47 protein-coding genes (1 of these 47 only partly in view) are annotated in these 56712 nt (G+C 73.8%); 21 read left to right on the forward strand and 26 right to left on the reverse strand.

From position 1 onward, the window contains the following. Positions 1 to 272: 272 nt before the first annotated feature. On the forward strand, positions 273 to 722 hold the full coding sequence (locus V5O46_RS22090; RefSeq protein ID WP_332886394.1) for a PTS sugar transporter subunit IIA: 450 nt from the start codon (positions 273 to 275) through the stop codon (positions 720 to 722). Positions 723 to 801: 79 nt separating this feature from the next. Beyond that, positions 802 to 2472, forward strand: coding sequence for a phosphoenolpyruvate--protein phosphotransferase (gene ptsP / locus V5O46_RS22095; protein WP_332886395.1), 1671 nt, complete (start codon positions 802 to 804; stop codon positions 2470 to 2472). Between the two features lie 77 nt (positions 2473 to 2549). On the opposite strand, the gene V5O46_RS22100 is transcribed toward ptsP, so the two are convergent. Next, entirely contained in the window at positions 2550 to 3467 is a 918-nt protein-coding gene (locus V5O46_RS22100) for a hypothetical protein (RefSeq protein WP_332886396.1), read from the reverse strand. A gap of 113 nt (positions 3468 to 3580) precedes the next feature. Further along, positions 3581 to 5548 carry an acetoacetate--CoA ligase gene (locus V5O46_RS22105; RefSeq protein WP_332886397.1) on the reverse strand — a complete coding sequence of 656 codons (1968 nt, stop codon included), beginning with the start codon at positions 5546 to 5548 and terminating at the stop codon, positions 3581 to 3583. A gap of 212 nt (positions 5549 to 5760) precedes the next feature. Here V5O46_RS22105 and V5O46_RS22110 point away from each other — a divergent pair, with 212 nt between their 5' ends. After that, positions 5761 to 8124, forward strand: a complete 2364-nt coding sequence (locus V5O46_RS22110) for a glycoside hydrolase family 31 protein (RefSeq protein ID WP_332886398.1) — start codon at positions 5761 to 5763, stop codon at positions 8122 to 8124. 2 nt (positions 8125 to 8126) lie between these two features. On the opposite strand, the gene V5O46_RS22115 is transcribed toward V5O46_RS22110, so the two are convergent. Next, the gene (locus tag V5O46_RS22115) at positions 8127 to 8663 is read right to left on the reverse strand and encodes an NUDIX domain-containing protein (RefSeq protein WP_332886399.1); all 537 of its coding nucleotides are present in this window, start codon (positions 8661 to 8663) and stop codon (positions 8127 to 8129) included. A 105-nt stretch (positions 8664 to 8768) separates the two neighbouring features. Beyond that, positions 8769 to 9581, reverse strand: a complete 813-nt coding sequence (locus tag V5O46_RS22120) for a M15 family metallopeptidase (protein ID WP_332886400.1) — start codon at positions 9579 to 9581, stop codon at positions 8769 to 8771. 157 nt (positions 9582 to 9738) lie between these two features. Between V5O46_RS22120 and V5O46_RS22125 the strand changes: the two genes are divergently transcribed. From V5O46_RS22125 to glpK, 3 genes are all read left to right on the forward strand, one after another. Next, complete coding sequence (locus V5O46_RS22125; RefSeq protein ID WP_332886401.1) at positions 9739 to 11490, forward strand: GGDEF domain-containing protein; 1752 nt, start codon at positions 9739 to 9741, stop codon at positions 11488 to 11490. Between the two features lie 282 nt (positions 11491 to 11772). Next, the gene (locus tag V5O46_RS22130; protein ID WP_332886402.1) at positions 11773 to 12114 is read left to right on the forward strand and encodes an MIP/aquaporin family protein; all 342 of its coding nucleotides are present in this window, start codon (positions 11773 to 11775) and stop codon (positions 12112 to 12114) included. A 174-nt stretch (positions 12115 to 12288) separates the two neighbouring features. Further along, a complete protein-coding gene (gene glpK, locus V5O46_RS22135; protein ID WP_332886403.1) occupies positions 12289 to 13818 on the forward strand; it encodes a glycerol kinase GlpK in 1530 nt (509 codons plus the stop codon). Between the two features lie 188 nt (positions 13819 to 14006). On the opposite strand, the gene V5O46_RS22140 is transcribed toward glpK, so the two are convergent. The 4 genes from V5O46_RS22140 to V5O46_RS22155 all read right to left on the reverse strand — a co-directional run bounded on the left by V5O46_RS22140 (position 14007) and on the right by V5O46_RS22155 (position 18713). After that, entirely contained in the window at positions 14007 to 14609 is a 603-nt protein-coding gene (locus V5O46_RS22140; RefSeq protein ID WP_332886404.1) for a GTP-binding protein, read from the reverse strand. Between the two features lie 103 nt (positions 14610 to 14712). After that, positions 14713 to 15108, reverse strand: a complete 396-nt coding sequence (locus tag V5O46_RS22145) for a DUF742 domain-containing protein (protein WP_332886405.1) — start codon at positions 15106 to 15108, stop codon at positions 14713 to 14715. 9 nt (positions 15109 to 15117) lie between these two features. Further along, the gene (locus V5O46_RS22150) at positions 15118 to 15552 is read right to left on the reverse strand and encodes a roadblock/LC7 domain-containing protein (RefSeq protein WP_332886406.1); all 435 of its coding nucleotides are present in this window, start codon (positions 15550 to 15552) and stop codon (positions 15118 to 15120) included. Beyond that, positions 15549 to 18713, reverse strand: a complete 3165-nt coding sequence (locus V5O46_RS22155; protein WP_332886407.1) for a sensor histidine kinase — start codon at positions 18711 to 18713, stop codon at positions 15549 to 15551. Before V5O46_RS22155 ends, V5O46_RS22150 begins: the two co-directional genes overlap by 4 nt. A 450-nt stretch (positions 18714 to 19163) precedes the next feature. Here V5O46_RS22155 and V5O46_RS22160 point away from each other — a divergent pair, with 450 nt between their 5' ends. After that, the gene (locus V5O46_RS22160; RefSeq protein WP_332886408.1) at positions 19164 to 19619 is read left to right on the forward strand and encodes a hypothetical protein; all 456 of its coding nucleotides are present in this window, start codon (positions 19164 to 19166) and stop codon (positions 19617 to 19619) included. Positions 19620 to 19788: 169 nt separating this feature from the next. Here the strand turns inward: V5O46_RS22160 and V5O46_RS22165 are convergent, their stop codons facing one another. From V5O46_RS22165 to V5O46_RS22185, 5 genes are all read right to left on the reverse strand, one after another. Next, on the reverse strand, positions 19789 to 24507 hold the full coding sequence (locus V5O46_RS22165) for a hypothetical protein (protein ID WP_332886409.1): 4719 nt from the start codon (positions 24505 to 24507) through the stop codon (positions 19789 to 19791). Positions 24508 to 24588: 81 nt separating this feature from the next. Next, positions 24589 to 25473, reverse strand: coding sequence for a hypothetical protein (locus V5O46_RS22170; protein ID WP_332886410.1), 885 nt, complete (start codon positions 25471 to 25473; stop codon positions 24589 to 24591). Further along, the gene (locus tag V5O46_RS22175) at positions 25470 to 25997 is read right to left on the reverse strand and encodes a hypothetical protein (RefSeq protein ID WP_332886411.1); all 528 of its coding nucleotides are present in this window, start codon (positions 25995 to 25997) and stop codon (positions 25470 to 25472) included. Before V5O46_RS22175 ends, V5O46_RS22170 begins: the two co-directional genes overlap by 4 nt. After that, positions 25994 to 27520: a hypothetical protein gene (locus V5O46_RS22180; protein WP_332886412.1), complete on the reverse strand. Its 1527-nt coding sequence runs from the start codon at positions 27518 to 27520 to the stop codon at positions 25994 to 25996. Before V5O46_RS22180 ends, V5O46_RS22175 begins: the two co-directional genes overlap by 4 nt. A 134-nt stretch (positions 27521 to 27654) precedes the next feature. Beyond that, the gene (locus V5O46_RS22185) at positions 27655 to 28350 is read right to left on the reverse strand and encodes a GntR family transcriptional regulator (protein WP_332886413.1); all 696 of its coding nucleotides are present in this window, start codon (positions 28348 to 28350) and stop codon (positions 27655 to 27657) included. Positions 28351 to 28515: 165 nt separating this feature from the next. Between V5O46_RS22185 and V5O46_RS22190 the strand changes: the two genes are divergently transcribed. The 5 genes from V5O46_RS22190 to V5O46_RS22210 all read left to right on the forward strand — a co-directional run bounded on the left by V5O46_RS22190 (position 28516) and on the right by V5O46_RS22210 (position 33068). Continuing rightward, positions 28516 to 29853, forward strand: a complete 1338-nt coding sequence (locus tag V5O46_RS22190) for an MFS transporter (protein WP_332886414.1) — start codon at positions 28516 to 28518, stop codon at positions 29851 to 29853. A gap of 5 nt (positions 29854 to 29858) precedes the next feature. Next, positions 29859 to 30725 (forward strand): putative hydro-lyase, encoded by an 867-nt coding sequence (locus V5O46_RS22195; protein WP_408649036.1) that lies wholly within the window; start codon positions 29859 to 29861, stop codon positions 30723 to 30725. A gap of 86 nt (positions 30726 to 30811) precedes the next feature. Next, the gene (locus tag V5O46_RS22200; RefSeq protein WP_332886416.1) at positions 30812 to 31570 is read left to right on the forward strand and encodes a LamB/YcsF family protein; all 759 of its coding nucleotides are present in this window, start codon (positions 30812 to 30814) and stop codon (positions 31568 to 31570) included. Next, complete coding sequence (locus V5O46_RS22205; RefSeq protein ID WP_332886417.1) at positions 31567 to 32202, forward strand: 5-oxoprolinase subunit B family protein; 636 nt, start codon at positions 31567 to 31569, stop codon at positions 32200 to 32202. The genes V5O46_RS22200 and V5O46_RS22205 overlap by 4 nt, the downstream gene beginning before the upstream one ends. Then, positions 32199 to 33068 (forward strand): 5-oxoprolinase subunit C family protein, encoded by an 870-nt coding sequence (locus tag V5O46_RS22210; RefSeq protein WP_332886418.1) that lies wholly within the window; start codon positions 32199 to 32201, stop codon positions 33066 to 33068. Before V5O46_RS22205 ends, V5O46_RS22210 begins: the two co-directional genes overlap by 4 nt. Before the next feature lie 466 nt (positions 33069 to 33534). On the opposite strand, the gene V5O46_RS22215 is transcribed toward V5O46_RS22210, so the two are convergent. The 5 genes from V5O46_RS22215 to V5O46_RS22235 all read right to left on the reverse strand — a co-directional run bounded on the left by V5O46_RS22215 (position 33535) and on the right by V5O46_RS22235 (position 39065). Continuing rightward, a complete protein-coding gene (locus tag V5O46_RS22215; protein WP_332886419.1) occupies positions 33535 to 34392 on the reverse strand; it encodes an SGNH/GDSL hydrolase family protein in 858 nt (285 codons plus the stop codon). Further along, on the reverse strand, positions 34389 to 35621 hold the full coding sequence (locus V5O46_RS22220; RefSeq protein WP_332886420.1) for a glycosyltransferase: 1233 nt from the start codon (positions 35619 to 35621) through the stop codon (positions 34389 to 34391). Before V5O46_RS22220 ends, V5O46_RS22215 begins: the two co-directional genes overlap by 4 nt. Then, positions 35618 to 36745, reverse strand: a complete 1128-nt coding sequence (locus V5O46_RS22225; protein WP_332886421.1) for a glycosyltransferase family 4 protein — start codon at positions 36743 to 36745, stop codon at positions 35618 to 35620. Before V5O46_RS22225 ends, V5O46_RS22220 begins: the two co-directional genes overlap by 4 nt. 196 nt (positions 36746 to 36941) lie before the next feature. Then, entirely contained in the window at positions 36942 to 38360 is a 1419-nt protein-coding gene (locus V5O46_RS22230) for a HEAT repeat domain-containing protein (RefSeq protein ID WP_332886422.1), read from the reverse strand. A gap of 312 nt (positions 38361 to 38672) precedes the next feature. Further along, positions 38673 to 39065: an ankyrin repeat domain-containing protein gene (locus V5O46_RS22235; protein WP_332886423.1), complete on the reverse strand. Its 393-nt coding sequence runs from the start codon at positions 39063 to 39065 to the stop codon at positions 38673 to 38675. A gap of 309 nt (positions 39066 to 39374) precedes the next feature. Here V5O46_RS22235 and V5O46_RS22240 point away from each other — a divergent pair, with 309 nt between their 5' ends. Together V5O46_RS22240 and V5O46_RS22245 are read left to right on the forward strand one after the other, a co-directional pair. Next, complete coding sequence (locus tag V5O46_RS22240; RefSeq protein ID WP_332886424.1) at positions 39375 to 39569, forward strand: hypothetical protein; 195 nt, start codon at positions 39375 to 39377, stop codon at positions 39567 to 39569. Positions 39570 to 39609: 40 nt separating this feature from the next. Next, the gene (locus V5O46_RS22245; RefSeq protein WP_332886425.1) at positions 39610 to 41385 is read left to right on the forward strand and encodes a P-loop NTPase family protein; all 1776 of its coding nucleotides are present in this window, start codon (positions 39610 to 39612) and stop codon (positions 41383 to 41385) included. Positions 41386 to 41859: 474 nt separating this feature from the next. On the opposite strand, the gene V5O46_RS22250 is transcribed toward V5O46_RS22245, so the two are convergent. Continuing rightward, complete coding sequence (locus V5O46_RS22250) at positions 41860 to 43365, reverse strand: SCO1417 family PLP biosynthesis transcription factor (RefSeq protein ID WP_332886426.1); 1506 nt, start codon at positions 43363 to 43365, stop codon at positions 41860 to 41862. Positions 43366 to 43508: 143 nt separating this feature from the next. Between V5O46_RS22250 and yczE the strand changes: the two genes are divergently transcribed. The 4 genes from yczE to V5O46_RS22270 all read left to right on the forward strand — a co-directional run bounded on the left by yczE (position 43509) and on the right by V5O46_RS22270 (position 47017). Next, positions 43509 to 44189 (forward strand): membrane protein YczE, encoded by a 681-nt coding sequence (gene yczE / locus V5O46_RS22255; RefSeq protein ID WP_332886427.1) that lies wholly within the window; start codon positions 43509 to 43511, stop codon positions 44187 to 44189. Continuing rightward, positions 44186 to 44953 (forward strand): glycerophosphodiester phosphodiesterase, encoded by a 768-nt coding sequence (locus V5O46_RS22260; protein ID WP_332886428.1) that lies wholly within the window; start codon positions 44186 to 44188, stop codon positions 44951 to 44953. Before yczE ends, V5O46_RS22260 begins: the two co-directional genes overlap by 4 nt. A 54-nt stretch (positions 44954 to 45007) precedes the next feature. Further along, positions 45008 to 46363, forward strand: a complete 1356-nt coding sequence (locus V5O46_RS22265) for an MFS transporter (RefSeq protein ID WP_332886429.1) — start codon at positions 45008 to 45010, stop codon at positions 46361 to 46363. Between the two features lie 279 nt (positions 46364 to 46642). After that, the gene (locus tag V5O46_RS22270; protein WP_109379407.1) at positions 46643 to 47017 is read left to right on the forward strand and encodes an RNA polymerase-binding protein RbpA; all 375 of its coding nucleotides are present in this window, start codon (positions 46643 to 46645) and stop codon (positions 47015 to 47017) included. Positions 47018 to 47216: 199 nt separating this feature from the next. On the opposite strand, the gene fxsA is transcribed toward V5O46_RS22270, so the two are convergent. From fxsA to V5O46_RS22290, 4 genes are all read right to left on the reverse strand, one after another. Next, complete coding sequence (gene fxsA / locus V5O46_RS22275; protein WP_332886430.1) at positions 47217 to 47792, reverse strand: FxsA family membrane protein; 576 nt, start codon at positions 47790 to 47792, stop codon at positions 47217 to 47219. 46 nt (positions 47793 to 47838) lie between these two features. After that, positions 47839 to 48735 (reverse strand): polyprenol monophosphomannose synthase, encoded by an 897-nt coding sequence (locus V5O46_RS22280; protein WP_332886431.1) that lies wholly within the window; start codon positions 48733 to 48735, stop codon positions 47839 to 47841. Between the two features lie 570 nt (positions 48736 to 49305). Next, the gene (locus V5O46_RS22285) at positions 49306 to 50910 is read right to left on the reverse strand and encodes an amidohydrolase (protein ID WP_332886432.1); all 1605 of its coding nucleotides are present in this window, start codon (positions 50908 to 50910) and stop codon (positions 49306 to 49308) included. A gap of 115 nt (positions 50911 to 51025) precedes the next feature. Then, positions 51026 to 51466 carry an Lrp/AsnC family transcriptional regulator gene (locus V5O46_RS22290; protein ID WP_332886433.1) on the reverse strand — a complete coding sequence of 147 codons (441 nt, stop codon included), beginning with the start codon at positions 51464 to 51466 and terminating at the stop codon, positions 51026 to 51028. Positions 51467 to 51680: 214 nt separating this feature from the next. On the opposite strand from V5O46_RS22290, the gene V5O46_RS22295 reads away from it, so the two are divergent. Beyond that, entirely contained in the window at positions 51681 to 52118 is a 438-nt protein-coding gene (locus V5O46_RS22295) for a uroporphyrinogen-III synthase (RefSeq protein WP_332886434.1), read from the forward strand. 150 nt (positions 52119 to 52268) lie between these two features. Then, positions 52269 to 52517, forward strand: a complete 249-nt coding sequence (locus tag V5O46_RS31985) for a hypothetical protein (protein ID WP_408649037.1) — start codon at positions 52269 to 52271, stop codon at positions 52515 to 52517. On the opposite strand, the gene V5O46_RS22300 is transcribed toward V5O46_RS31985, so the two are convergent. The 3 genes from V5O46_RS22300 to V5O46_RS22310 form a co-directional block, all read right to left on the reverse strand. Further along, a complete protein-coding gene (locus V5O46_RS22300; RefSeq protein ID WP_332886435.1) occupies positions 52480 to 53652 on the reverse strand; it encodes an acyl-CoA dehydrogenase family protein in 1173 nt (390 codons plus the stop codon). The two genes, V5O46_RS31985 and V5O46_RS22300, sit on opposite strands and share 38 nt — an antisense overlap. Before the next feature lie 294 nt (positions 53653 to 53946). Next, entirely contained in the window at positions 53947 to 54609 is a 663-nt protein-coding gene (locus V5O46_RS22305; RefSeq protein WP_332886436.1) for a TetR/AcrR family transcriptional regulator, read from the reverse strand. Positions 54610 to 54681: 72 nt separating this feature from the next. Continuing rightward, on the reverse strand, positions 54682 to 56082 hold the full coding sequence (locus V5O46_RS22310; RefSeq protein ID WP_332886437.1) for a peptidase C39 family protein: 1401 nt from the start codon (positions 56080 to 56082) through the stop codon (positions 54682 to 54684). A gap of 306 nt (positions 56083 to 56388) precedes the next feature. On the opposite strand from V5O46_RS22310, the gene V5O46_RS22315 reads away from it, so the two are divergent. Then, positions 56389 to 56712: the 5' portion of a uridine kinase family protein gene (locus tag V5O46_RS22315; RefSeq protein ID WP_332886484.1), read on the forward strand. The gene runs 276 nt beyond the window's last position; the window shows 324 of its 600 coding nt (coding positions 1–324); it begins with the start codon at positions 56389 to 56391; its stop codon lies beyond the right edge, outside the window.

Raw genomic sequence — 56712 nt, forward strand, 5'->3', positions numbered from 1 at the left:
GCATTTCCGGTCTCTCTGACCACCCTCCTGCGGGCATGCAGAAGCGGATCCGGAGATAGGATCTGATCCAGTCGGTTGCCTGCCGAGCCGGAAGGCGGACTCGCGTCCCTCGACCCCGAGCAGGAACCACGACTGTACACGCGCCCTCAGAACGCACGCAAATCCGCGGCGAGTGGTGGTCTAGACCTCTAATCGGTAGCATCATGCGGAAGCGTTACTTCCTATGACATACGCTGCTGCAGATGCAGCTCTCCACCCCTGGGAGGCTCTCCATGACCACCGTGACGTCCCCGCAGGCAGGACGCGCCATCGGATTGGCGGCCGTGCCGGATCCGGTCTTCTCCGGGGCCATGGTCGGCCCGGGCACCGCCATCGACCCCGTGCGTGAGCCCTCCGAGGCCGTCGCCCCCGTCGACGGAGTCATCGTCTCGCTGCACCCGCACGCCTTCGTCGTGGTCGACGAGAGCGGGCACGGTGTGCTGACCCACCTCGGCATCGACACCGTGCAGCTGAACGGCGAGGGATTCGAGCTGCTCGTGAGCAAGGGCGACACCGTCAGGCGCGGACAGTCCATCGTGCGGTGGAACCCGACCGAGGTCGAGGCGGCGGGCAAGTCGCCGGTGTGTCCGGTCGTCGCCCTCGAAGCCGGCGCCGAGGCGCTGTCCGAGCTGCGTGAGGACGGCGATGTGAAGGCCGGCGAGAGTCTCTTTCTCTGGAAGTGATGTCAGTGCCGTCGTGAGACGGCTGGTAGGACGACCATCGCGGCGGCCGGGCCCGCCGCACTATTCGGAGACGGGTGAGATGGAGACAACGCTGCGAGGCGTCGGCGTGAGCCACGGTGTGGCCATCGGCGAGGTGCGCCACATGGGAACGGCGGTTCTCGAGCCGCCCGCCAAGCAGATCCCGGCGGAGGACGCGGAGCGTGAGCAGGGGCGCGCCCGCAAGGCCGTGGAGGCTGTGGCGGCGGACCTGGTCGCGCGCGGCAATCTGGCCGGCGGCGAGGCTCAGGCGGTGCTCGAGGCGCAGGCCATGATGGCGCAGGATCCCGAGCTGATGTCGGACGTGGAGCGGAGGATCGCGGTCGGCAGCACTGCCGAGCGGGCGGTGTACGACGCCTTCTCCCACTACCGCGAGCTGCTCGCGGGTGCGGGTGAGTACATGGCCGGGCGGGTTGCCGACCTCGATGACGTGCGGAACCGTCTCGTGGCCCGGCTGCTCGGGGTGCCCATGCCGGGTGTTCCGGACAGCGACCAGCCCTACGTCCTGATCGCCCGCGATCTGGCGCCTGCCGACACCGCGCTGCTGGACCCCGCCCTCGTCCTCGGTTTCGTGACCGAGGAGGGCGGGCCGACCAGTCACAGCGCGATCCTTGCGCGGGCGCTGGGCGTGCCCGCCGTGGTGGCCCTGCCCGGTGCCGGTGAGCTGCCCGAGGGCACGGTGATCGCCGTGGACGGCAGTACCGGCGAGATCTTCGTGAGTCCGACCACGGAGAAGAAGGCGCAGCTGGAGGCGCAGGCCGCCGAGCGAAGGGCGGCGCTCTCCGCCGCGACCGGTCCGGGTGCCACCTCCGACGGGCACAAGGTACCGCTGCTGGCCAACGTCGGCGGTCCGGCGGATGTGCCTGCGGCCGTCGAGGCCGGTGCGGAGGGCGTCGGTCTGTTCCGTACCGAGTTCCTCTTCCTCGACGACAGCAAGAACGCTCCGTCGGAGGAGGTGCAGGTCGCCGCCTACCGCCAGGTCCTGGAGGCGTTCCCCGAGGGCCGGGTCGTGGTGCGCGTACTGGACGCCGGTGCGGACAAGCCGCTGGACTTCCTGACCCCGGCCGATGAGCCCAACCCGGCTCTGGGGGTGCGCGGGCTGCGTACGCTGCTCGATCACCCCGAGGTGCTGCGTACCCAGCTGACGGCGCTGGCGAAGGCGGCCGATGGACTGCCCGTCTACCTCGAGGTGATGGCCCCGATGGTGGCGGACCGGGCCGATGCCAAGGCGTTCGCCGACGCCTGCCGCGCGGCGGGTCTGCGGGCGAAGTTCGGTGCGATGGTGGAGATCCCGTCGGCCGCGCTGCGGGCGCGTTCGGTGCTGCAGGAGGTCGAGTTCCTGTCGCTGGGGACGAACGACCTGGCGCAGTACACCTTCGCCGCGGACCGTCAGGTGGGTGCGGTGTCCCGGCTGCAGGATCCGTGGCAGCCCGCGCTGCTCGACCTGGTGGCGGTGTCCGCCGAGGCGGCCAGGGCCGAGGGCAAGAGCTGTGGTGTCTGTGGTGAGGCGGCGTCCGATCCGCTGCTCGCCTGTGTGCTGACCGGTCTGGGTGTCACCTCCCTGTCCATGGGTGCGGCGTCGATTCCCTATGTGCGGGCGACGCTGGCGAAGTTCACGCTTGCGCAGTGCGAGCGGGCCGCGGCTGCCGCGCGGGCCGCGGACAGTGCCGAGGAGGCGCGGGACGCGGCGCAGGCGGTGCTCTCCGGCGAGTAGGCCGAAGGAGCCGAGAAGTCCGGTCTCTCCCGTGTGTGAGGGGCGCTCCGCCTGAGGGTGGGGCGCCCCTCGGGCGTTCAGTGCCGGTGTTCCGTGGTCGGGGGGTCTTCACCGAGGTCGGGCGGCTCGCAGTAGTCGACGTCGGATTCCGGGGAGATGAGGTCGCCTGAATCGGCATCGGTGCAATAGGCGTCGAAGACTTCTGCGGCGGTGAGCGGGGCGAGGCCGTAGCGGTGCAGGCGCCAGCCGTAGACGCGGTCGGGGGTGCCGGGGGCGCTGGTGCGGATGACCAGACCGCCCGGGCTGTGGGTGGCCAGGCCCAGGGCGAGGACGCTGGTGAACTCGAGGGCTTCGGCCTCGTCCAGTTGTGGGGTGCCGGCGGTGTCCTGGTCTGTGTGGAGGACGGCGGCCAGGTGTTCCGGGGTGCCCGAGACGCTGCAGACCAGGTGGCGGTTGCCGGGCGGGGCGGTGTCCAGGACGCGGGTGAGGAGGGCGGTGGCGCGGGTGAAGGCGGAGCGTCCGATGTCCTCGCCGCACAGGGCGCAGCTGCCGAGTCGCGCCAGGAGTGTGGTGGTGTACTCCCAGGTGGCCTGGCGGACGGCTGCGTCGATCAGGGCGGGGAGGAGGTCGGCGAGGGGCCGGCCGTCGTAGGGGACGGTGGGGCCGGTGGCGGACAGTTCGGCGGTGAAGCGGCTGCGGCTGGACGGGGTGTCGGGGTCGATGCCGGTGGTGGAGCAGAAGGCCGCGTACTCCGCCGGGTCGAAGAGGGCGAGGGTGGTGTGGGTGCCTTCGGCGGCGCGGGTCCTGAGCACGGCCTCGACCTGGCGCAGGTAGGCCGCGTGGTCGTGGAAGGTGAAGCTGCGGTAGCGGCGCATGGTGTGGAAGTCGTGCTCGTCGGCGAGGAGGGCGATGGTGCCGGCGATCTCGCGGCGCAGGACGCGTCGCATGGCCGGGTCGGTCCGGTTGGTCCGATGGGTCCTGTCGGTGTGCGCCATGTGTCTTTCCCCCTGTGCACGGTCGATCTATGTTCACTCACAGTAATCGGCGGCACTGACAACGGGCCGGGCGACGAAGTGTCGGCCGGCCCGCGGGGGTGGGTCTCCGGTGGTCAGGCGCGTTTGCGGGCGAGGTCCTCGTAGAAGTGCAGGAGGTCGAGGTTGTCGATGGATCCGGGGTTGACCGCCTTGTCCAGGGGGGTGCCCTGGAGCAGGCGTTTGACCGGGACCTCGATGCGCTTGCCGGTGAGGGTGTGGGGGATGCCGGGGACCTCGATGATCTCGTCGGGTACGTGGCGTGGGGAGAGCTGTTCGCGAACGGTCCGCTTGATGGCGGTGCGGAGGGTGTCGTCGAGGACGGTGCCGGGGGCCAGGTGGACGAAGAGGGGCATCCAGTAGCCGCCGTCGGGCTCTTCGACGCCGATCACGAGGGATTCCTTGATCTCGGGGAGCCGTTCGACGGCCTCGTAGATGTCGGCGGAGCCCATGCGGACGCCTTGGCGGTTCAGGGTGGAGTCCGAGCGTCCGTGGATGACGACGGAGCCGCGGGAGGTGAGGGTGATCCAGTCGCCGTGGCGCCAGACGCCGGGGTAGGTGTCGAAGTAGCTGTCGTGGTAGCGGCTGCCGTCGGGGTCGTTCCAGAAGCGGATCGGCATGGACGGCATGGGGTTGGTGACGACGAGTTCGCCGACCTCGTCGATCAGGGAGTTGCCGGCGGGGTCCCAGGCCTGCAGGTCGGTGCCGAGGCAGGGGGCCTGGAGCTCGCCGATGTAGACGGGCAGGGTGGGGACGGCTCCGGCGAAGCAGGAGCAGACGTCGGTGCCGCCGCTGACGGAGGCGATCCAGAGGTCGTCACGCACCTCGTCGTGCAGCCAGCGGAAGCCGTCCGGGGGGAGCGGGGAGCCGGTGGTGGCCACGCACTGGACGGTGGAGAGGTCGAGGTCACGGCCGGGGTGGACGTCGGCCTTGCGGCAGGCCATGACGTACGCGGCGGAGGTGCCGAAGAGGGTGGTGCGGGTGCGTTCGGCGATGCGCCACTGGGCGCCGGTGTCGGGGAAGCCCGGACTGCCGTCGTAGAGGACGATCGTGGTGCCGGTGAGCAGGCCGGAGACGAGGAAGTTCCACATCATCCAGCCGGTCGAGGTGTACCAGAAGAAGCGGTCGTCGGGACCGAGGTCGCAGTGCAGGCCGAGCTGTTTGAGGTGCTCGACCAGGATGCCGCCCTGGGACTGGACGATGGCCTTGGGCAGTCCCGTGGTGCCGGAGGAGTAGAGCACCCAGAGGGGGTGGTCGAAGGGGACCGGTTCGAAGACGGGGTCGGTGTCCGAGGCCGTCAGGCCCGGCCAGTCGAGGGCGCCATCGGGGGCTTCGGTGCCCAGGAGGGGGATGTGGACGACCGCGCGCAGGGTGGGCAGTTCGCGGCGGAGTTCGGCGACGGTGTCGCGGCGGTCGTGTTCCTTGCCGCCGTATCGGTAGCCGTCGACGGTGAACAGGACGACGGGTTCGACCTGCTGGAAGCGGTCCAGGACGCTGCGGGCGCCGAAGTCGGGGGCGCAGGAGGTCCAGACTCCGCCGACGGCGGCGGTGGCGAGGAGGGCGACGACGGCCTCGGGGATGTTGGGGAGGTAGCCGCTGACGCGGTCGCCGGGACGTACGCCGAGGGCGCGCAGTTCGGCCGCGAGCGAACCGACCTGGCGGCGCAGTTCGGCCCAGGAGACGGGGAGCGGTTGGTGGCTCTCGTCGACATGGAGGAGGGCAGGTTCGTCCGCTCGGGTGTCCGCGGCGCGCAGGGCGTGCTCGGCGTAGTTGAGGGTGGCGCCGGGGAACCACTCGGCGCCGGGCATGGACCGGTCGCCCAGCACGCGCGCGTAGGGAGTGGAGAACCGGACGTCGAACCACTCCGTGACGGCCTTCCAGAAGGCCTCCGGTGCGTCGACGGACCAGCGGTGGAGGGCCGGATATCCGCCTTCGGCGGGGGCGCCGTGGTGGTCGGCGGCCCAGGACTGGAAGGCGGTGATCCGGGCTCCGGCGATCCGTTGCGGATCCGGCTGCCAGAGCGGCTGGGGGTTCACGGTCGACATGGGCGGCTCCCGGACTGTGCGCGTCGTGTGCGTCCTCCGCGCACGGGCTGGGGTGTGCGCGTGACGCGGCTGACACGGACGATGCCATGTGATCGACTTGTACACCAGGGTGCGCCGCACATGGTCCGTGGAGCGAAGATGTGGCCCCGGCACGGGTGAACGGCAGTTGAACGGTGCCCGCGCGGGGCCGGGTCGATGGCAGGGTGATCGGCATGGACGGTCGTGACCTGGTGCGTTCGGTGAAGGCGGTCGGTTCGGTGGGGGCGGCTCAGGGATTGCGTACCGTGCGTGCGGCGTGGCGTCGGCAGCGTGCCGACGCCCGGGGGCTGCCGCCGCGGGGGGCCGAGCGGGCGCGGGTGCCGGGGCCGGTGCGGGAGGTGGAGTACGGGCCCGGTGGGGGTGTGGTCCGGTTCGAGCGGTCGGAGCTGCGGATTCTGGTGGCGGTGAACGGTGCTGTGTTCTGGGGGTGGGACGGGGCCGACCCGGAGCCGTCGTACGCGCTGGCGGGGCGCTGTCCGGAGCCGGATCCGCGGGCGGTGCTGGAGCCGGACAAGCAGGGTGGCTGGCGGGTGGTGGCCGAGCGGGTGACGGTGGCCGTCTCGCGGCACGGGGCGGTGGAGGTGCGGACTCCGGGGGGTGTGACGCTGCGCCGTGATCTGCCGCCCCGGTGGTGGGAGCCGGTGGGCGGCGGTCCGGCGCGGTGGATGCAGCGGTCGGAGGTGGCGGCGGACGCACGGTTCTTCGGCCTCGGGGGGCGGGCGTCGGGGCCGCGGCTGCGGGACGGGGCGTACCGGCTGTGGAACACGGACCCGGGGACGGCGTTCGCTCCCGGTGACGATCCGCTGTACATCACGATGCCGGTGCAGGTGGTGGTGGCCGATGCCGGTACCCATCTGGTGTTCCACGACAGTTCCCGGGACGGCACGGTGACCCTGCGGGAGGGGGAGGAGGGGGCCGGGTCGGGTCACGACCGGCCGGGGACGAGTGTGCTGCGGATGGACGGTGGCCCGCTGCGGTGCTGGGTGGTGGTGGGGACTCCCGCGCGCGTGGCGCTCGCCTGGGCGTCGCTGACCGGTGCGGCGGCGCTGCCTCCCGCGTGGGCGCTGGGTCATCACCACGCGCGCTGGGGCTTCGGCAGCGAGCGGGAGGTCCGGCGGATCGTCGCGGGCTATCAGGAGCGGGGGCTGCCGCTGGACGCCGTGCATCTGGACATCGACCACTACGACGGGCATCGGGTGTTCACGGTCGACCGGGAGCGGTTCCCGAAGCTGCCGCAGCTCGCCGAGGAGCTGCGGCGGGACGGGATCCGGCTGGTGTCGATCGTTGATCCGGCGGTGCCCGCGGTGGCAGGTGATGCGGTGCACGACAGCGGGGCGGCCGAGGACGCGTTCGTGCGGGACTCTGCCGGGCGGGTGGTGCGCGGGGTGGTGTGGCCGGGAGACGCGGTCTTCCCGGATTTCACGCACGCGCGCGTGCGTGAGTGGTGGGGCGGGCTGTACGAGGAGCGGATCCGGCAGGGGTTCGCCGGGTTCTGGCACGACATGAACGAGCCGACGTCGTTCGCCGCGTTCGGGGAGACGACGCTGCCTCGGTCGGCCCGGCATGCGTTGGAGGGCCGGGGCGGTGACCATCGGGAGGCGCACAACGTGTACGCGCTGTGCATGGCCCGGGCGGGGTACGAGGGGCTGCGGAGGCTCGTTCCCGAGGAGCGGCCGTTCGTGTTCTCGCGCTCCGGTTGGGCGGGGATGCAGCGCTACGGCGGGACGTGGTCGGGGGACGTGGCCACGGGGTGGCCGGGGCTGCAGGCGTCGCTGGCGCTGGTCCTGGGGCTCGGGCTGTGCGGGGTGCCGTACTCGGGACCGGATGTGGGGGGCTTCGACGGGAGCCCGTCGCCGGAGCTGTATCTGCGCTGGTTCCAGCTCGGGGCGTATCTGCCGCTGTTCCGTACGCATGCGAGTCTGCGGGCGGGGCGCAGGGAGCCGTGGGAGTTCGGTGCCGAGGTGCTGCGGCACGCGCGCGTGGCGCTCGTCGAGCGGAGGCGGCTGCTGCCGTACTTCGTCACGCTGGCACATCTGGCACGGCGGACCGGGGCGCCGTACGTGCGGCCGCTGTGGTGGTCGGCTCCGGAGGACCGGGCGCTGCGGGACTGCGAGGACGCGTTTCTGCTGGGTGACGGTCTGCTGGTGGCGCCGGTGCTGGTGCCGGGGGCGGACCGGCGTGCGGTACAGCTGCCGCGGGGGCTGTGGTACGACACGGCGACCGGGCGGGCGTACGAGGGTCCGGCGCAGGTGCTGGTCGACGCTCCGCTGTCGCGGATTCCGGTGTTCGCGCGCGCGGGGGCCGTGCTGCCCGTGTGCGGTGACGGCGGGCTGGAGCTGGAGGTGTGGGCGCCGGGCCGGGGGAGGACGGGGGGCGGGCTGGTGGTGCCGGACGCGGGTGACGGCTGGGACGACCCGGAGATCGAGCGGTACGTGGCCCGCTGGGAGGGGCGGCGGGTGGTGGTCGAGCGGGAGGGCGGGAACAGCGCCGGTGAGCCGCCGTACCCGGTGCGGGTGCGGGGGCTCGCGGGCCGCTGATCTCAGGTGTACCGGCCCTCGAACCAGGCGCGTGCGGCGAGGGTGTGCAGCGGGAAGGCGAGTTCCCGGGGCCTGCGCAGCAGGTGCCGGCCCGCGGTCTCGTCCGTTCCGGAGAAGGCGGGCAGGCTCTCGGCGGGGCGTTCGGGGAGGATGCCGAAGAGCAGCAGGTGGCCGTCGGGCGAGCTCATCGCGTCCGCGAGGCGCACGTCGCGGCCGGCCGCGACGATGCCCGTCTCCTCCTCGAGTTCGCGGACCACGGCCCGCCGCCAGTCCTCCCGGTCGTCGACGTAGCCGCCGGGCAGGACGGTGCCCCCGCGCGCGGGGGCGATGCTCCGGGTGACCACCACCAGTGCGGTGCCCTGGTGGTCGTACACGGGCTGGAGGGCGACCGCGACCGGCAGCGGATTGCGGTAGGCGGTGGTGCCGCAGGCGAGGCAGGTCCGGGGCCAGCCGGAGACGCCCGCTCCGTAGGGCGCGCCGCAGCTCGAACAGTGGCTGCCCGGGATGCGGTCGGGGACGGGGGTTCGGGGTTCGGACACGCGGCGGACTGTAGCCGATCGGCCGATCAGGGCGGCGGCGCGGCCTGTCGGCGGTGCGGGCGGCGGTTCAGTGCCTGCCAGTGGGTTCAGTGCCTGCCAGTGGGTTCAGCGCCTGCCGGTGAGGGAGTGCCGGGACACCGGGAAGTCGAAGTAGGTGTCCGGGTAGGTCTCCGGGCAGTGCGTGAAGTGCCACCACTCCTCGGGGAGATGGGTGAAGCCGACGGCCGCCAGGGTGTTCTTCAGCAGCAGCCGGCTGGCGCGTGGTACGCCCTGGATGCGCGGGTCCAGGGCGTGGCTGAGGGTGTCGAAGCAGTCGTAGCCGGTGCCCATGTCCACGGAGTTGTCGGGGAAGCGCTGGTCCTGGGGCGCAGTGCAGGGTGCCAGCGGCTCGCCGGGGAGGTACGGGCGGGTGGGCTGTGCGGGGAGCCTGACGACGGTGAGGTCGACGGTGGAGCCGCGGCTGTGGCCGGACCTCCGGGCGATGTAGCCGTCGGCGAAGAGGCGGGACTTGTCGACGTTCGGGTAGAACTCGGCCTTCATCCGCCGGTCGTCGAGGTCCTCGGCCCAGCGGACGAAGTGGTCGACGGCGCGCTGCGGGCGGTAGCAGTCGTAGACCTTGAGGGAGTAGCCGCGGCGCAGGAGGCGGAGTTGGGCCTTCCGGAGGGCTTCTGCGGTGGCGCGGGTGAGGATGCACAGGGGGTGCCGGTAGCCGTCGATGCGGTCGCCCACGAAGTTGTGCCGGGTGGTGTAGCGCATCTCGTGCATGATGGTCGGGGCGACGCTGCCGAGGGTCACGAAGTCCTTCGGCGCCTTGAGGTCCGTCCCCGTACGGGCGGCTGCGGGGGTGGCGGCCGTCGCGGCGAGCAGGGCGGCGAGTGCGGCGGCCAGTGTGCGGACCGCGAGGGAGAGGCGTGTCATGCCCTCTGCGTCTATCAGGAGTTTCTCCGGTCGCGGAAGCAGGCAGGTCCGGCGTGGCGGCCGGGGCGCGCGCTACGTACGGTGATCGGGCCGGAATCCTGCGTGAACGTCTCATGAACTGGGCCAAGTCGGGCGATCGCAGCGCCATCATGCTCCCGTGCGCTCCTGGACGGACAGTCTCCGATTCGCCTTCCAGCCGGTGGTCAGTTTGCCCACCGGAGGGGTGGCGGCGCTGGAGATACTCGCCCGCCCGGAGACCGGTGACATCCTGGCCGAGGCCCGGCGGGACCCGGAACTCGACGGCAGACTGGCGGTGATGGCGGTCCGCTCCGCGGCGCGCAGGGAGACCCTGCTGCCGCTGCATGTGAACGTGTTCGCGGGCACGCTCGCCGATCTGGGCGGGCTCACACCGCTGCACGACGCCGTCCGGGAGGCAGGGCGACGGCCGTGGGAGGTGACGCTCGACGTCGGACCGCCGTACACGCACGTCCCGCAGCAGGCGCTTCTGGAGGCGGTGGGCGCGCTGCGGGAGCAGGGCTTCCGGATCAGCGCGGACGGCGTCGGGGACGGCGACGTACCGCTGCGGCTGCTCACGGATCTGGCGCCGGACCTGGTGAAGCTCGATGCATCGCTGCTGGCGCGGTCGGCGGCGGTGCGGGCGATGCGGACGCTGTGCGAGGGCCTGGGGGCGCTGCTGGCGGTGGAGGGCGTGGAGACCGAGTTGCAGTGCGCGGCGGCGCGGTCTGCCGGTGCTCAGCTGGCGCAGGGCGATCTGTTCGCGCCGCCGGCCCGGCTGCCCGCGGCGGACGTATACGTTCCGCCCCAGTCCCCCGATGTCGTACCGGTGTCACGGCCGGGGCCGTCGGTACGGGAGTTCGTCAGGCCGGCCGCGCTGCTCCCGGCAACGGCCTCCGCGGGACGCGTGCGGGCGCTGCTGACCGGGTCGCCGGACGTGTCCGGAGTGGTGCTCGTGGACCGTGCCGGGGTGCCGGTGCGGTCGGTGCACCGCTCCCGGTTCCTGCTGTCGATGTCGGGGCGGTACGGGCATGCGCTGTACGCCGACCGGCCCGCCGCCAAACTCGGGGATCCACCGCGGACGGTCGGCGTAGATGCCACGGCTTGGGAAGTACTGGACGTGGTGGCGGTGGGCGGCCGGGGCCGCACGTCGGACGACGTGGCCGTGGTGGACGGGCACGGGCGGTGCGTGGGCGTGGTACGGCTCGCGGATCTGGTGCGGGCGCTGGCCGAGACGCGGGTGGAGGAGGCGGCGGGGCTCAATCCGCTGACCAGGATGCCGGGTTCGGACGCGATCACCGGTGAGGTGGACCGGCGGATCGCGGACGGGCGCGGGTTCGCGCTGAGCTGGCTTGATGTCGACCACTTCAAGCAGGTGAACGACGGCGCCGGGTTCGCGGCGGGTGACGAACTGATCCGGGCGGTCGGGCGGGCGCTGCAGCAGGCGGCCGGCGGGAGCACGCGGGTGGGGCACATCGGCGGGGACGACTTCCTGGTCCTCGCGGAACCGGAGGGTCTGGACCCGCTGGCCTCCGCCGTGCTGGACGCACCCTGGTCGGCCGGCGGACGGCCGGTGACGCTGTCCCTGGCGACGGTCCTGTGCGCGCCCGGCAGCGTGGCGGACCACCGGCAGGCCGCCGCCTGTCTGGCGCCCCTGAAGAAGGCTGCCAAGGCGTTGCACGGGGCGAGTTGGGTGCTGGGCCGGGCGGGGGTCCAGGGGCACGAGGTCCGGCGGGTCGGGGCGCATGCGCGGGCGCACGCCTCGGTATCGCCGCCGGCGGCTCAGCCGCTGTCGCCGCCGGTGTCCGCTTCCGCTCCCGCTCCCGCGTCGGCGTCGGCGTCGGCGTCGGCGTCGGCGTCGGCACGGTGCGCGGCGGAGCGGGGCAGGAGCTGAGGGACGGCGGAACCGTTGCCGTCGGCGACCTTGACGGCCCCCGGACGCCGGTGAACACTTCCGGTGTCGGTCGACATCGCCGTACATCTCGGAGTATTGCGGAACCGCGCGGCGCGGATTCTGCGGCGTCGGCGCCACTCCCCCACGGGCGGGTCGACCGCGAAGGCACGCTCGTCACGGCCGCCGGGCGGGGCGCGAGACCACCTGCCCTCGGCGGAGGTCGCCATGGGAACGCACCCTGCACGCAGGCCTAGGAGCCGCCATGAGCAACGGAGACATCTCGTGGACGAGATCATCGGCACGGCGATCCGCGTCCTGTTCGGCTCGGGGGTGTGCGCCGTCCTCGCCCTCCGGCACAGCAAGGCGCGTGCCGCGGGACGGGGGGTGATCGCGTCCGGCGGGGGGTTCGGGGTGTCGGCGGGCGCCCGCCCGGCCCCGCCGCGGTCCGGTGGCCGTCCGAACCTCACCGTCACGGTCGGCTTCACGGTGGACTCCGCAGAGCGGGGTGAGGCCCGGGCCCATGTGCCGGGCCGGCCGGTCACCGCCGTCCTCGGGGCCGGCCTGTGCCGTCTCGCGCACTGCGCCCGGTTCCTGGCCTGCGTGCGCGGGAGCGGAGCGGGCTAGCGGGACGGCCGGTGCGGCCGGTGCGGCCGGTGCGGCCGGTGCGGCCGGTGCGGCCAGGGTTCCGGTCCGCAACGCCGCCTGCCGAGCTGCCGACCCGCCCGCCCCGGCCGCACCGCCCGGACGACGCCCTCCCCTTACCACGCCCGCTTCCGACGAGGAGCCCGAGGGACAGCCATGACGGACCACACAGCGAAGTACGTCGCCGCCATCGACCAGGGCACCACCTCCAGCCGCTGCATCATCTTCGACCGCAACGGTGCCGTCGTCGCCGTCGACCAGCGCGAGCACCGCCAGATCTTCCCCAAGCCCGGGTGGGTGGAGCACGACGCCACCGAGATCTGGTCCAAGGTGCAGGCCGTGGTCGCGGGGGCGATCGCCAAGGCCGGGCTGCGGGCCGACCGGCTCAGTGCTCTCGGCATCACCAACCAGCGTGAGACCACCGTCCTGTGGGACCGCGCCACCGGCAAGCCGGTGCACAACGCCGTCGTCTGGCAGGACACCCGCACCTCGGCGCTCTGCCGCCGACTGGGCGGGACAGCCGGGCAGGACAGGTTCCGGGACGCCACCGGGCTGCCGCTGGCCAGCTACTTCTCCGGTCCCAAGGTGGCCTGGCTGCTGGACGACGTGCCCGGGCTCCGGGCCCGCGCCGAACGCGGCGAGATCGCCTTCGGCACCATCGACTCCTGGCTGATCTGGAACCTCACCGGGGGCACCGACGGCGGGCGGCACGTCACCGACGTGACCAATGCCGGGCGCACCATGCTGATGAACCTGAAGACTCTCCAGTGGGACCCGTCGATCCTTGCCGCGATGAACATTCCCGAGGCCGTGCTGCCCGAGATCAGGTCGTCCGCGGAGGTGTACGGCACCGCCGTCGGCCAGCTCGCCGGTGTCCCCGTGGCCTCGGCGCTGGGCGACCAGCAGGCCGCCGTGTTCGGACAGGCCTGTTTCGACGTGGGCACGGCGAAGAACACCTACGGCACGGGCAGTTTCCTGCTGCTCAACACAGGCAACCGGCCGGTGGCCTCCAAGAGCGGGCTGCTCACGACAATGGGCTACCGGATCGGCGGCCAGGAGCCGGTCTACTGCCTGGAGGGGGCGATCGCCGTCACGGGCGCCTTGGTGCAGTGGTTCCGCGACCAGCTCGGCATCATCCGTACCGCCGACGAGATCGAGCCCCTGGCGGCGAGCGTGGCGGACAACGGAGGCGCCTACATCGTCCCGGCGTTCTCCGGGCTGTTCGCTCCGTACTGGCGGTCGGACGCGCGCGGTGTGGTCACCGGGCTCACCCGGTACGTCACGAAGGCGCATCTCGCGCGCGCGGTGCTGGAGGCGACGAGCTGGCAGACGCGCGAGGTGGTGGACGCCATGTACCAGGACTCCGGGGTGCGGATCACCTCCCTGAAGGTCGACGGCGGCATGACGGGGAACGGTCTGCTGATGCAGCACCAGGCGGATGTGCTCGGGGTACCCGTGATCCGCCCGAAGGTGTCCGAGACGACGTGTCTGGGCGCCGCGTACGCGGCCGGGCTCGCCACCGGGGTCTGGGACGGCCTCGACGAGCTCGAGGCACACTGGACCAGGGACGCCGAGTGGACGCCGGCCATGGATGTGTCGGTCCGCGACCGTGAGTACGCCAACTGGCGCAAGGCCGTGGAGAAGAGCTTCGGCTGGCTGGACGACGAGGACGACGGCAACGGGTAGTCGGGCGCCGGCCGGTTGACGTGGACGCACGGGTGCGCAGCGCACACACACGCGCGCGTGGAGACCGAAACTCCGGTTTCCGGCCGTGCGCCCGTCCAGGACCGCGGCCCGTACCCGGTCGGCGGGGTACGGGCCGTGTGCGCGCCGCCTCCTCCTGCGATCCGGCGGGGGCGGCGTGCGGAGGAGCCTCAGGTGGGCACGGCCCGGCGCTGCTCCGCGTGGGCCATGGCGTGCCGGACGACGCCGATGAGGACCTCCTTGACGGACTCGCGGTCCCGGGCGTCGCACATCTGCAGCGGGACGCCCCCGTCGAGGTCGAGGGCCTGCCGGACGTCCTCGGCCGGGTAGCGGGCGGCCCCCTCGAAGCAGTTGACGCCCACGATGAAAGGGATCGCGCGGCGTTCGAAGTAGTCGACGGCGGCGAAGCAGTCCTCCAGACGGCGGGTGTCCGCGAGGACTACGGCGCCCAGCGCGCCCTCCGACAGCTCGTCCCACATGAACCAGAACCGTTCCTGGCCCGGGGTGCCGAACAGGTAGAGCACCAGGTCCTCGCGGAGCGAGATCCGGCCGAAGTCCATGGCCACGGTGGTGGTGTGCTTGCCCTCGACGCCGCTGACGTCGTCCACCGGCCGGCCGGCCTCGGTGAGCAGTTCCTCGGTGCGCAGCGGGCGGATCTCGCTGACCGCGCCGACGAGGGTGGTCTTGCCCACGCCGAAGCCGCCGGCCACCAGGATCTTGAGCGTGACGGGCTCGACCGGGGCTCTGCCCCGCTGGGAACGCCCGAAGATCATCGGTCTCCACTCCTGCATGCTGATGGTTGGTGGTCCCCCCGTGCGGCCTCGGCGTGCCTCTGCCGCCGCCGGGCCGAGCCGTCCGTACGGATCCCCGGGCCGCTCACAGCGCCCGGAGCCCGTTGATCACGTCGCGCAGAATGCTCTCGTCCGGCAGTTCGGCCGGAGGGACGGGCCGGTTCACATGCACGATGTCCGCATCCACGAGGTCCCCCACGAGCACGCGGACCACGCCGATCGGGAGGTCGAGTTCCGTGGCGAGCTCGGCGACCGACTGCGGACCCTGCCGGCATCGCTCGACGATGTCGACGTGTTCCGGGGACAGCATGGCATCGGCTTCCGGATCGTCCGCCCGGGGTTCCGTGACCACCACCGCGATCAGGTCGAGGCGGTGCTGGGCCGCGCTGGTGGTGCGTCCGCGCGTCATGGCGTACGGACGGACGACCGGGCCGGCCTCGTCGTCGAACCAGTGGTGTCTTCCCTGACCGTCTGCGCTCATGCCATCCCACTACCCGCCCGGGGTCGGATCGGTGCGCGGCGCAGTACCCAGGTGCACGCCGACCCGCTTGACGAGCAGGGTCATCTCGTACGCGACCTGGCCGACGTCCGAGTCGGCGTCCGCCAGGACGGCCAGGCAGCTTCCGTCACCGGCGGCGGTCACGAACAGGAACGCGTCGTCGAGTTCGACAACGGTCTGCCGGACGTTGCCGGCCTCGAAGTGGCGGCCCACGCCCTTGGCGAGGCTGTGGAACCCGGAGGCCACGGCGGCCAGGTGCTCGCTGTCCTCCCGGGTCAGGTCCCTGGAAGCCCCCGTGGCCAGGCCGTCGCCCGACAGGACGACGGCCTTGCGGATACTCGCGACGCGCTCCACCAGGTCGTCGAGGAGCCAGTTGAGCTCCCCGGCGATGGTCGCGGTGTGGCCGGTCGCCTTCGGTGCGGTCATCGACCGTCCCCCTTAGTCGTTCCTCGTGGTGCCTCGGGCGTCTGTGATGCCTTTGGCGCCTGTGGTGCATGTGGTGGCCGTGGTGCGGATGAGGGTGATTCGAGTGCTGCCGGATCGGGCGTCTGCGGGTCCGAGGCGCGTCGGGCGTCGCGGACGCCTCTGACGTCGCGGCTGCCTCGGGCCTCGCGAACCTCGTCGGTCGCCGCGTTCTCACTGCGGCCCCGCTGCCAGCCACGCTGCAGCGACGCCATGCGGCTGCGCACTTCCTCGGCGTCACGGTCCGCGGTGTCGGTCCGGTCCTCGGTGCGCCTCTCCGGGCTCTGGCGCAACTGGGGCGCGAGGTTGGCCTGCCGGACCCGGCGCGGCAGGGAACCGTTCGCGGGGCCGGGTGTTCCGGGGGAGGGACCTGGCGTTCCGGAGGCGACGCCGGTCGATCCGGGCTCCGGGACGTGGCCGGGGCCGTGACCGGACGGCTCGGCGGCCGGTCGTCGGGGCGGATCGTCCGGCGGGTTCGCCGCCGCCTCGGCCGGACGGGAGCGCTGCGGCAGCGCCGGAAGCGCGGGACGGCCCCGGTGGTTCGCACCGGGCGATTCCGGTGCGCCGGTCCCATCCGTTCCGTCCGCCCTGTCCGTCCTGTCCTTCCCGTCCGTCCTGTCCGTCCTGTCCTTCCCGTCCGTCCTGTCCGTCCTGTCCGTCCCGCCGGTCCCGTCCGTCCTGGGCGGTCGGTCCGCCTCCTGCTCCGTCCGCTCCGCGTGTGTCCCCCGGTCCGTCCGGCCGCGCCGGTCGTGGTCGGGTACCGGTCGGCCGTGCGAGCTGACCAGCTTGGGGGTCCTGCGGCGAGGCAGCGGGACCGGACCGCCGCGGTCGTCCTTCTCGGGCCCGGATCGGTGAGGGGTGTCGCGGTGCTCGTGCGCCGGGCGGCGCCGCCCGGGGTGATCGGAAGCGTCGCGGCGGCCCGGTGCGTCGTCGGCCGGCGCGAGGGCGGGGCGGCGCGGGCGGAACAGGCCGCCGCGTTCGCTCTCCTGGTCGCCCAAGGTGGTGCCAGGGAAGCCGTCGTCGAGGGCGTCCAGGTCGACGGTGTCCAGGTCGACGTGCGAGTCGAGCCCGACGGGCGACTCGAGTTCGACCGGGCCGTCCAGCACCGGAGAGGGCACCCCGGGCAGGCGAACCGGCGTACCGGAAAGGGTGGAGCGGCGGCTCCCCTCGCGCTCGGTCTCTTTGGTGCGCGTGGGCCGGTCCAGCCGAAAGCCGACGCCGTTGGTGTCCGGGGCGTCCTCGGTCAGCAGCGCGTCCGGGACGAACACGACCGCGGTGGTGCCGCCGTAGGGCGAGGGCTGCAGCGAGACCCGGACGTTCTGGCGCTGGGCGAGCCGGCTGACGACGAACAGGCCGAGCCGGTCGGTGTCGGAGAGCTCGAACTCCGGTGTCTCGGCAAGCCGCAGGTTGGCGTCGAGCAGGGCGTCGGCCGCCATGCCGAGGCCGCGGTCGTGGATCTCCAGGGTGAAACCGTTGGCGACGCGCTCGCCGAGGACCTGCACCGCGGTGTGCGGCGGGGAGAACACCGTGGCGTTCTCCAGGAGTTCGGCGACGAGGTGGGTGAGGTCGGCGACGGCGGGGCCGGTGACGGCGATCCTGGGCAGCCGGCGGACCTCGACGCGCTCGTAGTCCTCGACTTCGGCGACGGCGGCCCGCACCACATCCATCAGCTGCACCGGCTTGCGCCACTGCCGGGAGGGGGCGGCGCCGGAGAGGATCACCAGGCCCTCGGCGTGCCGGCGCATCCGGGTGGTGAGGTGGTCGAGGCGGAACAGATCGGCCAGTTCCCCGGTGTCCTCGGTGCGGCGCTCCATGGTGTCCAGCAGCGTGAGCTGCTTGTGCAGCAGTACCTGACTGCGGCGGGCGAGGTTGACGAACACCTCGGAGACCCCGGAGCGGAGTTCGGCCTGCTTGACGGCGGCTTCGACAGCCGCACGCTGGAGGGTGTTGAGTGCCTGGCCGACCTCGCCTATCTCGTTCTTGTCGTACTCCAGACGCGGCACCTCGGTCTCGACATCGACCTGTTCGCCCACGGACAGACGGCGCATCACGCTGGGCAGGCGCACGCCGGACGCCTCATGCGCCTCCAGGCGGAGCCGGCGGAGGTCGCGGATGAGGGCCCGCCCGATGCGCACGGACAGGAAGAGCGACAGCAGCAGGGCGATGAGGCCGAGGACGCCCGCGACGACCGCCTTGGCGATGACCGACATCGCCACCGGCCGGACCCGGTCCTGGTACCGGTCCGCGGACTGGTCGCCGAGGCTGCCCAGTTCGGCGAGCACGTCCGCAGCCGCGGTGTCCCAGCTCTTGGCGGTGACCCCGTTCGGCGTCCCGGGGCCGGAGGAGACGGCGGCCTGCTCGGCCACGCGCAGCGGCGCGGAGGAAGCGTTCTTCCAGAAGCGCTCGTAGCGGCTCCGCTCGGCGGCGGGCAGCAGCGGCAGACTGACCTCGTACATCAGGGTGCGCTGGGCCGCGAGGTCGGAGACGTCGCGGATCTCGTCCCGGGTGAGGCGCCCGGTGACCAGGGCGGAGCCGAGGAGTGCGTCCTCGCGGGAGAGCAGCTCGCGCGCGCGGGAGAGGTTGACGAGGGCGCGGTACTGCTTGTCCAGCGTCACGTCGTCGACGACGTGGAGGTTGGCGAGCAGGCCGTGGCAGGGGTCGACCAGGCGGTTGTAGAGGCCGAGGGCCTGGGCCCGGTCGACGGTGCCGTCCTCGACGCTGCGGCGCAGGGACTCGATGCCGTCGAAGGCGTCCAGGACGGCGGCGAGCCGCTCGCCCTCGGAGCTGCTGAGCGCGTCGCGTACGGCGGACTCGCGGGCGTTGCGCCGGATCTCGGCGACGGCCTCGTCGGTGGCTGCCCGGCTGCGCCGGAGGGCCGCGAGCCCGTCGGAGGCGCGCGGGTCGGCGAGGTGGACGAGGGTCTGGCGGCGTTCCTGCTGCAGGACGCGGACGGTGTCCTCGACCGGATAACCGACCTTCTCCACGACGGACGACACCTCGAACAGCCGGGCTGCCTCGCGTCCCGTGAGTACCGTGGCGAAGGCCCAGATGGAGGTCAGGGACAGCAGCGGCACGAGAAGCAGCGCCACGATCTTCCGGCGGATCGACTTCCCGCGAAAGCGCATGGCCTCCCCCAGCTCGACCCCCACCGGCAGGGGGCACGCATGTGCGTCAACAAACGGCGCGAGCCTACTACCGACGCGCGGGGAACTCGAAGGCCCGTCCGGAAGCAGAACCTCCGTACCGACGGCGCCGAACGGTGGGTTTGTCCGGGCATTGCGGGAGATTGCTCCCGGGTCCGCGGGACCGGCCCGAGGCCGGATCCCGCGACACGGCGGTCCGGTTGGCCGGAATTGATCGGTTGTCGGTGGTGTGCGGGAATCTTGGAGGTGAGCTGTTCGTCCTTCATAGGGGAAATCGGGGGCGGAATCACACACGGGAGCCGCATCCCGTATCCAGGCGGCGTAAAGCAGCGCAAGCCGGGCAGCCACAGGGGAGCTCGGTCCTGCGGGACCCGGCGAGCGCGCTGCCGGCGGTGCGGAGTGACACACGGAGCGGTGGGGAGTGACACATTGATGGCCACGGCGGAGCGAAGCGGTGCGCCGGGTGAGAGCGGGCCGGCCCGCTGGGAGCGGCCGGTCCACCGGCCGCTGTGGACCGAGGAGCCGGGTCGGCGGCACCGGCTGCCGGACCCGGTGCGCACGGCGGCGGTACGCGCGGTGCTCGTCGTCGCCGTGACCCTGGTCCAGGCGATGGTGGCCGTCCTGTGCACGCTGGCCGGTTCCTGGCTGGCCTTCCCCATGGTGATCGGCAGCGTGGTCGGCACGGTGGTGGCGACCTGGGGGGTGCTCGACGTGTGGGTGACCCGGCAGGTCTGGAACCAGCGCCACGGCGTGGTGTCGGTGCCGAGCAGCACCGCGCGGGCGCTGCGCCGGGAGCGGCGCCGTGCGCGTCGGCAGGCGCGTGCCGCCGAGCGGGCCACGGAGCGGATATCGCCGAGCGGCGGCGCCGGGCAGCTGTCGCATCCCTGAGCAGCCGTGTCCCCCGGTCGGTTCGGTGCCGTCGGGTGGGCGGCGCGACGCGCCCGACGGGGGCCGGGCGCCGACCCGGCGGGCCGGGGACGGCCAGACAGCCCGGGGACGGCCAGACAGCCCGGGGACGGCCAGACAGCCCGGGGACGGTCAGACGGGCCGGGGACGGTCAGACAGGCCGCTTGAACATCCGCGTCGCGGTGATCTCGCTGTGCGCGGTCTCCGTCTCGGCCTCTCCTGCCGTGGCCTGCTTCGGCAGGCCCGGCCGCAGATGCTCCTCCACGCTGATGTACTTCAGTCCGGCCCGCAGGTCCGCATCATTGCGCAGCCGGATGACCAGCGGGAACTCGGCCAGTGCCGTGGTGTCGAACAGACCGGTCGTGTAGAGCAGCTGCACGCCCAGCGCATCGGAGACGGCCCGCTGGAGTTCCAGCAGATAGGTGGCGTTGGCCCGGCCGATGGGATTGTCGAGGAAGAGCGTGCCGGCGTGCCGGTGCCGGTCGCGGCCCCGGTCGTTGCTGCGCAGCGCGGCCATCGTGCAGTACAGCGCGATGGCGGCGGTGAGCAGCTGACCGCCGGAGAAGACGTCGCCCATCTGGCCGACGGGGACGCGCTCGGCGCGCAGCACGGCGTCCGGCTTGAGGATCTCCACGGCGACGCCCTTGGGCTGCAGGGCGGCGGCGACACCGCGCAGCAGCAGGGACATGCCGTCGCGCCGAAGGTCGGAGTTCTTCTTCACGGCCGCGCGGGTCGCCTCGTCGACGACCTCGCCGAGCCGCTCGGTGAGGGTGGCCTGGTCCGGTTCCTCGAAGCGGATGCGCAGGAACTCCTGCCCGGACCACTCGCCGAGCCCCTCCGGGAGCCGGGAGAGCCGCTGGGCGGAGCGGAGCGTGGTCAGCGCCGACTCGACCAGGCCGCGCAGCCGGTCCACGATCGAGTCGCGGTTGCGCTCCAGCTGGGCAAGCTCGTCGGTGAGGACGCGCAGCCGGGGCGCGAACGCGTCCGCCCACTTGCCCGCGTGCTCGGGCAGCGCGGCGGCGGGCAGCTCGCGGATCTGCTGCCGGGCCGGGGTGCGGACCTGCTCGTAGCGGGTGGAGTTGGCGTGCCGGACCAGGACGTCGCAGGCCTCGCGGACGGCGGTCTCGGCGGCGGACAGATCGGCGGCGCAGCCGCGCAGCGAGCGGCGGGCCTCGGCGGCGGACTGCCGGGCCTCCTCCGGGCTGCCGGGGTAGGGGTCGGGGGTCTCCTGCTCCTCCTCCGGGGTGTGCTCGCGCAGCAGGTCGCGCAGCATGGCGGCGATCTCGTCGAAGCCGCCGGCCGCGTCCTCGGCGGCGCGGTGCGCCTCCAGCAGCCCGGCATGCGCGTCGCGGGCCTGGGCCAGCGCCTCGGTGCGGGAGGCGAGTTCGGCGGTGGCGGTGCGCAGCAGGGTCTGGGCGTGCTCGGCGTCGCGCGGCAGAAGGTCCTCGGGCAGCTCGGTGTGGGCGCCCCCGTCCTCGGGTGCGAGCCGCTCGGCCTCACCGCGCAGCCGGCCGAGCTGTTCGCTGGCGCCGGTCATCCGGGTCTCCAGCAGCTGCACCAGCTCGTCGGCGCGGGCGGCTGCGGCCTGCCGGGACGGCCCGTCGGAGCCGTCGGGGGACTCCAGGAGCTGTGCGGCGCGGGTGCGGACCTTGTTGCTCAGCCGGTCCAGCTCCGCGCGGGCGGCGCTCTCGTCGCCCTCCGCCCGGGCCTGCTCGGCGCGCAGGTCGGCGCCGACGCCGACCTTCTCGTACACCTGAGAGGCGGCCCGGTAGGCCTCCCGCAGGGCGGGCAGGGACGCCGTGGGCGCGTCGGTGCCGTCCCCGGGTGCGTCCTCGGGTCCATCCTCGGGTACGTCGTCCGGGGCGCCGGCGATCTCGGAGCGCTCGGCGCGCAGGGCGCGGGCGGTGCGGCGGGCGTCGTCCGCGGCGCGCTGGGCGGCGCGCCGGTCCTCGTCGGCGGCGCGGGCGCGCTCCAGGCAGGCCTGGGCGCGGGCCTCGGCCTCGGTGGCCTCGTCGGCCAGTTCCCGCACCTTCACCTGCCAGCCGGCGCGTTCGCGGAGCCGGAACGCGAGTCCGGCGAGGGCGTCGGCGGAGCGCCGGGCCCGCTGTGCGGCTTCCTGCCGCTCGTCGCGCACCCGGACGGCCTCGGCGGCGGTCTCCTCGGCCTCGGCGCGGGACGTGCGGGCCTCGGTCAGCTCGGCCTCGGTCTCGGCGGCGAAGGCACGTGACTCCTCGGCGGCCTGAGCCAGTTCGGCGAGCCGGCCGGCCGGGCAGCCGGTGCGCCAGGAGGCGAGGCGGGCGGCTAGCTCGCGGTCCTTGCCGAGCCGGGCGGCGAGCGTGCGGATCTCCTCGTCACGCTCGGCCGCCCGCGCACGCAGCGCCTGCCGCTCCTCGTCGGCGGCGTACTCGTCGTGCATGGCCGGGTTCGGCGGTACGAGGAAGACTCCGCCGTCGTCCGCGCCTGCGGCCGGGGTCGGGGCGAGGAGCGCGGCGGCGGTGCCGACGGCGACGGCCGAGCGCGGCAGCAGCGCCGCGTCGCCGAGGGTCTCCCGGGCGCGGGCGTGCGCGGCCGGGTCGGTGATGATCACGCCGTCGACCAGTTCGGGCCGGGCGGCGAGTACGCGGGCGTGGTCGGCGGGGTCGACTGCCTGGGCCAGGTAGCGCCAGCCGGGGAGGGCCGGGATGCCGTGCTCGCCGAGGAACTCGACGGTGGCCAGCACGTCGGGGCCGGGCGGCAGCAGACCGCCGTCGCCGAGCGCGCCGAGGATGCGGGCGTCGTCGGCGGCGGCGGTGCGCAGCTCGAACAGCTGCCGCTCGGCGGAGGAGACGGCGTTGTCGAGCAGTTCGCGCAGCTCGTCGGCGAAGCGGTCGAGTTCCTCGGCCATGAGTGCCCCTGCGACGGCCGCGGGGGTCCGGCCGTCGGCGGCGGTGCCGCTGTGGGTGCCGGTGCCCGTGCCCGTGGCGGTGGCGGTGGCGGTGGCGGTGTCCTGGCGGGGCTGCGGAATCCCGGGCCGGTCGTGGTCCTCCGGGGCCAGGCCGAGCAGCTCCGTCAGCCGTTCCTCTGCAGCCAGTGCCTCGGCGGTGCGGCGCTCGGCCTCGTGGGCGCGGCCGGCCGCCGTGGCCGCGTCGGCGGCGCGGGCCGCGGTCAGCTCGGCGCGGGCCTCGGCGCCGGCCGCCTCCCGGGCCCGCTCGGTGGCCCGGGAGGCGGCCTCACGGGCGGTGTCCCAGGCATCGACGGTGCTCTTCTCGGCGTCGCTCGCGGCGAGGGCGGCGCGGGCCGGGTCGGCGTCGGGGGTGCTGTCGTCGAGCCAGCCGGCGCGGACCGCCTCGGCGGTCTCCTGTTCGACCTCGGTCAGCCGCTGGCGCAGGTGCCCGGCTTCGCTGCGGGCGCGCTGGGCCTCGGTGGCGGCGGCGGTGGAGTCGCGGTGGGCGGTGTCGCCGGCCTCCTGAAGGGCGGCGGACCGCTCCTCCTCCTCGTTGGCGTGGGACTCGGCCCCGGTGGCCGCCGCGTGCAGGGCGCGGACGAGGACGACGGCGGCCCTGGCACGGGCGGCGAGCGCGGGGGCGGCGTCCCTCTCGGCCTCCTGGATCGCGGCGGAGACCCGGGCGACGCGGTCGGCGGCGGCACGGTGGCGCAGGACGGCCTCGGCGGCCTGCCAGGCCGAGTGCAGAGTGCGGGCGTCGGCCAGCTCCCGTTTCTGGGCGGCGGCCGACTTCTCGGCGGCGGTCAGCGCCAGCGAGGCGTGCCGGTAGGCGAGTTCGGCGGCGATCCGGGCGCTGCGTTCGCGGGCGGCCTCGGCGTGGGTGACGGCGTACGCGGCGGCGGTGACCCGCTGGGCGAGGTCGGCCGCCCGGACCCGTTCCTGCACGCCTCGGGCGGAGAGTCGGCGGGCCAGCGCCCTGGTGCGGCGCTCGGCGCCGGTGTGGACGTCCCGCGTGCGGGTGCGGGCCTCGGTGGCCTCGACGATCCTGCCGAGGAGGTCCACCGAGCCGGCGGTGAAGTCACGTTCGGCGATCAGCTCGGCGCGCCGGCCCAGTTTGCTGCCGAAGCCGCTGACCAGGTCGGCGAGTCCGTCGGTGTCGCGGGTGTCGGTGACGGCACGCAGCAGCAGGTCGGTGAAGTCGGCGTCCTTCTTCACCGCGAACAGGCCGGCGGCCTCGCCCTCGTCGGCGTTCATCTCCCGCTGGTAGCGGAAGAGTTCGGGGTCGAGGCCGAGGTCGCCGAGGTGCTCGGTCCAGCGTTCGTGGATCTCCTCCCAGTGCACCTCGAGGTGCGGGTAGGCCTTGCCGGCCTCGGTCAGGGCGTCCCGGAAGCCCTTCATGGTGCGCCGCCGGCCCTGGGCCCCGGAGGCGCCCTCCACGGGCGTGCGTACCGCGGTGGACTCGGCGACCGGCAGGTTGTCCAGGGTGAGGCCGGGGCCGGGGCGGAAGGAGTACCAGGCCTCGGCGAACTTGCGCGGATCGTTGGAGACCTGGCGTCCGCGCCACTCGCTGACCTTGCCGACGACCACGCACTCGCCGGTCTGCACGTGCTGCCACTCCAGGGCGACGTGTCCGCAGTCGTCGGCGAGCAGGAACTTGCGCAGCACGCCGGAGCTTGCGCCGCCCAGGGTGTTGCGGTGGCCGGGCAGCATCACCGAGAAGATCAGCTTGAGCAGAACGGACTTGCCGCCGCCGTTCTCCAGGAAGAGCACGCCGGCGGGCGCCGGGCGGCGCGGCGGACCTACGGGCTCCTCTTGGAAGAACTCCGCCTGCGTGGGCGCGGGGTCGGGCACGGGCTCGCCCACGCCGCGCAGGTCAAGCACGGTGTCGGCGTAGCGCGCACCGGCGGGTCCGATGGAGTAGAGGCGGACCCGGGACAGCTCGTACATGGCGGACTCTCGTCAGTCTTCGTGAAGTCGTGGGGTGCGGGGCAGGGGGCAGAAGGGGCGGCGGGAGCAGCGGTCCGGTCGTCAGGTGGAGTGGAACGGCAGTCCGGCGTCGGCGACCAGCTCCAGGTCGTCGGTGTCCTCGGCGGGCATCAGGGTGGCGGTGCCGTCGGTGACCGGGACGACGCCCAGCTCCAGCAGCTCGGCCAGGGCGGCGCTGCCCGCCATGTCGCGGACCTGGAGCTGGTAGCGGGCGGTGGTGCGGTAGGTGCCGCCGTGATCGTCACCGGTGCGCTGGAGGAACCCGGAGTCGGTGAGGAACGCGGCGGCCTTGCCGACGATGCCGGTCGTCGAGCCGGGCAACCGGCGGGCGTCCTTGGTGGCGCCGGTCGCGCTGCGTCTGGCCCAGATCCGCCAGGCCGCCTCCAGGCCCGGTGCCTCGGTGGCCGGGTCGGTGTTCTCGCCCTGCTCGGCGGCGCGTTCCTCCAGGCGGTGGCAGGCCTGGCGGACGAAGGCGTCGACGCCGTTGACGGTGACCCGGCCGATGTAGCCGTCGTCGGCGAGGTCCTCGGGGCGCGGGAAGGCCATGGCCGCGACGGCGAGATGGGCGAGTCCGTGCAGGAAGCGGTCGCCGGAGTCGGCGGAGGCGCGACGCGCGTAGTCGCCCATGCGGACGGCGAACACCGAGTCCTCGGCGGCGGTGACGGCCATGCCGGCGCGGGGGGACACCTCCAGGACGACCAGCCCGAGCCCGGCGGCCACGGCGTCCGCGAGCCGGGCGAACGGGGGATCCTCGCGGTAGCGGCGCAGCAGGTCGGCGTACTCCTGGTCGCGGGCGGGCAGCAGCTTGGGCTGCAGGCCGAAGGCGACGAGCCGGGCCGCGTCGGCGGCGTCGGCGGGCGTGACGGCCGCGGTGGCCGGTGCGGCCGGGCCGGTCTCCGGGTCGCTCCGGTCGACGTGCTCGGTCACGGTCGATGCTCCTTGCTGCGGTCAGACCTGCTGGTGGTGCCGGTGCTCGTGGGGGCGGTGCCGGTGCAGGCAGTGCCGGTGGTGCCGGTGCTGGCTGCGCCGGCGCTGGTGCTGGTGCTGGTGCTGGTGATCCGGGTGCTGGCCGCGCCGGTGCCCGTGATCCCGGTGCCAGCTGCTCCGGGGTTGATGGACCCGGTCCGGGTGGCCCCGGTGCCTGTTGTCCCCGTGCGGGTGGCCCCGGTGCCGGCGGACCTGGTGCCGGTGGATCTGGTGTCGGTGGATCCGGTGTCGGTGGATCCGGCGTTGATGGTCCCAGGGCCGATGAAGCCCGCACCCGTGGGCCCGGCACCGATGGACCCGGCACCGATGGACCCGGGGCCGGTGAACCCGGCGCCGATGGACCCGGGACCCGTGAACCCCGTACCGGAGAACCCGGTGTCGGTGGACCCGGGGCCGGTGTCAGTCGTGTTGGTGCCGGTGTCGGTCCTGCCGGTGGCGTCGGCTGCGGATCCGCGGGTGCTCACGCCGCCTCCGTCCGGTCGGCCGCCATGCCCGCGGCGTCCAGCAGGGCGGTGCCCACGATGAGGTCGGCGCCGCCGAACTCGGGGTCGTCCAGCTCGGTGCCGTCGTCCACGGCGAAGACCAGCTTCTGCTCGCCCTGCCGGTAGGCGGTGCCGACCGGGGGGCTGGCCGCGTGCACGGCCAGCAGGGCGATCAGATAGGGCAGGTCGGGGTCCTGGCGGCGGGCCTCGGCGAGCAGCCCGGAGAGTCGGCGGGGCGCGTCGTGCGGCAGGTCGAGCAGCTCCATGGCCGTCACGAGCTGCTCCTCGCTGAAGCGGCTGTCGGCGGGTGTGGCGATCAGGTCGGGCTCCGGCATCTCGGCGCCCAGGTGTTCGCGCTCGACGGGTGGCGTGAGCAGTATGTCGACCAGGTCGCCGACCCGGACGGACGCCGGGGTGCGCAGGCCGGTGCCGCGGGCGAAGAAGGCGTCGGTGACCCGGATCGCCCGCTCCGCGGGCAGCGGCAGGACGGGCGCCACGAGGTGGCCGTAGAGGTCGATGCCCGAGCTGGTGAGCGGTGTGGCGAAGGCCTGCCGGTCCTGCTCGGCGCGGAAGAGGGGGCCGGCCTCCAGCAGCCGGGACTGCAGCTGGGTGTGGCGGCGGATGCAGTCCTTGACGATGTCGACGAGCTCGGCCGCGCGGCGCTTGTGCTCGGGGTCCTCGGACTCGTCGCGCGCCTTGCGGATGTTGGTCAGGATCGCGTTCTCGTGGCGGTAGCGGTCGGCTACGTGGTCGAGGGCCTCGGTGATCATGTCGGGGACGGCGTTGAGCCAGTCCACCGCGCGCACGTTGCGCCGGGTGGCGTCGAGGGCCTTGCGGAGGGTCTCGGAGTACTGAACGGTGCGGTAGCGGGCCTGTTCGGCGGCGAGCTGGGCGTCGGCGAGCCGGCCGCGGCTGATCAGCACCTCCAGCTTGACCTCGGCCGCGATCTGGGCGCTGGTGACGTCGGTGTCGAGGGCGCCGACCAGGACGTTGACGGCCTCGTCCGTGGTGCGCAGGTAGACCGTGCCGCCGGGGCCGGGGACCTCTTCGATCAGCTTGAAGTCGTAGTCGCGGCGCACATAACTGCCGTCCGGGCCGAAGGTGCCGTAGACCGCGCGGAACCCGCGGTCGACGCTGCCGACGTTGATCAGGTTCTCCAGGACCCAGCGGGCCACCCGCTCGTGCTCGGCGGCGGGGCGGCGCGGGGCCTGGGCGCCGATGCGCGGAACGAGGCGGGCCACGATCTGGTCGTGGTCGGCGCCGGTGTCGAAGTCCATGTGCAGCGTGACGAGGTCGATGGCGGCCAGCGCGACCTCCGCCATGCCGTAGACCGAGTACTCCCCTGCGAGATTGGCCTTGCGGGCGTCGAGGTCGTGCAACGGCGCCGTGCAGGCGAGCGCGCGCAGCCGCCGCGCCAGCCCCTCGTCGGCGGCCGGGCCCGGGGCGGGCCGCGGCCCCGCGCTGAGCTGGGGCGGAACGCTGTCCGTCGGTGCAGGCGAAGTCACGGTGCACAGATTAGGTCCTGACTCTGACATCGGCCCAAACGGCGCAGACGCACCGCCCGTGGCCAGCCGCACTCGACCGACCGGCCGACCGCCGGTCGCCCGCCGCCCGACCCGAGCGGGGGCGGGCCCCCGGCTCAGTCCTCCTCTCCGACCCGCCGCCGGTAGACCTCGACCACCCGTTCCAGCGAGTTCTGCAGATAGACCGCGAGCAGCCGCTCGGCCTCCGCCCGGTCGCCGTCCCGAAGAGCCCTGAGGATCTCCCGGTTGCGGGCGATGTAGGGCTCGTGCAGGGCGCGGGGGTCGTCCACCACGTGGAAGGCGAGGCGGAGTTCGGCGAAGACGCTGCGCATCACCTCGTCCGTGCGCTCGCTGCCGGCGAGGGCGACCAGCTCCCGGTGGAAGTGGATGTTGGCGGTACCCACACCCTTCCAGTCATCCTCGCGGGCCGCCCGCAGCCCTTCCTGGACGGCGCCGTCGAGCCCGTCGAGGCCGTACGGCGGCTCGCCGAGGCCGCGGACGACGGCGCACTCGACGAGGGCGCGGGTGCGGTAGATGTCCTCGACGTCCTCGACGGCCAGGACCCGGACGAAGACCCCCCGGTTCAGCTCGTGGACGAGCAGACGCTCATGGGTGAGCAGCCGGAACGCCTCCCGCAGCGTGTTGCGGGAGACGCCGAGCGCCCCGCCGATGCTGTCCTCCGAAAGTCGGGTCCCGGGCGGGAAGAACCCCTCGGCGATACGGCTTCTGAGAATGTCGGACACCCGCTCGGCGGTACTGGTGCGCCCGAGGAGCGCACGGTCGTCGGCGAGATCGGTCAGCTGCTCTGCCATGCCGGAATTCAAGCGCAGACACCAGAACGAAACAACATGGGTATTGAGGGATCGTTGAACAATCCTCTACGGTGCTCGACACGGCGGCGCTCGGCCGACCCGCTCGCTCCCGCGCGGACCGGTTTCCTCCGTACGCACCCTCCGTCCTCCCACTGCGAGGTGCCCATGAGCACAACCCCTCCACCGCAGGCCCTGACCACCGACGCCGGGTCCGGCCCGGGCTCGGGCTCCGGCCCGGGTGAACGCGCCGCCGACGACGGTGCGTGGGGCTGGCTGCGCGCCCTCGGTCCGCGGGGCCGCCGTGCCTTCGGCGGCGCGTTCGGCGGCTACGCCCTCGACTCCTACGACTACTTCACGCTGCCACTGAGCATGGTCGCACTGGCCGCGTACTTCGGTCTGGACAGCGGCCAGACCGGCCTGCTCACCACGGTCACCCTCGTGGTCTCCGCGGTCGGCGGCGCCCTCGCGGGAGTACTGGCGGACCGCATCGGCCGGGTCAAGGCGCTGCTCCTCACGGTGATCACGTACGCCGTGTTCACGGTGGCCTGCGGCTTCGCGCCCAACTACGAGACGCTGCTGGTTTTCCGGGCTCTGCAGGGCCTCGGCTTCGGCGGCGAGTGGGCGGTCGGCGCGATCCTGGTCGCCGAGTACGCGAGCGCCAAGCACCGGGGCCGCACGCTCGGCGCGATCCAGAGCTCGTGGGCCGTGGGCTGGGCACTGGCCGCGATCGTCTACACCGTGGTGTTCTCGCTGGCCGACGACGACCTCGCCTGGCGGATCATGTTCTGGACCGGTGCGCTGCCTGCGCTGCTCGTGGTGTGGGTCCGGCGCAGCGTGCAGGACGCCCCGGAGGCCGCCGCCGCGCGTCGGAGGAGCGCCGGGAAGGGATCCTTCGCGGCGATCTTCCGCCCGGGCCGGGCCGGGGAGCCCGGGCTGCTGCGGGTCACGCTCTTCGCCGTGCTGCTCTCGACCGGCGTCCAGGGCGGCTACTACACCCTCGCCACCTGGGTGCCGACGTACCTCAAGACGGAGCGCGAGCTGTCGGTGGTCGGCACGGGCGGCTATCTGACCTTCCTGATCTCCGGCGCCTTCATCGGCTATCTGACCGGCGGCTATCTCACCGACCGGCTGGGCCGCCGGCGCAACATCTGGCTCTTCGCACTGCTGTCGGGGATCTGCATCCTGGCGTACGCGAACATCCCGAGCGGGGCCAACTCGCTGCTCCTGGTGCTCGGTTTCCCGCTCGGGTTCTGCATGTCGGCGATCTTCAGTGGCTTCGGCTCGTACCTGTCCGAGCTGTACCCGACGGCCGTACGCGGCACGGGTCAGGGCTTCACGTACAACACCGGCCGCGCCGTCGGTGCCGTCTTCCCGACCACGGTCGGCTTCCTGGCCGACAGCTGGGGCGTGGGCGGCGCGCTGGTCTTCGGCGCGATCGGCTACGGCATAGCCGCGCTGGCGCTGCTGGGGCTGCCCGAGACCCGCGGGAGGGAACTGACGTGAACGGCATGACCGGTGCAGCCGGTACCGGCGGGACCGGGCGCAGCCGCACATGCGGTACGGCCGTGGACCGTCCGGTCGGCCGGCGCTACGGGCACGCGCACGCGTGGCGGCCGGCCACGGCCCGTGCCCGCTTCCGGGAGGGGCTGACCGGCTCCACCGCCGGGGTCGCGGCCGGCCACACCCAGGCCAACCTGCTCGCGGTGCCCGCCGACTGGGCGTACGACGTGCTGCTGTTCTGCACCCGTAACCCCAAGCCGTGCCCGGTACTGGACGTGACGGACGCCGGGGCGTGGACGACCGCTCTCGCGGACGGCGCAGACCTGCGGACCGATCTGCCACGCTACCGGGTGTGGCAGGACGGCGAGCTGGTCGACGAGCCGACGGATGTGCGCACCCACTGGCGGGACGATCTGGTGTCGTTCCTGATCGGCTGCAGCTTCACCTTCGAGTGGGCGCTGACCGCCGCCGGGGTGCCGATGCGCCATGTCGAGCAGGGCCGGAACGTGCCGATGTACGTGACCGGCCGGCCGTGCCGTCCGGCGGGGCGGCTGCACGGGCCGATGGTGGTGTCCATGCGGCCCGTGCCGCCGCGGCATCTGTCGGCGGCGATCCGCGAGAGCAGCCTGCTGCCCGCGGTGCACGGCAGCCCGGTGCACTGCGGTGATCCCTCGGTGCTCGGCATCGCCGATCTCGGCCGGCCGGACTTCGGCGACCCGGTGGACGCCGAACCGGACGACATCCCGGTGTTCTGGGCCTGCGGGGTGACCCCGCAGGCGGCGGTGACGGCCAGTCGCCCACCGTTCGCGCTCACCCACGCGCCGGGGCAGATGCTCGTCACCGATGCGCGGGACGCGCAGTACCGCGTGGTCTGACACCGCGGCCGGACGAGGCCGCGCAACACCGAGGGCACGGGTACGGGAAGTGCCTGACGGCACGGAGAACCGGAGACACTGGAGACATGACCTCGATCGACCTCAACGCCGACCTGGGCGAGGGATTCGGCCGCTGGCGGCTCACCGACGACGCGGGCCTGCTCTCGGTCGTCACCAGCGCCAACGTGGCCTGCGGCTTCCACGCCGGGGACCCGGCCACGATGCGCCGGGTGTGCGAGCTGGCGGCCGAGCGGGGCGTGACGATCGGCGCGCAGGTCTCCTACCGGGACCTGGCCGGGTTCGGGCGCCGCGCGATGGACGTGCCGCCCGCGGAGCTGGCGGCCGAGGTGGCGTACCAGATCGGTGCGCTGGCGGTGTTCGCGCGCGCGGCGGGCACGCGCGTGGCGTACGTCAAACCGCACGGCGCGCTGTACAACCGCGTGGTGCACGACGCGGAGCAGGCCCGTGCCGTGGTGGAGGGAGTCCTTCTGGCGGGCGGCGAGCTGCCCGTGCTCGGGCTGCCCGGCTCGCGGGTCCTCGAACACGCCGGCGCGGCCGGGCTGCCCGTGGTCGCGGAGGCGTTCGCCGACCGGGCCTACACCGACCGGGGCACGCTGGTGCCGCGCGGCCAGGAGGGCGCCGTGGTCGCCGACCCCGAGGCGGTCGTGGAGCGCTCGGTCGCCCTGGCGGCCTCCGGCACGGTGGTCGCCCGCTCCGGGACGCGCATCGAGGTACGCGCGCGGTCCCTGTGCGTGCACGGCGACACGCCCGGCGCCGTGGAACTGGCCCGGCGGGTCCGGGACCGGCTGGAGGCGTCGGGGGTCGCGGTGGAGGCCTTCGCATGAGGGTGCTGCCGGTGGGCGAGGACGCGCTGCTCGTGGAGGTGGCCTCGGGCGACGAGGCGCAGGCTCTCCACGCGGAGCTGCTGCGCCGCCGCGCCGAGGGTTCGCTGACCGCCCGCGAGATCGTCCCGGCCGCGCGCACCGTACTGCTCGACGGAGTGGCCGACCCCGGTCGGCTGGGGTCCGAGCTGGCGGCCGCCGAGGTCCCGGAGTCGCCCCCGCGCGGGGGCGACCTGGTGCGGATCCCGGTCCGCTACGACGGGCCGGACCTGGCGGACGTCGCCGCCCACTGGGGTGTGCCGGAGCGGGAGGTGGCCCGGATCCACGCGGGGACGGAGTTCCTGGTGGCGTTCTGCGGGTTCGCGCCGGGATTCGGCTATCTGACCGGCCTGCCCGCGCGCTACGACGTGCCGCGCAGGGCGACGCCGCGCACGGCCGTACCGGCCGGTTCGGTGGCGCTGGCGGGGCCCTACACGGGCGTGTACCCGCGGTCGTCACCGGGCGGCTGGCAGCTGATCGGCAGCACGGACGCCGTGCTGTGGGACCACACGCGCGTGCCCGCGGCACTGCTGTCGCCGGGGACCCGGGTGCGGTTCGTGCCGGTGAGGGAGGACGGATCGGTGGCGGCATCATGAGCGACCGTGCCCTCGCCGTCGTACGGGCCGGGGCCCTGACCACCGTGCAGGACCGGGGCCGGCCGGGCCACGCCCACCTCGGCGTACCGCACTCGGGCGCTCTCGACGGGCCCGCGGCGGCGCTGGTCAACCGCCTGGTCGGCAATCCGCCCGAGGCGGCGGTGCTGGAGACCACCCTCGACGGCTGTGCGCTGCGCCCGCGGTCCTCGGTCACCGTGGCGGTCGGCGGGGCACCCTGCTCCCTGGCGGTCGACGGTCGTCCGGTCCCGTGGGCGGCGCCGGTCCGGGTGCCGGCCGGGGCGCTGCTGGCGGTCGGCAGGGCGGTCCGGGGGGTACGTACGTACGTCGCCGTCTCCGGCGGTGTCGCCGTCGAGCCGGTGCTCGGCAGCCGCTCCACCGACCTGCTGTCCGGTCTCGGCCCGCCGCCCCTCACCGACGGGACGGTGCTGCCGCTGGGGCGCCCGGGCGTGCCGCACACGCGCGTGGACGCCGCTCCGCAGCCCGCTCCGCCGGCCGAGCTGGTGCTGCGGGTGACTCCGGGCCCGCGCGAGGACTGGTTCACGCCCGAGGCGGTACGGACGTTCACCACGCGCGCGTACCGGGTGTCGCCCGCCAGCAACCGGATCGGGCTGCGGACCGAGGGCCCCGCCCTGGCGCGCTCCCGGCCGGGCGAACTCCCCAGCGAGGGCATGGTGCTGGGCGCGGTTCAGGTGCCCCCGGACGGCGGACCGGTGGTGTTCCTCGCCGACCACCCGACCACCGGCGGCTACCCGGTGATCGGAGTCGTCAGCCACGCCGACCTCCCGGCCGCCGCCCAGGCGGTCCCCGGCACACCCGTACGCTTCGTGCGGGTACGCGGGCGCTGACCCGCCCTACGGGGTAGCACGGTCGGCCGGGCCCCTCACCGGACGGGCTCCGGCCCGCGCGACCGCACACCCCCGGACCACACGAACCCCACCCCACCCGACAGCACCTCAGACCCCCGGTGAGACACCGGCCGACCACACCACCCACCAACCGCGCCGTCACCGCCGACCGGCCACGCCCGGCCCGGGACACCGCACACCACCCCGACCGAGCCCCGCGCTGCACCCGGGCGGGCGCGCCCAACCGCACCCACGCATCGGCTCCGAGGCGCCGGGCCACGCCTGAGCGGCACCACGAGGGCTCCCGACCGGCGGTGCTCCGGCCGTCGGCACACCCGGTCGGCGGCGCTTGCGGTTCGCAGCCAGGTCCGCCCCGCCGGGCCGGGCCGCGGGGCGGACCTCAGGGACCCTCCCGCCCGGTCCGGCTGCGGCGCCCGTGGCGGTGGGGTGGGGTGGCGGTGACCGGCTATGCCGCGTCCGGCTGTTCCGTGGCCGCCAGCGCCGCCAGCGCCGCCGACACCGCGGCGGTGGTGCGAATGTCGAGCCGGGTGCTGGTCCCGCGCGCGCGGTGGCGCAGTTCGTCGGCGGCCAGCTTCAGCAGCTGCGGGAGCAGGTCGGTACAGCGCCGGGCCACCCAGCCGGTGCCCGCGGTGGCCAGCCACCACAGGCTCGCCGACCTGGTGGGGGCCGGGAACTCCGGTTCCGGCGACGGGGCGGGGCCGACCTCGACCCCGTGCTCGGCGAGCAGGGTGTGGAACCGGCCGGCCAGCTGCCGGTGTCCCCGTTCCCCGGGGTGCAGCCGGTCCGCGCTCCACATGGCCCGGTCCGTGACCCAGCCGCCCTCGCTCGCGTGCAGGTGGAGCGCCTCGTGGCGGTCGGACAGCGCATGCACCACGGCGTTGACGGCCTGCTGCCGCCGGGCCAGCGGCCGGGCCAGCGCGCCCGGCAGCCCCAGCATGGTGCCGGGGTCGGGCAGACACGCCGTGAGCAGGACCGTGCCGCCTGCGCGGAACGCCCCGTACACCTGGTCCAGCCGGGCCGCGACGGCGTGGATGTCGAAGGTGCGCCGCAGGGTGTCGTTGACGCCGACGACCACGGACGCGAGGTCCGGTCGCAGCGCCAGTGCGGCGGGCAGCTGCGCCTCCAGCACGTCCCGCGTCTGCGCCCCGCTGGACGCGACGTTGGTGAACTCCACCGACAGCCCGGGCTGTTCCGCCAGCCCGGTGGCGAGGAGTGCCGCCCAGCCGCGCCAGCCGTCGCCGACGGGGTCGCCCACGCCCTCGGTGAGCGAGTCGCCGAGCGCCACGTACCGCCGCCGTCTCATGCCACGCCCTCCGGCACGGCGGGACGCGGTCGCGAGCCCGGGGCGACGCCCGAGCCGCCGCCCGAGCCGCTGCCCGCGCCCGGCGGCGGCACCGGGAGCGCGGCCGTCGGCGCATCGTGTGCGGCGAGGAACGCCGCGACGGCGGAGTCCCAGCCGAAGCACTCCGCACGCGCGCGTGCGGTCTCCCGCCGGTCCCGTTCCGGGCGGTCCAGGAGCAGCTCCACGGCGTCCGCGAACGCCTCCCCGTGGTCGGCGGCGACGGCACCCGCGGAGCCGATCACCTCCGGCAGCGCGGACGACCCGCTGGCCACCACGGGCGTCCCGCACGCCATCGCCTCCAGCGCGGCCAGCCCGAAGGTCTCGGCGGGCCCGGGCGCCAGGCAGACGTCGGCCGACGCCTGCAGCGTGCCCAGCATGCCGCGGTCGGACACATGGCCGAGAAAGGTGACCGGGAGCCCGCGCTCCTCGGCCCGCTGTTCCAGTCGGGCGCGCAGCGGGCCGTCCCCGGCCACCGCCAGCACCGCCCGCCGTCCGCGCCGGCGCAGCGCCTCCAGCGCGTCCAGCGCCGTTCCGGGCCGCTTCTCCACGGACAGCCTGGAGCACATCACCAGGAGCGACTCGCCGGCGTGCGCGTGCCGCGCCCGTACCGCCGCGTCGCGCAGCGCCGGGTGCCGCGCCGTCAGGTCGACGCCGAGCGGGGCCCGCACGACGTTGCGCACGCCGATCCGGACGAACTCACGCTCGGCGAACTCGGTGGTGCACACCACGCGCGCGTAGGTGTGCGCGGTACGGATGTTGAGGGAGTCGGCCGTGCGCCGGGCGGCCCTCTCGGACAGGCCCCAGGTGCGCAGCACTCCGTCGGCGCTCTCGTGGGAGACCATCACCGCGGGGATCCGGGCGCGCCGGGCCCACTTGCCGGTCCAGCGCAGCGTGGTGCGGTCGGAGACCTCCAGCCGGTCCGGCGCCAGTTCTTCCAGCAGGGCGGCGACCCGTCGCCTGTCGGTCAGGACGCGGTAGCCGCCGGTGCCGGGCAGCACCGGACCGGGCAGGGTGATCACCCGGCCCTGGTCGGTCTCCCGGTCGCTCGCGCGCTCGCCCGGGACGATGAGCGCGGGTTCGTGTCCGGCCGCCTTGAAGCCCCTGCCGAGCTCGCGCAGCGCGGTCCGCAGTCCTCCGGAGGAGGGAGCGACGAAGTTGGCGAGCCGAACGATCCGCAGCGCGCCGCTCATGCCGCCAGCACCGCCTTCCGCGCGGCGAGGACGTCGGCGTAGTGACCGATCAGCCGGTCGCCGACGGCGGCCCAGGTGCGCCCCTCGACCGTGGCCCGCCCGGCGGCGCCGTAGGCGGTGCGCAGCGCGGGGTCGGCGGCGAGCGCCCGCACGGCGTCGCCTACCGCGGTGGCGTCGCGCGGCGGCACCAGCAGCCCGGTGCGGCCGTGGTCGACCAGGTCCAGCGGGCCGCCGACGGCGGGTGCGACCACGGGCACGCCGCTGGCCATGGCCTCCTGCACGGTCTGGCAGAACGTCTCGAAGGGGCCGGTGTGGGCGAAGACGTCCAGTGAGGCGAAGACCCGGGCCAGGTCGTCGCCGGTGCGGCGGCCCAGGAAGACCGCACCCGGCAGTTCCTGCTCCAGGCCGGCCCGGCTCGGCCCGTCGCCGACGATCACGAGGCGCACACCGTCCAGGGCACAGGTTTCGGCCAGCAGCTCGATCTGCTTCTCGGGGGCGAGCCGCCCGACGTAGCCGACGATCAGTTCGCCGTTCGGGGCGAGCTCCCGGCGCAGCGCGTCGTCCCGCAGGTCGGGCCGGAAGCGCACGGTGTCCACTCCACGCGGCCAGAGCCGGACCCTGGGCACGCCGTGCGCCTCCAGATCGCTCCGGGAGGCGCTGGACGGTGCGAGGGTGAGGTCGGCGGCGGAGTGCACGGAGCGGATGCGGCGCCAGGCCGCAGCCTCGCCGGCGCCCATGTAGGTGCGGGCGTATCCGGCCAGGTCGGTCTGGTAGACGGCGACGGCGGGGACGCCGAGCCGGGCGGCGGCGGCCATCCCGCGCACGCCGAGGACGAAGGGGCTGGCCAGGTGGACGACGTCGGCCCGGTGCTCGGCGATCGTCGCGGCGAGGCGCCGGCTGGGGAGGGCGACGCGGACCTGCGGGTAGCCGGGGAGCGGGAGGGAGGGGACGTGCACGACGGGGCACGGCGCGAGTGCGTCGCCCTTGTTCACCGGAGCGGGGGCCGGAGCGACCACGACGGGCTCGTGACCGCGGTCGACGAGGTGCCGGGCGGTCTGGAGCGCGCAGTGGGCCACGCCGTTCACATCGGGGGGAAAGGATTCGGTCACGATGACGACACGCATACCGGTGTTGTCGCCGGGCTGGACGTGCCCGCGTCAAAGTGGATCTTTCCGGCCGAGGAACGGCCCGTGAGCGTTGCGCTGCACACCCGAGCAGGTCGGGCGGCGTCCATGCACACCTGACCCGCGGGTCATGCCGCGTTCATCCGGTGGGGGCTCGCGCGCGCGTACCCGGGGGCACGGCGGGTGGTACGCCGGCTCACACGGCGGGCGCGTCCGGCCCGAACCGGCTCCGTACGGCCGTCTGCACCTCGGCCTCCTCGGCGGGGTCCGCGGCGAGTCTGCGCAGCCGTTCGACGACGCGGTTGTCACCGGTCTCTGCGTGCCGGGCGGCGATCTCCCGGGTGGACTCCTCGCAGTCCCACAGGCACTCGACGGCGAAGCCTGCGGCGAAGGAGGGGTCGGTGGCGGCGAGCGCGCGGGCGGCCCGGCCCCGCAGGTGGGAGGAGGCGGTCTCGCGGTAGACATGGCGCAGTACGGGGGCGGCGCAGGCGATGCCGAGCCGTCCGGCACCGTCGACGAGGGTCCACAGGGTGGGGGCGTCGGGGCCTTCACCGCGCACCGCCTCGCGCAGCGCGGCGAGGACGAGGTCCCGGTCGCGGGCCCCGCCCCGGCAGGCGAGCACCCGTCCGGCGGCGGCGCCGAGTGCGTCGGGCCGGTGGGCCCAGCCGCGGGCCCGGTCGACGGCGGCGACACTGCGCATGCGTTCGAAGGCGTCGACGGCGGCCTCCGCCACGACCGCCGAGCCGGTGGTGACCGCGTCCTCGATGAGGCCGAGGGCTTCGGGATCGTGGCCGCCGGCCAGATACCGCAGGGCGGTGCAGCGGGCGCCGTCGGTGCCGGAGCGGGCGGCCCGGACGATCTCGGGACGGTCCTCGGGGCCGGCGACGGCGGTGAGGCATCGGGCGGCCGGGACGTGCAGGGGGGTGCCGCGGTCCAGGCCCTGCTGGGCCCACTCCAGAACGGCCCGGACGCTCCACCCGGGCCGGGGGCCGGTGGGGCTCAGCTGCCGCTGCCAGCGGTCGAAGCAGCCGGCCTCCTGGGCGGCACGCACGCGCGTGGCGATCGATGTCCGCGGATCCTCGGCCCACAGGCGCCAGGGCCGGGGCTCGAACGCGTCGCGGACCGCGGCGGCCAGCTCGGACTCGCCCTCGGGGTCGTGCGGGAAGCGTGCCAGGACGGGGGCGGCCAGGGCGCGCAGCCCGGCGTCGTCGTCGCGCAGCGCCAGTTCGTCCAGGGCCCAGGCCCAGTTGCTGCCCCGGGCGGCGTACCGGCGCAGCAGCTCCAGGGCGTCCCGCCTGCCGTAGGAGGCGAGGTGGCCGAGGACGGCGAGGGCGAGCCCGGTGCGTGACTCGTCGGTGTCGAGGATGTCCTCGGCGTCGAAGAGGTGCGACTCGACGGCGTCGAGCTCACCGTTGAGGTCGAGGTACAGGCGGGCGTAGTAGAGGGAGCGGTTCTCCACCTGCCAGTCGTGCCGGGGGTCGCGCAGCACACAGTGGTTCAGGGCCGCGAGCGCCTCCGGGCGCGGGGCGGTGAGCGCGTGCAGGGTGCCGTCGCCACGACCCCGCTGGAGCAGGCCGAGGAGGGTACCGCTGGGCGCTATGACCGGATCGAACATGGGAAACAGCCTCACATCAAGCGTCGACGCAACCGGGGAACCGCGTTACCTGGCCGCGCGACAACACGTCGGAGCGCCCGCCCTCTGCTGCTTGCTGTAGACCATCTTCCTCTGCCTCTCGTCGGTGGCCCTTGCGGGCCGTGTCACGGCCCGCGCGGTGCGGCAACACCTGCCCAGCCATCACGTCCGTGAACCACGTCGTCATGATGACCCGGTGGTCACCGCTGCCGCGACCGAAATTTCGGCGGCCCCGTACCGCCTCCCCCGTTTTCGTTGTCTTCCCTGGTCAGAAGGGCTGGACCGGGTCCCGCCTCACTGCTCGCCGAAGAGTTCGAGCAATTCCGCGCGGCCGAACATCCGGGCGGTGTCGACGGCCGACGGCGTGCCCGCGGACGGGTCGGCGCCACCCTCCACAAGGGCCTTGATCACTTCCGTCTCACCCTTGAAGACCGCCCCGGCGAGCGGGGTCTGGCCGCGGTCGTTGACGCGGTCGGCGTCGGCGCCGCGCGCCAGCAGGGCGCGCACCGCCGGGGCGTGGCCGTGGTAGGCGGCGAGCATCACCAGGGAGTCGCCGCGGTCGTTGGTGAGGTCCGCCGGGACGCCGGCGTCGACGTAGGCCACCAGCGCCTCGGTCTGCCCCTGCCGGGCCAGATCGAAGATCTTGGTGGCCAGCTCCACGACCTCGGGGTCGGGGGCTTCACTCATCGGCCGGACCGCCTCTCACTGCTGACGTACGAACGTCGGGATCTCCTGTGCGTACGGCCGCGAGCGGTGCGTCCGTACGGGTGAATCGCCAGAGTACTGGCTCATGCGGCACATGACCCGATGTGCCGGAGGTAAAGATCGCCACAGACGCGGCCGGGCGCAACCTCTCGGCCCGGCCGAACGGCTGAACCCCGTGTCACGCGGACGAAATCCACCGAATTCCACTCAGTTGCACCTTTTATCGTATGGATACATCCTGTGAGCCTGGAAGTACTCATGGTGACTGTCCCCACACCCAGGAGAACTCACATGATCCTCCCGATCTCATGCGTGGTCCTGCTCGGCATCGTCCTCTTCATCTTCTGCCGCAAGGACGGCCTGAAGGTGTCGCACGCCGTGGTGGCGATGCTGTTCGGCTTCTATCTGGCGAGCACGGCCATCGCCCCGAGCATCAGAGCGGGCGGCGAGAGCCTGGCGAGCCTCCTCGGCGGAATCAAGTTCTGACCGCCGCCCCCTCCCCCGCACGCACTCCCAGGAGGCAGCAGTGGCCCGGCGCCCCCTCCCCCGCATTCTGAGCAACGGCGGCGCACAGCTCGCCCGGAGCCGGGAGCTGGCCCGGACGGCGGCGGACAGCGCCACCGACGTCCTCCAGCCGCTGATCACGATCGCCCGCGGCCTGCGCCGGCTGGCCACGGCCGCGCGGCGCAGGTGGACCGACACACCCAAGGACCGACGCGGTGCGCTGCTGTTCCTGGTGGCCTCGGTGGTCCTGGTGGTGGCCCTGATGCCGTACGGTCCGCTGCTGGCCGCCATCGCCCTGATGGCGGCGGCGGCCTGGCAGGGCCGGGACCGCACCCCACCGGCGCCCGACGGCCCCGACGACGCGCAGACCACGCGCCTGACCTCGCTGTACGAGGCGCTGGTCCCGTACTTCTCGATCCCGGACGACCCCGACCCGCTCTACGTCCACGGCGGCAGCTGGCAGAAGGCGTTCCCGGCGTACGAGTTCGACGACTCGGGCAGGTTCTCCCACCTGGTGATCCGCTATCCGGCCTACTTCACCGACGGCGAGGCCGAGGCACGTACCCGGATCGAGCACCTGCTGACGGCCAAGGCCGGCCGGAGCCGCGAGTACCACTACGCCTGGGACGAGGAGGCCAACCACCTCACCGTCACCGTCCTCGCGCCACTGCCCGCCGACCTCGCCGCCCAGCGCTTCGTCACCGCGCCCGGCGAGACGGTCCTGGGATTCACCGACCCCACCCGGGTGCAGCGCACGCTCCCGCTCACCCACGGCGAGGAGCGGCGGGACGTGCCGCCGGTCGTGTGGCGCACCGGCGTGCGCTCCACCGAGCCGCATCTGCTGGCCCTGGGCCAGCCGGGCACCGGCACCTCCACACTGCTGCGCTCCATCGCCCTGCAGGCCCTGCACCACGGCGGCGACCTGGTGATCGTCGACGGCGGCGGCACCGGCGAGTACGCCTGTCTGACCGGGCGGGACGGCGTGCTGGCCGTCGAGTGCGGCCTCTCCGGGGCGCTGGCGAGCCTGGAGTGGGCGGCCCAGGAGACGGAGCGGCGGCTGATCTCCCTCAACCGGGCCCGGCAGGAGGGCCACCCGCCGCCGGAGGACACCAGGCGTCCGCTGTGGATCCTGCTGGACCGGCCGAGCGCCTTCGCCCACCTGGCTGCCGCCGAGGAGCGCCGGGACCCGCAGTCCCTGCTCCAGGTCCCGCTGCGGCACGGCCGCGCCGCACAGGTGACGGTGGTCGTGGCCGACCAGCTGGACTGCGTCGACGCCCTCGGGGACGCGGTACGGCAGCACACACGCGCGCGTGTCGTCCTCGGGCCCGCCACCGCGGACCAGCTGGCCGCCGCACTCGGAGCTCCCCCGCACACCACCCCCGTCGACCAGGTCCCGCCCGGCCGCGGTTACGCCCGCCTGGGGACGGGTGCCGTGCACCGCATCCAGGTCCCGGCCACCCCCGACCCGTACGACGACGCCACGAGTGACGCCCACCGCCAGGCGGTGCTGGCCCTGCTACCGCCGCGCACCACACCGGCGGACGGCGAGCAGGTCCCGGACGGACCGGGCGGCGGGCCGGATCCGGCGGCGGACCACGCCGAGCCGGAGCCGGTGCCCTCCGACTCCGCCACCGGCCCGGCAGGGGCCGTGGCCGTGTCCCCCCGTCCGCAGGCGGCAGGCGGGGCAGGGACACCGCCGGAGACCTGCCCGGAGCCCTCGGTGCCGGTTTCGGCGAAGTGGGAGCCGCAGCCGCAGCCGCAGCCGGACAGCGCCGTTCCGACCCTCACCAAGCACTGAGGGCTCCGCTGGACGTGCCGCGCCATGCCGTCGCTCGTCCGCGGTCCCATCGTGGCCGGTCGCGCAGTCCCCCGAGCCCCTTCAGGGCGCTGCCGAACCGCAGCGGACTTCGCCCGACCCGCTTGGCCACTCCCCTGCCCCCCCCTCCGCCCCCTCCCGCCGTCGGCATGAGGGGGCTCGCTCAGGCGCCGCGCGGTGGGCGTCACCCGCGGCACCGCGGCCGACGGCCGTGCCGGCACGGGCAAGGCCCCTGGGGGACGGACAGGCCTCAGGCCCATGCCGCATCCGTCGGCGGGGCGCGGGGCAGCCGGCAGACCCACACCGCACCCGCCCAAGCACACCAGCCGCACCCGCACACCCACACCGGGGCACAGCCGCACACCCGCACCGGGCCCGCCCACGGCACGCGGGATCACGGCACGCGCGCTCGCGTCACCCTCGGTCGCGCACCCGGGCGGTCATCACCCCGCGCGCTCACGCCACGAAGGTCCGCGGCGGCTCCGTGCCCGGACCGCCGACACCCCCGGTCTCCACCAGCCGGGCCGCCGCCGCCAGCCGCACCGCCGCCTCGTCCGCGACCGCGCCCGCGACCGTGAACGGCAGCCGCACATAGCCCTCGAAGGCGCCGTCGACGCCGAACCTCGGCCCGGACGGCACCCGCACGCCCACGCGCTCCCCCGCCTCGGCCAGCCGCGAGCCCGACAGACCTCCGCTGCGCACCCACAGGGTCAGCCCGCCGCCCGGCACCTCGAACTCCCATCCGGGCAGCTCCCGCCGGACCGCCGCCACCAGCGCATCACGGTTCTCCCGGGCCTGGGCCCGGCGCACCGCCACCGCCTGCTCCCAGCCGCCGGTGCCGAACAGCCAGTTCACCGCGAGCTGTTCCAGAACGGGGGTGCCCAGGTCGGCGTACGCGCGCGCGGCGACCAGGCTGCGGATCACGTCGGGCGCGGCCCGCACCCAGCCGATGCGCATCCCGGCCCAGAAGGCCTTGCTGGCCGAGCCGACGGTGACGACGGTCGACCCGGCCGGGTCGAAGGCGCACACGGGGCGGGGCATCCGGACGTCCTCGTCCAGCCACAGCTCGCTCATCGTCTCGTCGGCCACCAGCACGGTCCCCGCCGAGCGCGCGGCGTCCACCAGTCGGCGCCGCTGGTCCTCGCCGGCGAGTGCTCCGGTGGGGTTGTGGAAGTCGGCCACGACATAGGCGATCCGCGGCGCGGCCTCGCGCAGGACCTGCCGCCAGCGTTCCATGTCCCAGCCGGACAGTCCCTCGGCCATCGCGACCGGCACCAGCCGGGCCCCGGCCTCGCGCATCAGCTGGAGGATGTTGGCGTACGACGGTGACTCCACGGCGATGCGCTCGCCCCGGCCCGCGAACAGATGACAGATGGCGTCGATCGCGCCCATGGCCCCCGTGGTCACCATGATCTGCTCGGGCATGGTCGGGATGCCGCGCGCGGAGTAGCGGTCGGCGATCATGGCGCGCAGGGCGGGGAGCCCGGCCGGGTAGTCGCCGTGTGTGTGGGCGTAGGGCGGCAGTTCCTCCAGGGCGCCCTGGACCGCGCGGGTCAGCCATGGCTCGGGGGCGGGCAGCGCCGCGCAGCCGAGGTCGATCATCGAGCCGAGCGCCTCGGGCGGCAGCGGCTCCAGGCCGCGGGCCGGCAGCGGGTTGCCGGCGGGTACGGCGGTCCAGCTCCCGGCGCCGCGCCGGGACTCCAGGAAGCCCTCGGTGCGCAGCGCCTCGTAGGCGGCGGCGACGGTGGTGCGGCTGACGGACAGCGAGAGCGCCAGCTCGCGCTCGGCGGGCAGCCGGGCGGCGACCGGTACCCGCCCCTCCAGCACCAGCAGGCGGATGCCGTCGGCGAGTGCGCGGTAGGCGGGCGGACGGCGGGTGCCGGGGCCGGCCGGGCGGTCCTGCTGCGAGCCGAGCAGCCGCGCGAGCTGCGCGGCCCCCACGGCAGAGGTCCACTGCACCACGTAAATCAGTCCACCTTCCCCGGATTGGCCATGGATGGCGTTTCCTTCCCTGCCACAGGGTGTCATGCATCAGGCCACTGCCACCAGCCGCCCACCACCGGCCGCTGCCACCAGTCACTACCACCACCTCAGGGGGGCCCGTCGTGTCCGAGCAGACCAGCCACACCCGACGCCGTACCGGACGGCATCTCGTCCGGCGGCTGACCCAGCTCTACGGCGGTCTGGCGCTGTACGGGGCGAGTTCGGCGCTGCTGGTCCGCTCGGGACTCGGACTGGAGCCCTGGAACGTGCTGCACCAGGGCCTTGCGGAGCTGACCGGACTGTCGATGGGCCTGGTGCTCACGCTCGTCGGTGCCGCCGTGCTGCTGCTGTGGATCCCGCTGCGCCAGCGGCCGGGTCTCGGCACGGTCTCCAACGTCCTGGTGATCGGCGCCGCGATGGACGCGACGCTGGCCGTGGTGCCCGACGTCCACGCGCTGCCGGCGAGGGTGCTGCTGATGACGGCGGGAATCGTCCTCAACGGGGCGGCGACCGGTCTGTACATCGCCGCGCGGTTCGGGCCGGGTCCGCGCGACGGGCTGATGACGGGACTGCACCGGAGCACCGGTGTGTCGGTGCGCCTGGTGCGCACCGCCATCGAGATCACCGTCGTGGCCACGGGCTTCGTCCTCGGCGGCACGGTCGGAGCGGGCACCCTGCTGTACGCCGTGTCGATCGGCCCGCTCGCACAGGCGTTCCTGCGGGTGTTCGCCGTCCCCGCGGCATCCGGCGGCAGCACGGTGGTTGCCGCGGGGCAACCCCGGCGCGCGATACTGCGCAGGTGACCACGCGGATACGCCACCCCTACCTCGACCACCCCGGACCCATCCCCTTCGCCCACCGGGGCGGGGACGCCGACGGCCTGGAGAACACACTGCGCCAGTTCCGACGGGCGGTCGAGGCGGGATACCGGTACATCGAGACCGACGTCCACGCGACCCGGGACGGCAGGCTCGTCGCCTTCCACGACGCGACGCTGGACCGGATGACGGACGGCGCTGGCCGAATCGCCGACCTGCGCTGGGCGGACGTGCGGCACGCGCGCGTGGCCGGCGTGGAGCCGGTACCCCTCTTCGAGGATCTGCTGGAGGCCTTCCCCGAGGTCCGCTGGAACGTCGACGTCAAGGCGGAGCCCGCACTGCTGCCCTTCCTGGAGCTGATCGAGCGGACGGACACCTGGGACCGGATCTGCCTCGGCTCGTTCTCCGAGGCCCGCGTGGTCCGTGCCCAGCGGCTGGCCGGGCCACGACTGGCCACCTCGTACGGCACCCGGGGCGTGCTCAATCTGCGGCTGCGCTCCTGGGGGGTGCCGGCCGCGCTGCGCCGCTCGGCGGTGGCCGCGCAGGTGCCGGAGACGCAGTCGGGCATCCAGGTGGTGGACCACCGCTTCGTCCGCACCGCCCACGCGCGCGGGCTGCAGGTCCACGTGTGGACCGTGAACGACCCGGACCGGATGCACCGGCTCCTGGACCTGGGCGTGGATGGCATCATGACCGATCACATCGACACGTTGCGCAAGGTCATGGAGGACCGGGGCGTCTGGGTCTGACCCGGGGCCCGGGCCCGGGGACGTCGCGCGTTCACGGGGAAGCGAGGGCGCAGGGTGGGCATCGGCACCGTGCGGCGGGACGCGGGGGACGGCGCCGCCGCCGAGCGGCGGCGCGAGCAGCGCGGCTGGTACTTCTACGACTGGGCATGCTCGGTCTATTCGACGAGCGTGCTCACCGTGTTCCTGGGGCCCTATCTGACGGCGGTCGCCAAGTCGGCGGCCGACGCGGACGGATTTGTCCATCCGCTGGGCATCCCGGTGCGCGCCGGGTCGTTCTTCGCGTACTCGGTGTCCCTGTCGGTGATCGTGGCCGTGCTGGCGATGCCCCTGGTGGGAGCCGCCGCCGACCGCACGGGCCGCAAGAAGCCGCTGCTCGCCGCCGCCGCGTACACCGGGGCCGCCGCCACGACCGGCATGTTCCTCCTGGACGGCGACCGCTATCTGCTCGGCGGGTTCCTGCTGATCGTGGCCAACGCGGCGCAGTCGGTGGCGATGATGCTCTACAACTCCTATCTGCCGCAGATCGCCACACCCGAGGAACGCGACGCGGTCTCCTCCCGCGGCTGGGCGTTCGGCTACGCGGCCGGCGCCCTGATGCTGGTGGCCAACCTGGTCCTCTACACCGCCCACGACTCCTTCGGGCTGACGGAGAGCGCCGCGGTCCGCATCTGCCTGGCCTCGGCCGGACTCTGGTGGGGCCTGTTCGCCCTGGTACCGCTGCGCCGGCTGCGCGACCGACGGGCCCCCGCGCGGGGGGCGGCGGCCACCGCGCCCGGCTGGCGGCAGCTCGCGGCGACCATCCGCGACATGCGCCGCCACCCGCTGACGCTGGCCTTCCTGCTGGCGTACCTGATCTACAACGACGGCATCCAGACGGTGATCTCCCAGGCCTCGGTGTACGGCTCCGAGGAACTGGGGCTGGGGCAGTCCACGCTGATCACGGCAGTGCTGCTGGTGCAGGTGCTGGCGGTGGCGGGCGCGCTGCTGCTCGGCCGGCTGGCCCGGACCTACGGGGCGAAGCGCACCATCCTGGGTTCGCTGGCCGCCTGGACCCTCACCCTGGCGGCCGGGTACTTCCTGCCGGCCGGGGCGCCGGTGTGGTTCTTCGTGCTGGCCGCCTCGATCGGGCTGGTCCTCGGCGGCAGCCAGGCCCTGTCCCGCTCGCTGTTCTCGCATCTCGTCCCGCCCGGCAAGGAGGCCGAGTACTTCTCCGCGTACGAGCTGAGCGACCGCGGCATGAGCTGGCTGGGCCCGCTGCTGTTCGGGCTCACCTACCAGCTGACCGGAAGCTACCGGGACGCGATCATCTCGCTGGTGGCGTTCTTCGCGCTCGGTTTCGTGCTGCTCGCCCGGGTGCCGGTGCGGCGCGCGATCGGCGACGCGGGCAATCCGGTGCCGGAGAAGATTTAGCACTCTGCGCGAAAGGGCTGTAGTGTACGCGTTTGGCCTGCCAGGCGTACCGTTACTGCGCGTCAAAGGTGCCGAAGCGTTGGGTGACATCTCCTAGTAGATGTGACAAACCGGACGCCTGTGGGTACTGCACTGGTTGACAAAGGCTGCGGCTACGACGGCGACACATGGCCCGGAACGGGACTCGGGACGGGAATCTTTACCGCCGACCGGACGTTGACCGGATGACGACGACAGCGACACCTGTCCTGTGGGCGACAAGCCCGGGAGGCACGATTCATGAGTGAGCGAGCTCTTCGCGGCACGCGCCTCGTGGTGACCAGCTACGAGACGGACCGCGGCATCGACCTGGCCCCGCGCCAGGCCGTGGAGTACGCATGCGAGAAGGGGCACCGGTTCGAGATGCCCTTCTCCGTAGAGGCGGAGATCCCGCCGGAGTGGGAGTGCAAGGTCTGCGGGGCCCAGGCACTCCTGGTGGACGGCGACGGTCCGGAGGAGAAGAAGGGCAAGCCTGCGCGTACGCACTGGGACATGCTGATGGAGCGGCGCACCCGCGAGGAGCTCGAAGAGGTCCTCGAGGAGCGGCTGGCCGTTCTGCGCTCCGGCGCGATGAACATCGCGGTGCATCCGCGGGACAGCCGGAAGTCCGCGTAGTCCCTGCGGGGCCTGGGCGAGGTTTCAGCGCACGTCAGTGACCGCGGGCGCCGTACGTCAGGTACGGCGCCCGCGGTCTTGTCATGCGTGCACGTGAGGCATGCGCACTCCCGGCCGACCTGCGCGCCCGCACCGGAGCACGACGCGTCCCGGGTTCCCGCGCGTCCCGGGTTCCCGCGCGTCCGGGGTTCCCGCGCGCTCAGTGCGTCAGGGGCGGGCGCGGGTCCTGCGGAGCGTCCCCGGAGTCCTGGTCCCGGATGACCTCGCCCTGGACCACCTTGCCGTCGGGGCGGTGCATCCTGGCCTGACGGTAGGCGTCGCCCAGGCCGCCCGGGCCGGCCTGGCGGAGCTTGCGCTCCACGGTGCGCTGCGCCGTGCGGCTCACCGTCTTCTGGACCGGCGGCAGCAGGAGGAGCAGGCCCAGCGCGTCCGATATCAGGCCGGGGATGATCAGCAGCAGACCGCCGAGCATCGTCAGGCCGTTGCCCTCGCTGCCGGGACGGGCCACGGGCACGCCGGTCGACTGCTGCTGTTGCAGGGTCTCGGTGAGGCTGCGGAAGGCGCGGCGCCCGGCCCGCTTGATGACCACGGAGCCGAGGACCAGCCCGGCCAGCAGGATCAGGAGGACCACGAGTCCGCTGGTCTGCGCCGCGACCACCGTCAGCAGCCAGATCTCCAGCACCAGCCAGGCGGCGACGCCCAGTGGCAGGAAGGTGCGCAGCCGGGAGCGCCGGGGCCGGGCGGGATTCCTGGGGGTCTGAGCTCCAGTCGTCATGTTCCCAGTGTGCCTGGCCCCGGGCCGGTCCGGGACCGGCGAGGGATCAAGGCTTCTCCGGCTGCCGCGGAGGCTGCTGCGCGGCGTCGGCGGGCCCGGCCTGCCGCTCGGGCCGCTCGGATCGTTCAGGCCGACCGGGCCGGTCGGACCTCTCGGGCCGGTCCCGGTCGAGGATCTTGCCGACCCGCTCCCCCACGCCCCAGGCCGTGACCCGCCACAGCGCCTCGACGAGGATGTCCCGGCTCATCTTGGAGTCGCCGAGCTCGCGCTCGACGAAGGTGATGGGCACCTCGACGACGTGGTAGCCGGCCTTGACCGCGCGGCGCGCGAGATCCACCTGGAAGCAGTAGCCCTGGGAGGCGACCTCGGTCAGGCCCAGGCCCAGCAGCGTCTCCCGGCGGAAGGCGCGGTAGCCGCCCGTGATGTCGCGCAGCGGGAGGTCCAGGGCGAGGCGCGAATAGAGGCTGCCGCCGCGGGAGATGAACTCGCGGGACCGGGGCCAGTTGACCACCCGGCCGCCGGGCACCCAGCGGGAGCCGAGGACGAGGTCGGCGCCCTTGAGCGCGGTGAGCAGCCGGGGCAGTTCCTCGGGCTGGTGGGAGCCGTCGGCGTCCATCTCGATCAGCACGCCGTAGTCGCGCTCCAGACCCCAGCGGAAGCCCGCGAGATAGGCGGCGCCGAGACCCTCCTTGCCCTTGCGGTGCAGCACATGGACGTGGTCGTCCTCGGCGGACAGTTCGTCGGCGAGCTTGCCGGTGCCGTCCGGGCTGTTGTCGTCGGCGACGAGCACGTGCGCGTCCGGGACGGCCTTGCGCACCCGGCCGACGATCGCCTTGATGTTCTCGGCCTCGTTGTAGGTCGGGATGATCACCAGGGCCGTGCCGAGCGGACCGAACCGTCTCTCCTGGCCCGATGCCGCGCGCGTCCCGTCGCCGTCGTTCACTGCTGCCCCTTCGCTTCCATCCGCAGGGGTCCACCATAGTGGCCGCGGCCTGCGATGACGTGACGGGACGTACGAAAGGTGGTGTCGGTTCCGCGAGACGTGGGTAGGCGTGCTGTTTTCGGACCACCGGGCTCCGGACCACCGGGCCCCGGACCGTGGGCGCTGTGCTCTGCGGATGGGGGCCCGGCGCCCTTCGGGCCGACCTGGGACCCGCTGGCTGCGGATCGACCGAGAGCCGTTGTCTACTGAGCGCCCGGGCCCCACCCGGGTCACACCTCCCGACCGGCCGGAACATTCCCCTGCCACGGCGCGAGCGCTGAGCCTGGCTCCCAGTGACGGTGCCCCGGTGCGGCACACCGTCCCTGACCCAGCGGCGCCGCGACGGTGCGCGGAGGTTCCCCGGTCGGGCGTCCGGTGGTGGACTCGGCCGAACCTACCGGCCCTCGGCCGCCGCCTGTCAACAGCCGTTTGACCTGCGGCTCTTGAATCAAAGCCCTGGTCAGCGGCGAGGACGCGCAGGTGGTGCGACACAGCCGGCGCAGAAGATCGTCGCCCCGTCGGACGTGTGGATCACTCGCCCGGCCGTACGAAGATCGTCCGTCCGCCGACCACGGTGCGCAGGCAGACCGGCAGCTCCCCGCCCGGGGAGAGATCCGGCAGGCCCGGGGTGCCGGAGCGGGGGTCGGTCGACCAGCGCGCCACCCGGTCGTCGGGGGCCTGGACCACCAGTTCGCCGGTGCGCCACACCGCATAGTCGGCGGGCGCGCCCGGCACCAGCACTCCCGCGTCGTCGCGGCCGACCGCGCGCCAGCCGCCGCGGGTGTGCGCGGTGAACGCGGCGCGCACGGAGACGCGGTGCTCCGGTGTCCGGTGGAACGCGGCGGCCCGGACGGTGCCCCACGGGTCGAGAGGGGTGACCGGGCTGTCGGAGCCGAAGGCGAGCGGCACACCGGCGCGCAGCAGGGCGGCGTAGGGGTTGAGGGTACGGGCCCGCTCCGCACCGAGCCGCCGGGCGTACATGCCTTCCTCGCCGCCCCACAGCGCGTCGAAGGCGGGCTGCACGGAGGCGGTCAGGCCGAGTTCGGCGAAGGCGGCGATGGTCTCGGGGGTGAGCATCTCGGCGTGCTCCACGCGATGGCGGGCGGCACGGATCCGGGCCAGGCCGGCCTTCTCGGCGGCGGCGCGCACACCCTCGACCACCCGGGTGACCGCGGCATCGCCGATGGCGTGGAAGCCCGCCTGGAGGCCTCCCTCGGTGCAGGCCAGGACGTGTGCGGCGACGTCGTCGGCGTCCAGGTAGGCGGTGCCGGTGTGGTCGGCGTCGGCGTACGGGCGGTGCAGGCAGGCGGTGTGCGAGCCCAGGGCGCCGTCCACGAAGAGATCGCCGGCGGCCCCGATCGCACCCAGTTCCCGGGCGCGGTCCGCGTCCCGCTCGGCCCAGTAGCCGAGGACGCGCGGCCCGGACTCCTCGGCGGCCAGCCGCAGCAGGCCGGTGAAGTCGCCCTCGGAGGAGATCTCCGGGCCCGCGCACTCGTGGACGGTGCCGATCCCCAGAGCGGCGGCACGGGCGAGCGCGGCGCGCTGCGCCTCGGTGCGCTGGGCGGTGGTGACGGCGGCGAGCGCCGCGGCGCGCACCGCGTGGTGGGCGTCGGCGGTCAGCGGGGCGTCCGTGCGGGTGACCCCACCGGGGACCAGGTCGAGCAGGGCCGAGGTGACGACCGCGGAGTGGACGTCGATCCGGCTGAGGTAGAGCGGGCGGCCACCGGACGCCGCGTCGAGCTCGGTGCGCGTCGGCGGACGGCCGTCGGCCCAGCGGGCCGCGTCCCAGCCGTGGCCGAGCAGGACCCGGTCGCCCGGCCGGGCGGCGGCGAACTCCCGTACCAGTGCCAGCGCGTCCTCGCGCGAGGCGGCGCCGGTGAGATCGAGGCCGGTCAGGGCGAGGCCGGTGGAGGTGGTGTGCACATGAGCGTCGGTGAACGCGGGGGTGACCAGGGCGCCCTCCAGGTCGACCACCTCGTCCACGCCGTCCGCGAAGGCGTCCGCGGCACCCTCGGAACCGACCCAGGCGACCTGGCCGCGCTCGACGACCATCGCCGTCGCGAAGGGGTCGGCGGGACTGTGGACCTCGCCGCGGCGCAGCAGGAGGGTCTCGGACGGGGCGGTGCACTCAGTCATGGGCACCAGTCTCGCCCCCGGTCCGGCGCGCCCGGCAGGCAGGCCCGGCCGATGCCACCGCAGGACCCCCGGACGCGCGGCACCCGGGCGTCGGGCGCGGGGCTCGCGAGCCGGGTCAGACGCGCGGCGGACGGGCCTCGTACGGCGTCGAGAGCACCACGGTGGTCCGGGTCGACACCCCGGCCAGGGAACGCACCCGGGCGAGCAGTTCCTCGAGTTCGTGCGGGGTGGCCACACGCACCTTGAGGATGTAGTTCTCGTCGCCCGCCACGCTGTGGCAGGCCTCGATCTCGGGGACCCCGGCCAGCCGGTCCGCGATGTCGTCCGGGGCGCTGGGGTCGAAGGGTTTCACCGAGATGAAAGCGGTCATCGGCAGCCCGACGGCCTCGGGGTCGACGACGGCGGCGTAGCCGCGGATGACGCCGCGCTGCTCCAGCCGGCGCACCCGCTGGTGCACGGCCGACGTGGACAGGCCCGTGGCCTTGCCCAGGTCGGTGTAGCTCATCCGCCCGTCCCTGACGAGCAGCTGCACGATCTGTCGGTCCAGCTCCTCCATGGCGCAAGAACCTACAGTGCCGGTGATCTCCGCGGATACCGCGGCGGCGCCGGCCGGCGCCCGATGGGGCATCTGCGATCGGCATGTGACGAACGACACATCACTCGAACAGTCTCCGTGATGTTCTCGTGATTACCGCCGTGAGCGGACGGGAAGTGCTTGCTGTGGTCGAGGCCGCAGCGCCTTCACGGCCCAGCCCGAGGGGGAGAAATCCATGCAGAGTCTTCAGCGCCCCGGTCGTACCGCACCCAAGCGGCAGCAGCCGGTCGTCGAGCCCGAGCCGGAGGGCGTCGAACCCGACGCCCTCGACGACGAGGAGTTCGACGCCTACGACACCTTCGAGATGTACCGGGTGATCTGCCCGGACTGCGCGCAGCCCATCGCTCTTCTGGCGGACGAGGAGATCCTCCCGGAGCATGCGCTGTGCGCCTCGCCGTGGAACCCGTTCGGCCTGACGGTCTGCGCCGGTACGGGCCGCAGGGCCACCGAGGCCCGCCCCGCCGACGAGTCGTTCCGCCCCCAGGAGCAGGACACCGCCCTGCTGTTGACGCTCCCTCAGGGGCTGGACTGGCGGATGCAGCCGTTCTCCCACGTCGGCGGCCCGGGCTCGCGTCCGATGCGGGTGCCGGAGATGCGGCGCCAGGCCGCCTGAGCGCCCGTCGTACGGGCGACGCCGCCCGCTTCCGTGGCAGCCCGGCCCCTCGGGGGCCGGGTCGTACCCGGTGCGGGCAGGTACTCCCGCGAACGCAGGGGCGATTCCCCGGGCCGGTGACCTGTCCGCAGTCCCCCGCGTTGCCCTGGTATGACCCCCACGCATCCGGTGGCCGGGCGGCGGCGTCGCGTCTTCGTCCCGGCGCCCGCAGGAGCGGCACCGGCGGTGCCGCCGCACCTTCCGGACCCGCCGATCTACCGTGAGCTGATGCGGACCTGGGCCGACCGCGGCCGTACCCTGCCGGGGCGGCACGACCCCGAGTGGGCCAGGCTCGCGGCGCCCCCGCACGGGCTCGGCGACTTCACCGTTCCTCGGGACCCACTAGGTGACGGGCGATGACCATCCGCTGGATCTGGTTGGTCCCCTCGACGATCTGCAGGACCTTAGCCTCGCGCATGTACCGCTCGGCCGGGAAGTCGGCGGTGTAGCCGTAGCCGCCGAGGACCTGCACGGCGTCCGTGGTCACCCGCATCGCGGTGTCGGTGCAGTGCAGCTTGGCCATCGCGGCCTGCTTGGCGAACGGCCGGCCGGCGTCGCGCAGCCGGGCCGCCGCCAGATACAGGGCGCGGCCGGCCTCGATCCGGGTCGCCATGTCGGCGAGCATGAAGCGCAGCCCCTGGAAGTCGGCGATGGGCCGCCCGAACTGCCGCCGCTCGCCCGCGTAGGAGACCGCCTCGTCCAGCGCCGCCTGGGCCACGCCGATCGCACAGGCGGCGATCCCGAGACGCCCGGAGTCCAGCGCCGACAGGGCGATGCCGAAGCCCTGGCCCTCGTCGCCGAGACGCCGGGTGTCGGGAACGCGGACGCCGTCCAGGTGGATCTGGGCGGTGGGCGAGCCCTTCATCCCCATCTTCTTCTCGGGCGTCGCCGCGCTCAGCCCCTCGGCGTCGCCGGGGACCAGGAAGGCGGTGATCCCGCGGGGGCCCTCCTCGCCCGTGCGCGCCATGACGGTGTAGAAGTCGGCGATGCCGCCGTGCGTGATCCACGCCTTGGTGCCGGTGATCACCCAGTGGTCGCCGTCGCGCACGGCCCTGGTGCGCAGCGAGGCGGCGTCCGAGCCGGAGGCGGGCTCGGAGAGGCAGTAGCCGCCGAGCAGACCGCCGCCGAGCATCGCGGGCAGATGCTCGGCCTGCTGCTCCTTGGTGCCGTAGGCGGCGAGACCGTAGGAGGCCAGGGTGTGCACGCTGACGCCGAGGCCGACGGTGAGCCGGACGGCGGCCAGCTCCTCGAGGACCTGGAGGTACACCTCGTACGGCTGGTCGCCGCCGCCGTACTCGGAGTCGTAGGGCAGGCCGAGCAGACCGGAGTCCGACAGCAGGGTGAAGACCTCGCGCGGGAAGTGCCCGGCGTCCTCCTCCTCGGCCGCCTTCGGTGCGATCTCGCGCTGGGCGATGTCACGGACGAGCGAGATCAGATCCCGGGCCTCGTCCGTGGGCAGTTGACGCTCCACCGGCTGCTGGGCGCGGTCGGGCATGGCGACGCTCTCCTCCCTGTCGGGCACATCGGCGGACGTGCGCCGTGGGTGGACGACTCCGCCGGGACGTTCTGGGCCTGGCCGAACGGGCGCTTCCGGGTCACGGAAGCTGCTGACCAGCGGCTCTGCGCTGTGAGTATGCCCGATCCCCCAGGGCGTGTCACTTGTTAACGATCGCTTACTCCAAAGAATTTATCGGGCCGTTCCCCGGCACCCGAAATTGGTCCGGACCACTGCGCTCCGGTCCGCACCGCGCCGCCCCTCGGGTCGCACGGCCGGAGCCCGCTCCGCTCGTCAGCCGTCGCGGCGAGCAGGGGGCGGTGCGGGGTGGGCCGGGTCCAGTTCCTCGATGGCACGCAGGGCGCCGCCGAGCGTCTTCACCAGCAGTTCGCACATCGTCTCGCGGGACAGTCCGGGGCGGCCGATCCAGTCCAGGGCGGCACCCTCCACGCTGCACACCCAGGCGAGCAGCCCCATCCGGGCCAGCGGCGAGATGTCCGCGCGGCCGTACGCGCCCTGGGCGATGGTTGCCACGATGGCCTCGCGCACGCCGTCCCGAACGGCATGCACCTCGGCGTCGAAGCCGACGCCGCCGCTGACGATGGTGCGGTAGGCGGCCTGGTTCTGCTCGGCGTAGCGCAGGTAGCCGTCGATCGTGCGATGCACCCGCTCCACCTGGGGCCGCTCCGGGCCGCTCGCCGCGGTGGTCACCAGCTCGTCCACGGATTCCTGGATGATCGCCAGGTAGTAGCCGCGCTTGGACTCGAAGTAGTAGTAGATCAGCCCCTTGGCGACGCGCGCCTGCCGTGCGATGTCGTCCATCGAGAGCGCGTCGTAGGAGGTGTCGGCGAACAGCCTGCGCCCGATCGCGATGAGTTCGGCGCGGCGCGCCAGCGAGCGCCCGGTACCGCGCGCTCGGGGACGGTCGGACGGCGGACGCTGTTGACTGATATTCAATTCAGACCCTGGTCTGCTGCGTGCGGCGGGACATCCGCAGTATGGCAGGTCGGGCCCACGGGTACGGAAGGCTCAGCGCACGCCCACCGCCGCGAGCGCCAGACGCTGGCGCAGGCTCGGGTGCGCCGGGAAGTAGAGGTAGCAGACGCCGCCGGTGCCGGAGACCACCTTGCCGGAGGCGTTGTACCGCTTGGTGCGCAGCCAGATGTTCTCCCACTCCCGCCGCCGGTAGACCCGTCGCACCGCCTCGTTGCCGGGTGAGGCCGGGTCGTTGGCGATCACGTCGCCGTCGGCGGTGAAGCCGATCACCGTCATGAGATGGCCGGAGGTGCCGTACCCGGCGCCGGTCAGTTCCTCCTCCAGGAACGACTGGGACGTGATCACCGGGATACCGGCCGCGATCAGCCGCTCCAGGTCGGTGAGGGAGCCGAGACGGGTGACCACACTCTGCAGGCCCCGGAACGTGGCGGCATAGGCCGCGTTGAACGGCCAGTTGCCGCAGCCGGCGTACTCGTGGTCGAAGGTGTACCGCGCGGCGTGGCACACCTGCGGGTCGTCGTACGAGGGGTCGACCCAGGCCAGCTGCTCCTCGGTGAGCCGGCCGCCCCAGTACTCGATGATCATCTGCGAGGAGGTGGGGCTGCACCAGGCCTCGCCGCCGTTGTCGTACTCGGGGTACCGGCCCTTGTGGATCTCCTGCGAGTAGCGCGGGACGACCAGCTCCCGGGCGAGGCGCGGAACGGAGGCAGGAACGGTGAAGCGGTCGGGGATGTCGGAGCCCATCGCGCCGAGCCGCCTGACGACCGGGGTGGCACCGGTGCCGGGCCGGCGGTGCAGGGTCAGCCGCAGCCGGCAGGCGACCAGGCGCAGCCCGGTGGCGGCGTCGTCGATGGCGAAGGTGTCGGTCCACACGCTGCTTCTGCCGTCGCCCTGGCCGTCCACCGAGGTGCGGCGGATGTCCTGGTCACCGGCGGCCCAGCGGCCCATCACGTACCAGGGCGTGTCCGTGCCGTCGGAGTAGGTCCCCCTGAGTTCCACCTGGATCCAGGTGCCGGCCGGGGTCTCGGCGTTCCAGGACGCGATGACCTCGGTGGCGGGCACGGCGAGCCGGTGGACGGGCGAGGTCCAGACCGCGTACTCCCAGGGCGCGGTGGTGCCGGTGTGCGGGTCGGTGTAATCCAGGGTGCCCGCGGGCGCGGCGATCGCGATGCCCGGCCGGCGGCCGGGGACGGCCCGGGTGCCCTGGGCGGTGCCGGAGCGCCAGTCGCGGAAGGAGGCCCAGGCCCGGTGGTCGACCTGGCCGGCGGGGCGGCGCCGCCGGGAGCCGCTCTCGCCGGTGGCGCCGGATGCGCTGGACCCGCCGGGTGCGGCGACGGCGGGAGCCGCACCGCCGGCCACAGCGGGTGCGGCCACGGCGGTGGCGGCCACGGCGGCCAGGACGGTTCTGCGGGACGGCTGTTCGGCTCTGCTCATGGGCGGATGACTCCCGGGGTCCGAGTCGGGGCGGGCTGTGCACGGTGGTTGCGCCAACTATGGCCGCCGCCGGGCCGCCCCGGCCAGCACTTCCACGCACGCCACGCCAGCAACATTGGTATTGACCACTGGCGCCGCGGGGGATGTGGGGCGCCCGCTCTGCGGGGACGCGGGGGCGCCGCTCCGCGGCCCGGCGGGCACGGCGCCCCGCGCCCGGTCGGGGGCTGCCGCACGGGCGGAGTCGCACAGCACGGCTAGAGTGCTGCGCGACCGACCCGCCCGCCCTCCGCCGCTCCAGGATCCGCCATCCACCTCCTCGCCTCCCGGTTCCGCCGTCTGCCGCCGTCCTGCGGACCGGTGCGCCTGATCGGTGTCGACGGGCACGCCGGCTCCGGAAAGTCCACGTTCGCCCGGCGGTTGGCCGAGTCGCTGGGCGGCGCGCCGGTCGTGCGGCTGGACGACATAGCCAGTCACACGGAGCTGTTCGGCTGGACCGGGCGGCTGCACAGCCAGGTCCTGGAGCCGCTGAGCCGGGGCGAGACCGCGCACTACGCCCCCTACGACTGGCGGGCCCGCCGCTTCGGGCAGCCGCGCCCGCTGCCGCCCGCCCCGGTGGTCCTGCTGGAGGGC

It is taken from the genome of Streptomyces poriticola, assembly GCF_036689765.1.
Classification (GTDB): domain Bacteria; phylum Actinomycetota; class Actinomycetes; order Streptomycetales; family Streptomycetaceae; genus Streptomyces; species Streptomyces poriticola.

What these genes read in the sequence shown, in the direction of transcription:
- V5O46_RS22090 (WP_332886394.1), top strand. Translation starts at nt 273, where the DNA reads ATGACCACCGTGACGTCCCCGCAGGCAGGACGCGCCATCGGATTGGCG.
- ptsP (WP_332886395.1), top strand. Translation starts at nt 802, where the DNA reads ATGGAGACAACGCTGCGAGGCGTCGGCGTGAGCCACGGTGTGGCCATC.
- V5O46_RS22100 (WP_332886396.1), bottom strand. Translation starts at nt 3,467, where the DNA reads ATGGCGCACACCGACAGGACCCATCGGACCAACCGGACCGACCCGGCC.
- V5O46_RS22105 (WP_332886397.1), bottom strand. Translation starts at nt 5,548, where the DNA reads ATGTCGACCGTGAACCCCCAGCCGCTCTGGCAGCCGGATCCGCAACGG.
- V5O46_RS22110 (WP_332886398.1), top strand. Translation starts at nt 5,761, where the DNA reads ATGGACGGTCGTGACCTGGTGCGTTCGGTGAAGGCGGTCGGTTCGGTG.
- V5O46_RS22120 (WP_332886400.1), bottom strand. Translation starts at nt 9,581, where the DNA reads ATGACACGCCTCTCCCTCGCGGTCCGCACACTGGCCGCCGCACTCGCC.
- glpK (WP_332886403.1), top strand. Translation starts at nt 12,289, where the DNA reads ATGACGGACCACACAGCGAAGTACGTCGCCGCCATCGACCAGGGCACC.
- V5O46_RS22140 (WP_332886404.1), bottom strand. Translation starts at nt 14,609, where the DNA reads ATGATCTTCGGGCGTTCCCAGCGGGGCAGAGCCCCGGTCGAGCCCGTC.
- V5O46_RS22145 (WP_332886405.1), bottom strand. Translation starts at nt 15,108, where the DNA reads ATGAGCGCAGACGGTCAGGGAAGACACCACTGGTTCGACGACGAGGCC.
- V5O46_RS22150 (WP_332886406.1), bottom strand. Translation starts at nt 15,552, where the DNA reads ATGACCGCACCGAAGGCGACCGGCCACACCGCGACCATCGCCGGGGAG.
- V5O46_RS22155 (WP_332886407.1), bottom strand. Translation starts at nt 18,713, where the DNA reads ATGCGCTTTCGCGGGAAGTCGATCCGCCGGAAGATCGTGGCGCTGCTT.
- V5O46_RS22160 (WP_332886408.1), top strand. Translation starts at nt 19,164, where the DNA reads ATGGCCACGGCGGAGCGAAGCGGTGCGCCGGGTGAGAGCGGGCCGGCC.
- V5O46_RS22165 (WP_332886409.1), bottom strand. Translation starts at nt 24,507, where the DNA reads ATGTACGAGCTGTCCCGGGTCCGCCTCTACTCCATCGGACCCGCCGGT.
- V5O46_RS22185 (WP_332886413.1), bottom strand. Translation starts at nt 28,350, where the DNA reads ATGGCAGAGCAGCTGACCGATCTCGCCGACGACCGTGCGCTCCTCGGG.
- V5O46_RS22190 (WP_332886414.1), top strand. Translation starts at nt 28,516, where the DNA reads ATGAGCACAACCCCTCCACCGCAGGCCCTGACCACCGACGCCGGGTCC.
- V5O46_RS22195 (WP_408649036.1), top strand. Translation starts at nt 29,859, where the DNA reads ATGACCGGTGCAGCCGGTACCGGCGGGACCGGGCGCAGCCGCACATGC.
- V5O46_RS22200 (WP_332886416.1), top strand. Translation starts at nt 30,812, where the DNA reads ATGACCTCGATCGACCTCAACGCCGACCTGGGCGAGGGATTCGGCCGC.
- V5O46_RS22205 (WP_332886417.1), top strand. Translation starts at nt 31,567, where the DNA reads ATGAGGGTGCTGCCGGTGGGCGAGGACGCGCTGCTCGTGGAGGTGGCC.
- V5O46_RS22210 (WP_332886418.1), top strand. Translation starts at nt 32,199, where the DNA reads ATGAGCGACCGTGCCCTCGCCGTCGTACGGGCCGGGGCCCTGACCACC.
- V5O46_RS22215 (WP_332886419.1), bottom strand. Translation starts at nt 34,392, where the DNA reads ATGAGACGGCGGCGGTACGTGGCGCTCGGCGACTCGCTCACCGAGGGC.
- V5O46_RS22220 (WP_332886420.1), bottom strand. Translation starts at nt 35,621, where the DNA reads ATGAGCGGCGCGCTGCGGATCGTTCGGCTCGCCAACTTCGTCGCTCCC.
- V5O46_RS22225 (WP_332886421.1), bottom strand. Translation starts at nt 36,745, where the DNA reads ATGCGTGTCGTCATCGTGACCGAATCCTTTCCCCCCGATGTGAACGGC.
- V5O46_RS22230 (WP_332886422.1), bottom strand. Translation starts at nt 38,360, where the DNA reads ATGTTCGATCCGGTCATAGCGCCCAGCGGTACCCTCCTCGGCCTGCTC.
- V5O46_RS22235 (WP_332886423.1), bottom strand. Translation starts at nt 39,065, where the DNA reads ATGAGTGAAGCCCCCGACCCCGAGGTCGTGGAGCTGGCCACCAAGATC.
- V5O46_RS22240 (WP_332886424.1), top strand. Translation starts at nt 39,375, where the DNA reads ATGATCCTCCCGATCTCATGCGTGGTCCTGCTCGGCATCGTCCTCTTC.
- V5O46_RS22270 (WP_109379407.1), top strand. Translation starts at nt 46,643, where the DNA reads ATGAGTGAGCGAGCTCTTCGCGGCACGCGCCTCGTGGTGACCAGCTAC.
- fxsA (WP_332886430.1), bottom strand. Translation starts at nt 47,792, where the DNA reads ATGACGACTGGAGCTCAGACCCCCAGGAATCCCGCCCGGCCCCGGCGC.
- V5O46_RS22285 (WP_332886432.1), bottom strand. Translation starts at nt 50,910, where the DNA reads ATGACTGAGTGCACCGCCCCGTCCGAGACCCTCCTGCTGCGCCGCGGC.
- V5O46_RS22290 (WP_332886433.1), bottom strand. Translation starts at nt 51,466, where the DNA reads ATGGAGGAGCTGGACCGACAGATCGTGCAGCTGCTCGTCAGGGACGGG.
- V5O46_RS22295 (WP_332886434.1), top strand. Translation starts at nt 51,681, where the DNA reads ATGCAGAGTCTTCAGCGCCCCGGTCGTACCGCACCCAAGCGGCAGCAG.
- V5O46_RS31985 (WP_408649037.1), top strand. Translation starts at nt 52,269, where the DNA reads ATGACCCCCACGCATCCGGTGGCCGGGCGGCGGCGTCGCGTCTTCGTC.
- V5O46_RS22300 (WP_332886435.1), bottom strand. Translation starts at nt 53,652, where the DNA reads ATGCCCGACCGCGCCCAGCAGCCGGTGGAGCGTCAACTGCCCACGGAC.
- V5O46_RS22310 (WP_332886437.1), bottom strand. Translation starts at nt 56,082, where the DNA reads ATGAGCAGAGCCGAACAGCCGTCCCGCAGAACCGTCCTGGCCGCCGTG.